This window comes from Clostridium sp. DL1XJH146 (assembly GCF_054819755.1).
The window spans coordinates 1-49270 of record NZ_JBTVVN010000029.1; the positions used below are offsets into that span (position 1 = coordinate 1).

Here is a 49270-nt window from a genome sequence, read left to right on the forward strand (position 1 = left end):
TAGGGGTATGGCTCAATTGGTAGAGTAGTGGTCTCCAAAACCATTGGTTCCGGGTTCGAGTCCTGGTGCCCCTGCCACAGCAAAGCCAGTAATCATCATGATTACTGGCTTTTTACTTTTTTGAAAATAAATTAAAAACTGAACAAAAACTGAACTAAATTTAATAAACAGAGCAAAAATGCACTAGAATGATAACTAGTACATTTTTTATTTGAAAATATTTTTGATTTGCTGGTCTAAATCTTTCTTTTCTTCCAAACCTAAATGTTGATAAATTTTCTTTAATACCCAAATGTCATGTCCAAGTCTTTCTGCAGCATAAAGGTCAGGTACTTTATTCTTATATAGCAAACTAGCGTGATAATGTCTTAAATCGTGAAATCTTATTTTAGGCAATTTATTTTCTCTTAGTATTCGCGTGTATTTTTTAGTAAAGCTATGTGGATTTTGAGAAAATATTTCATGCTGGATTATATCCCTGCTAGATTTAATTTCTTTTAAAAGGTCCATTAAATAATCTGGAGATGCTAAGGTTCTAATTCCATTATGTGACTTAGGCTCTTTAACTTCAAATTGATAGCTATTTTCCTCAAGAGCAACAGCTTCATCAATTCTAATAGTCCCTTCATCTTCATTAAGGTCATCCCACTTCAATGCAAATATTTCGCCCCTTCTTAAACCACACCATCCAGCTAGAAGTATTATTGCTTCATCTTCTATACTTATAGATTTAAACATATTATATATTTGTTTAAATTCATTTTCAGTAGGTATCACAGGCTTATATTCGGCATTTTTAGGTGGCTTTATACCAATACAAGGTGAATTACCCTTTAGCGCATCAAATAGAATTTTAGAAAGTGTAAAGTAGTGTTTTCTGACTGTGGTTGATGATAGCTCCGACAATTTATTTGATAGGTATTCTTTTATATGCATATCTGTTATTTGGTTTACTTTCAATTTGCCGAAATATGGTTTGAAATGTTTGTTGATATATATTCTATATGCCTTGACTGTAGTAGGGGCTAGCATAGCTTTATTGATTTCTAACCATTTATCCATATAATCAGACATCTTCATAATGCTAAGATTATTAAGGGATTTACTTTCTATGTCCTCTTCTAATTCTCTAGCCGCTTTCTTACATTCTTTTAATCCTTTTCTAGTTATTTGTTTCCTAAGCACTTTGTTATTGTTATCTCGCCCTATGTAAACTACAGCAGTGTAAGTACCGTTTTTATTTTTCTTTATACTAGCCATACTATTTCACCTCAGATTTAAAAGATATAGCTTTACCTAAAACTTGAACACTTTTTTTATCTTTCTTACTAAAAATAATATCTTTATAACTTGGATTTTCAGGTCTTAAAATCAAATTACCACCAATATGATAAACTCTTTTAAGAGTAGCAACTTCTCCATCTATTTGAACTGCTGCTATTTCTCCGTTTTCTACTTCTGGTTGCTGATGGATATATACTATATCACCATCAAATATTCTAGCATTTATCATGCTATCGCCCTTTACTAAAAAGCAAAAATCAATTTTTTCTTTTATTGGTATATATTCATAACTTATAATATCTTGTTGAGCTAATATAGGAATACCGGCAGCTATAGTTCCTATAACGGGAATTTTCTTATATTCAAGTTCTTCTCCATATTTATCTTCAGTAACGCCAATAAGATAGTCACATTTAATGTTAAATAAATCGGCTAACATAGAAACATCAGAAAATTTTTGCGGTTCTTCTCTTCCGTTTTCCCACTTAGAAATCATAGATTTACTAATAGTTCTTTCGTATTTAGACTTTATCGTATTAACCAATTCATCTTGAGTTAGTCCCTTATCAATTCTTAACTCTTTTAATTTAGCACCAAATGTTTTCAATGTTCTAAACCTCCATCTTTAAGTTCATATAAACATTATAACCTATTATGTTTCGATTATTCAATATTTATTTAAAAAAAATTAAAAAAAGTTATTGACAAAGAAACATAATAGAATTACAATAAATTTGTCGATAAGTTTCGAATAAGAAACAAAAAAGAATAAGGAGGTCCCTATGGCAGGTACAATGGCGAAATATGTAAAAAGAAGACATATACCATATACTAAATTTAAAGCGTATATGCAAGAACAAAACATAAGACAAGAGCAATTAGCAAAACTACTAGACAAGAGTATTACTACAGTTAATCAAAATTTGAACGGAACTGGAGGAGATTTCTCAATGCAAGATGTTAGAAAAATATGTTTAACATATGGAATTAGTTCAGATTCATTTTTTATTACACAGAAAGTTTCTTAATCGAAACAAAAGGAGAGATATGTATGAATAACTTAATAAAAATCAATAATCAAGATTTACAGATAAAAGAATTTAAAGAACAAAGGGTAGTAACTTTTAAAGATATTGACAGCTTACACCAAAGAACAGAGGGAACAGCATCAAGAAATTTTTTAGAGAACAGAAATCATTTTATCGAAGGTGTAGATTATTATCTTTTAAGCAAAAGTCAAAACAACGAAATTCGTGGTTTTGAAATTCCTAATAGAGGACTAACTTTAATCACTGAATCAGGATACTTAATGTTAATAAAATCTCTTACTGATGATTTAGCTTGGAAAGTGCAGAGGGAATTAGTTAAGAACTATTTTAGAGTTAAAGAAGTAAAAAGAGATATGTCAGAGTTAAGTCCCCAGTTACAACTTCTAATAAATATGGAACTAGAACAAAAGAAATTAAAGCAGCAACTCAATGAAGTTAATCATCACGCTCTTGAAGCTAAAGCAGAGGTACAAGCTATGAGGGACGTAATTACTTTAAATCCAAACTCATGGAGAAGTGATACAACTAAGATTATAAATGCTATAGCAACGAATTTAGGTGGATTTGACCATATCAGAAATGTAAGAGAAGAGAGCTATAAGCTTCTAAATACAAGACTAGGAGTTGATGTAAAAACAAGACTTACAAATAAAAGACGAAGGATGGCAGATGAAGGTATCTGTAAATCAAAGAGGGCTAAATTAACAGTGCTTGATGTAATTGCTGATGATAAGAAGTTAATTGAGGGTTATGTAGCGATTGTAAAAGAAATGGCTATTAAACATAAAGTAGCATAAGATGCCGTTTAATAATTATTTAGAGGAGGTAATGTAAATGGATTACAAAGTAGTTTTAGAAAATCAAATTAAACAAATAGAGGAGGTTCAAAAGCAGGTTCTTAATAGTGTTTCTGATGGAAAAGAAAGAGAACATTATACAGATAGAACTTTATCACTTATTGCGAATACTTCTGCAAGAGTTGAGAGTCTTGTAAATTCTATTACTAGACTAAAAAAAGCAACCATTCCTACTGAGAATAGTAATGGTTAAAATAGTTGTTAAATTTAATTGTCATCTTGTTCAGAATTAACTGTTAACTCATTGTTAGTTTCAACAATTGATGTTAAGCAAAAAGAAATCTTTAAAATAGCACATAAAGGTTTAACTTCTGAACCGGCGTTCCAAGCACAATTGGAAGTGCATTTGTTATATTGAGAACCAAATTTCAAAGGGCAAATTAAATTTTCAGACATAATATCATCTCCTTTCTATAGATGATAATTCTACAAAATAATGTAAAAACCTTTAAAAAATTCAAAGGGGAGGTTAGATATTGAAGCATCTTAAGAGATTAACTAAATATCAGAAAATATTTTTATCCAAGCAAGGTTTAGATCCGAAAGATTTTTTATTGGAAAGACAGACTTTTGAATGTTATGTGTTTTATAGTATTAAAAATAAGAGGCTCGTTTGTTTGAGGAGGTGATGAATTGAAGTATTTATGGTTAGCTGTAACACCTGATAAATACGAATTGCCACTATTGGTTGAAGATTCAGCTACTAAGTTAGGAATGAAACTTGGTATAGGCAGGAGCGCAGTTCTAAAATCAGAAGCTAAAAAATTACAACGGTAAAAGTGCTGGAAGAAAAATAGTAAAGGTGGAAGATGTGTGAAAAATGAATATTTTGATAACGAAGAGAATGAAGATGATGAATTGCTTTGTGATGATTGGAAATTAATAATTATCTTCATAGTGATAGAAGGTATTTTCATGTTTATGTTCTTGTGTTTTGAAATTTAAGAAGGAGAGGTGGAAATATGTTAGGTAAGAAATATGATTATGCAGCTTATTTTACTATAGAAATTGCTGAAGAAGTTCTAAAAGAAAAAGGAATAGCAATTGTAGTTACTGATGGTATCAACATCCAACTTGTAAAGGAGGATGAAGAGTGATTATTGATTTATTAATCTGTAGAAAAAGAAATCAATTAGACAGATCTATCGCTAAAAATGGTCTTAAACATAAAAAGACTTTGATATTATCCAAGCAATTAGGAATTTTGATAACTGAAAAGGACAAGAAAGGAGATGATTAAATGCTTAGAAAATTGATAGAGAATGTTACTGGTGAACTAAACGACAATGAATTTGCTACAGTATGCGAGATGGTAACAGATGATATTAAGTTTAACAGAATCAAGTTTAACAAAAGGACAAGCTCTAGTGAAATGCTAGCTATCGCAGAAAGGAGTGTAAATGTTATTAAAAGATGTGCATAAAAAAGAACCCTTTGCAGAGGGCCCAAATTTAAAATACCTAAGTAAATTCTAAAAGAAAATGGAGGTTTTGTAAAGTGAAAGAAGCAGTAACAGGTTATATTACAGCTTTAATTAATACACATAGCAGAATATTAGAACAATCAACACACCCAATTTCAAAAGGATGTAATAGACAAATTGTTAGTGAGCTAGATGATTTATTAGACTTTATTGAGGATATTCCAGAAGATATAAGCATTCAAGTAACTATAAAAGGGGATGAATAAATGAGTAAAGAGATAATTTTGAAATCTTTGTCAATTAAGAATTTTAAAGGAATAAAAAATTCGGCTATAATTTTTGGAAAAGTTACTAATATCTATGGAGAAAATGGAACAGGTAAAACTACTATTCAAGATGCTTTTAGTTTTCTTCTCTTTGACAAGGATAGTAAAGATAGCACTAAATTTGATGTGCAGCCATTAAACGTAAACAATGAGCCTATTCATAATTTAGAAACTGTTATTGAGGCTACATTAAATGTAGATAGTAGAAATGTTGTTTTAAAGAGAGTTTACAAAGAGAAATATAGCAAAGTAAGAGGAACATCTAGAACTGAATTTAAGGGATATGAGAGCAAATATTACGTCAATGAAGTCCCTCAAAAAGTTACTGAGTATAAGAAATATATTTCTGATTTATTAGATGAAAAGTTGTTTAAGTTAATAACTAATCCTATATACTTTGCAAATCTAGCTTGGAAAGACAGACGTGAAATTATAACAGAGATTGTAGGAGATATGGACTATAAGGATGTTATAGAAAGTAAAAAAGATTTAAAACCTTTATTAAAGTACTTGGAGGACAAGACAGTTGATGATTTCATTAAAGCCAATAAATCTAAAATAAGCCAACTTAAAAAAGATAGAGCTCAAATTCCTTCAAGAATAGATGAAGTAAACAATTCTATCCAGGAGCTTGATTTCAAAAGTTTAGAAACTGAGAAAAAATATGTACTGGATAAAATAGAAAAACTGGATGAACAGTTGCAAGATAAGAGCAAAATTAATGAAGAATTATACAAGTTTAAAGAAAATCTTATACAAAAGAAACACCAATTATCCAATATGGAATATGCTCTTCAATCAGATTTAGAAAAGCCAAAACGAGAAATTGAAATGAGATTAAGAACCGCCGAATCTGAAAATAGGATGTATGAGAATGATTTAGGAATATTGGAAAGAGAAGTTATTCAATATAAAGATGCTTTAAATAAGTTGAATGTACAAATTACAGACTTAAGAGAAAACTATAAAAAAATAAAATCATCTAGTTTTGAATTTGATGAAGAAAATTGTGTTTGCCCAACCTGTGGTAGAAAGTATGATACTGAAAATATTGAAAAAGAAAGAGAAGAAGCAGAAAAAAAATTTAATTTTAAAAAAGCCCATAGTTTAAAAAATAATGCTACTCAGGGCAAAGAAATAAAAGAAAGAATTGCTAAAGGTAACGAAACTGTTGAAAGAAAAGAAAAAGCAATTACTGATAAAAAGAAACAGATTGAGGAAACAATGGTATGCGTTAACCAATTAAAAAGTGAACTTGTTGGTTTTAAACCAAACGATATTAATGATACTCCAGAAATTTTAAAGGCTAAGAAAGAGATTGAGAAATTAGAAAGAAAAATCAATAAATTTAAAACTGATGATTTATCAGAATTGAAAGACAAGAAAAGAGAGCTGCAAGAAATAGCCAGGGAATTTGATAAACAACTAGCTTATCAAGAAATTAATACAAGTTCAAAAGCAAGAATCAAAGAACTATCGGAAGAAGAAGCAAATCTTAGTCAAAAAATAGCAGAGTTAGAAGGTTTAGAAATTCTTTCAGAAGACTTTATTAGAACAAAGGTTGAATTATTGGAAGAAAAGGTTAATTCAAAGTTCAAAATTGTTAAATTTAAAATGTTCAGGAACCAAATTAATGGAGGTTTAGAGGAATGCTGTGAGCCTTGTGTTAATGGAGTACCATTTACATCTAATCTTAATACCGCGGCTAAAATGAACGCAGGACTAGATATAATTAATACTTTATGCAGCCATTATGAAGTACAAGCTCCAATTTTTATAGATAATAGAGAAGCAGTTAACCAAATAATAGATGTTAATAGTCAGGTAATAAATTTAGTTGTTAGCAAAGATAAAGATTTAAAAGTAAAAGTGGAGGCGATTTAATGGACCAAAACACATACGAATATTTAAGTGTAAAAATTGGTCATTACGAAGATTTGGAGGCAGAAAAAGAGAAGATAGAAGGTATTTTAAAATATAAATCAATTGATAGAATGCAAGGTATACCAATACATGGTGTATATGTGCAATTACCAGAAAAGCATATGAATTTAATTAAAAAAGCTATAGCTACCGCTTTAACTGAAAAGATAAATGAAATAAATCAAGAAATGGAGGAAATATAAATGTCAGAGAAAAACAGTGCAATAACTTTATTAGAAAAAGAAATGGTGTACAACGTTGGTGAGGAAGAGGTCAAATTAACAGGAAATATAGTAAAAAGTTATTTAGCAAGAGGGAACAAGCAAATAAATAACAGAGAAATTGTAGTATTTATGAATTTATGCAAATACAGAAAATTAAACCCTTTTTTAAACGAAGCTTATCTTGTTAAATTTGGAGAAGATGCTCAAATTGTAACAGGTAAAGAAGCATTTATGAGAAAGGCAGAGGAAAACCCAAGATACAAAGGGCACAGAGCTGGAATAATCGTTGTAAGGGATAAAGAAGTTGTTGAACTTGAAGGATGTTTTAAATTGCCTACAGATACTCTTGTGGGTGGCTGGTCAGAAGTATTTGTTAAAGATAAAGAATATCCAATAGTGGCAAAAGTAAGTTTGTCAGAGTATAGCAAAAATCAGAGTACTTGGAAGAGTATGCCGGCCACTATGATAAGAAAGGTAGCTTTAGTACAAGCTTTAAGAGAAGCGTTTCCGGGCGATATAGGAGCACTTTATTCACAAGAGGAAGTTGGTCAAGAAACACCTAAAAGGGTTGTTATTCAAGAGGAAATTAATGAAGAAATTAAAGTAGAAGCTAATAAAGAGGTAATTGATATAGAAGAACCTATTAATAAAGAACCAGCTCAAACAAAACAAGATGATGTTCCAACTGTAGAAGCTGAAATTATTAAAGAAGACGAAGAAGAAGGAGATGCTCCTTATTAATGATTAAGGTATTAGCATCAGGCAGCAGTGGTAATTGCTATATAGTCCAAGCAGGGGAAGAAAAACTCCTGCTTGAATGTGGCATAAATTATAGAAGTATTCTTAAAGGCTTAAGTTATAACATCAAAGGGGTTAAAGGTTGTTTGATTTCACATAAGCATAGTGATCATTGTAAATCTTTAAAAAACATAATTAACAATTCAATAAATGTGTATGCTCCAATAGAGGTTTTAGGCAAATATCAATCTAGAAAAATTAATGTTGTAAAACATATTGATAACATTGAAATTGGAGGCTTTAAAGTTAGAGCATTCAATTGTCAGCACACTAACACAGATGGGACTGAATGTGAAAATCTTGGGTATTTAATTCATCATAAAAAATTAGGTAAAATTCTATTTGCTACAGATACTTATTACCTAAAATACAAATTCAAAAATGTGGACCATATACTGATTGAATGTAATTATTCAGAAAAATATATGTACGATTTAGAGTCTCACGAAGAAAGAACTTTTAAATCGCATATGAGCTTAGAAACTTTAAAGGTAGCCTTTAAAACTTGGGATTTATCTAAAACAAAGACTATAACATTAATACATTTATCTCATAACAATGCGAATCCGGAAGAATTTAAAAATGAAATAGAGGAACTTACTGGTGTACCAACTTATATTGCAATGCCAGGGCTAGAAATTTATTAGGAGGATATAATGGCTGATTTAGAAATAAGAGCAAGATATGGTTACTATGGGCTATCAGAAATTGCAGAGATGCTTTCAGACTATGAAAAAATGGTTGAGAATCTAGAAAAAGAAAACACAGAATTAAAAGAAAAAATCAAACAATTGGAGGAATGTGAAATTGAATGATTTAGTTTTATTGGCTAATAAAGAAGAAATACTTAGTTTATTAAACAGTACAGAAAGGCCAGGAATAAAAAAGTTAAATAAGTATCTAGAAGAAACGGACTTTTTTACTGCTCCTGCATCAACAAAATATCATGGAAATTTTGAAGGTGGATTAGCTGAACATAGCTTAAATGTTTATAAATTGCTGGTTATTAAAAATAAACAATTCAATTTAGGGTTATCTGAAGAAACAATGATAATAGCTGCAATACTCCATGATGTTTGCAAGATAAATTTATATCATCCTTGTACTATGAACAGGAAAAATAATAAAACTCAAAAATGGGAGCACTTCCCTGGATATGGTTTTGAGGATGATTTTCCTATAGGACACGGTGAAAAATCAATAATAAGGCTTTTACAATTTATAAATTTGTCTAAAGAAGAAATTTACATGATCAGGTGGCATATGGGAGCTATAGGAGAGAATTGGTCTAATTCTAATGCAATTAGTACAATATTTAGCCAATATAAAGGAGCTCTTGCATTGCACACCGCAGATATGGAAGCGAGTTATATTCTAGAGAAGCGCGTTGAAAGGTAGGTATTGTTAATGGTAAAGCAAAAATTCATGAAAATAATAGAGGATATGGACGAAAAAGAGTTTGAAAAATATCTAAGTACACAGCCATTATGTCCAAGGGATGTAGGACTAAAAGGAAGTATTTATGTCTGCGAAAATGGAGAAAGTTGTATAGAATGTTGGCAGAAAGCATTCGAGGAGGTAAAAACTAATGAATAATGTAAATTTAACAGGACGTTGGACTAAAGATATAGATTTGAAGTTCTTACCAGGTAACGGAACGGCAATAGCCAAGGGAACGCTTGCTATTAATAGAAGATTCAAAAAGGAAGGACAACCTGAAGCTGATTTTTTACCGATAGTTATATGGAAAAAACAAGCTGAGAATACCGCTAATTTTTGTGGTAAAAAGGGTGATTTGATAGGCATAAGAGGCAGAATTGAGACACGAAATTATGAGAACAAAGATGGTAATAGAGTTTATATTACCGAAGTAACAGCTGAGGAAGTTGAGTTCCTCAATTTCAAGAGTAAAGGTAATAGTGATAATAATAGTAGTTCATCCAATAGTTATAATTCAAACGATTCTTTCAAAACAGGAGATTATAGTGAAGATTTAACACCTATGGATGATGGAGATATTCCATTTTGATAAGTAAACATGAAAGTTTTAGGGAGGTAAAAATGAAAAGAAGATTAGATTATCATAGCATAGCAGAAGATTATAAAGCTGGAATGACCTATAAACAGATGGCTAAAAAATATAAATGTAGTGAGCATTCAATAACGAATGCTCTTGTAGTAACAAAGTCACAGATGCAAAAGAGGAGAGGACCACTTCCTAAAGAAACAAAAGCAAAGATAATTGAGCGGTATAAGGCTGGTACAAAAATTGAGACGATAGCAATAAATTGTGATACATCTATGACTTCAGTAGAAAATGTTTTAAATAAGGCAGCAGTAAAGAAAATAAAAAGACATACTGAATTCAAAGTACCAAATTATAATAGTATTCCTGAATTTAAAATAGGAGATAAACTTAAATTTCACAGGACAATGCAGCAAGGAAACAAGAGGAATAAAAAGATATCAGGAAAGGTAATTGGAATAAAAGAAAACTTTATAATACTTCAACTAAGAAATTATAAAGAGTGTTTTGATTTTACAGATTTTAAAACTGGGGCTTATGAAAATTTAGAGGTTAAAAGGAGCTAAAAAATGAGCGTACAAGTTACAGATGAAAGAATACTAGAACTTTACGAGAAATATAGGACGTTGAATAGAACAGCTCTAAGCGCAGGATGTAGCAAATACTATGTTAAAAAAATATTGATTAAACATGGGGTAGAACTTAAGAAGTACAAGCCTAGGAATATAAATATTAATAGTCGATTCAATTAGTCTCAATCTGCTTATATTGTGAATTAAATAAGGAGGATAAAAAATGATAAAAACAGGTAAAGAAATAATGCTAAATTATTGTCAAACAATTTTAAGTCATAATATTGAAGAATTACAAGCGTGTAAAGATATCGAAAACGGTTTAATAAAAAATGATTTTGAAAACTATTTAGGGGGATATTGTCCTAATAGTTTTGGATTAGAAAATTATGAAGGGAAATGTTGTTTTGATGACATAGCAGATATTCCAAATAACATGGCAGAGTTAAAAAAAAGATGTAAATCATGTTGGCAAATTGCGCTTAATCAAAAATTTGAAACAGACAAAATAATTTTTGATTAAGTCGTAATTCAAAATAATATGAGATTGTGATAAAGGAGGTTTTGATTTTGAATAAAAAAGATTGTAGAAATTGTCTAAATAGTTATGTTGTAGAAGGGGAAATGTTGTGTTTAGCGTTTAATGAATCTAGCGACTGTGAAGATTTTCTTGATAAAAAAATAGAAGAGAATAAGGGGCTTGCGATTAAAACACAAATTGAAAATCAACAAGAAAATATACAAAAATTAATAAAATTATCAAAAGAAAATCCCAATTTAAAAATAATACCAATGGTGAGTAGCGAAGTTGTTCAAGGTGATGATTTTTGTTGTTGGACAGGTGATTGGAGTAGTGCAGATTTAGATAGGTGTTGGATTGATGAAGAAAGAATATATTTTGAATCTACTGATCGTGAGGATTTAATAGATAAATATGTAGATAAATATGATGAAGGACACCCAACTAACGAAGAAGAAATCAGCAGATGGGCAGAAGAGCAAGTTAGAAACTTACCTTGGGAAAAAGTTATTACTGTTTATATTAATTCCCTATAGGAGGCTTGGTATGCCTAAAATGCGAAGTAATGAAAGGGTGATTAATATAAATAAAGTTGAAAAAATAATTATAACAATCGCTTGTTTATGTGTTTTATTGAGTGGTTTTACGATAAGAATTAACAAATTCCACTGGGAGTTTAAAGGGTTAATAAATATAGTTTTTAAAATGATTTATGGTAAATATTTATAATAAATTTAAGGAGGATTGTTATGAAAAAGTTAACAATAATTTGCAAGGATAAAAGTAAGGTTGTTTATACAATGAAAAATTCAATAGATTATGCACCGTATCTTAAAAGACATTTAGGTTCAAATATAGAAAGTGCAGTTTTACAGCAATACCCTAAAAAAGATAATGAACCAGTAATATTGATTTAGTGTCGCAATTCAAAATATTTCTCGACGAAAGGAGTAAATAAAATGAACAATATGTCTGATGGTAAAACAGATGGGGTAATAATAATGTATTGCAAGGATGGACAGATATATCCAGTTGCATTAAATAAAGATGATTTAGAAATGTTAGATTTAAGCTTAGGAATATGTTTAAAAGAAATTAAATTGATAAATAGTCCTTTAGGTGAATCTGTTAATTTATTTGAAAATGATGGTATAGAGGTTAACGAACATATATGTACTGGAGAACCACCATTTTAAATTATTTTGTAGGAAATGAGGTGAGAATATATGTATTATGAGAAATTTAAAGATGTTCACTACTTATTAAAGCAATATGAATGTAAATCAACTTATGATTTTGAAGAACAATATTCAGAATCTAATCAAGGGCTAAGGCTTTACGGTTCTTATTTCTATAAAACATTAAAGAATCTAAAAGAAGATATAAATACAAGAAAAGAACAGAAAGAAAAGGTAGCGGCTAATCTAGATGTTGTTATTAAAACGAATATGAAAGGTGCAAAACATAATGAAATAAGATTTGATATTGATTATTCAGATAATGTCCAGAAGTACAGTATGTATATTTCACTTCCTACTCATAGTAGAAGTATTCCATTATCAAAACAGATTTTTAATACACAAAATGATGTGATTATTGAAATAGAAAAGTGGATTAAGAAAGCTAAATGCAAAAAGAAAGCTGTGGTTAAGAAGATAAAGAACAAAGAGTGTAACCAATTAAGTTTTATTTAAGAGGTGAATAATGAAAGTTAAAAAAATAAGTAAAGATGAAGCTAATAAAATAATTTTAGGAAGAGAACCATTAGGGTTATTTTATACAATAGAAAAAAGTGAGGGTAAAAATATCTATGTAGGTATTGATAATAGGTCCAGGGATGCTTGGGTAGAAGAGTTTGAAAGCTTAAAGGCTTGTAAAAAATGGTTTAAAGAATAATACACTAAAAAAGAGAGTTGTTTAGCCTGGATAACTTGGCAACTCTCTAATATCATAAAGCACTTGTATTATAACATAGTGCTTTCAACCAAACAATAGGAGGAAGATTATGTATATTACAAATTGTAGAGATGAAGTTGTAATTAAATTAATAGGGAAATTAACATTAGAGTTCCCAAATATAGATCAGTTGAAAGCGAGAATAATAGTTGATGAAGTGCTTTATGATTATGATATTTTACCACAAGAAAAAAGTTTGGTAGCAAGTGACGTTGAAGAGAAAATGCAAATTTTCTTAGCTACGAAAAAGTTGGATGGCTTAAGTTTAGAAACACTAAAAGGTTACCAATATGATTTGCTTATATTAGCTCAATTTATTATAAAACCAGTTGCAGCTATAACAACTATAGATTTAAGGAGATTTTTAGCTCAAAGATGTGGAAGCTTAAAGAAAAGTAGTACTAATGGACAAATAACAATGTTGAAAACTTTTTTTGGATGGTTAGCAGATGAAGGATATATACCAAATAACCCTGCTAAAAAATTAAAGAAAGTTAAACAACCCAAGAGAGTAAGACAAGCCCTTAGTAAGAAAGAAATAGAACAAATCAGATTTGCTTGTATCACTGAAAGAGATAGAGCTTTAGTAGAATTTATGTATAGCACTGGATGTCGATTATCGGAATTAGTTAAAACAAATGTTTCTGATATTAATTGGAATGAAAGAACTTTGTTCGTAGTCGGAAAGGGAGATAAAGAAAGGGAAATAAGCTTTGATGCCAAAGCCGAACTTTATATTCAAAAATATTTAGATTCTAGAAAAGATAATAATGATGCATTATTTGTAGCTACTAAGGGAAATCATAACAGACTTGGCGGACGTAGTATTGAAAGGGATATTGAAAAAATAGCTAGGAGAGCTGGTATTAGCAAGCCGGTATCCCCACATGTATTTCGACATTCATTTGCAACTCATATGTTGAATAGTGGAGTACCAATGCATATTGTCCAAGAATGGTTGGGACACTCTTCAGTTGCTACAACTCAAATTTATGCGGTTGCGGATAGAGAAAATCTAATATACGAACATCGAAGAGCATCTTAAAAAAGGGGATGGAAAGGATGAAAATTGCAATAGCTTTATATTTAGTATTTATATTTTTCTTGTGATCATTATGTAGAGCTAGTTCAAAGTGTAGCAGAGAAGAAGAAAAGAGGTATAAAAAATGAAATTTATAATGCCTATTCTTGATAAGAATGAAAAGTTAGGTATTGATAACAATAACGCATCTTGGGAGCAGATAGGTTGCAAAGTATTAGAAGAAGCAATAGAAGTTGCTGAAGCTATTATAAATGGAGATCATAAAAATCTTGCTGAGGAATTGCAAGATTCAATGCAAATAGCAATAACTGCTTTGGACAAGCTTAGTAAAGAAAGAAATATAGCCAAAGATAATCATAGACATTTAGGAAAGTTAAAAGATAGAGGTTGGGAAAACAAAGGTTTTATAGAAGCAAAAATTTTTAAGATGAAATGTTAGGAGGAGAAGATGAAGTATAAATTCAAAGATAAAGAGTTGAAAATCTTACTTAAGAATATGGTAATTATATGTGATACCAGAGAACAGGTTAACCAACATATTCTCTTATATTTTGATAAGAAAAAGATAAAATACAAAGTTGAAAAGCTTGAATATGGAGATTATTCAGTTTGTATAGAAAGCAATGAAGAAACAGTTCCTATAGGAGTAAAAAAAGACTGGTATTTTACAGATAACATTGCAATTGAAAGAAAAAATAGTGTAGATGAATTGGTTCAAAGTATCAAAGATAGAGATAGATTTGAAAAAGAGTTTTTAAAATTTAGCCACTATGGTGCAAAAGTAGTAATGATGGTTGAAGATGTGGACGGATACAATAAAGCTGCAAGAGGAGATTATAGGAGCCAATATAGTAAAGAAGCTTTTATAGGATCAATAGAAACGTTCACTGCTAGATATAACTTAAATATTCAGTTTGTGGACAAGGTTTCAATGGGATTTAGAATATACAAAATGGCTTACTATCACATTTATGAAAAACTAAAAAACGAAGGATATATAGAGCAGCCATCTTAGGAGGTGGAAAACTTGGAGATACAAGGGTACATTAAGTGCCCTTCTACTGAAACATGGAAAGACATAGAAGGGTATAAGGGATTTTATCAGGTTAGCAATTTGGGAAACATAAGAAGCCTAGATAGAAGAATCATTTATTCAGATGGAAGAGTTTTTAATTACAAAGGTAAAATTTTAAGAAAAACTTTAAACAGAGGTTATGAATATGTAAAAATCAGCAAAAATTCAATAGTCAAAACACTTAAAGTTCATAGATTAGTCGCACTGGCTTTTATTCCAAATCCATTAAATCTTGAACAAGTTAATCATAAAGATGAAATAAAAACTAATAATGGTGTGAATAATTTAGAATGGTGCACAGCAAAGTATAACGTTAATTATGGCACGGGAACAGAAAGAACAAAAAAGAATACTGACTATAAAATGATTGCAGATAAAAGAAGAAATAAAAATGGTAAAACTTTATACCAATATTCTTTAAATGGGAAATTGATAAAGACATATCCAGCTATAAGAGAAGCAGCGAGAAATGGATTTGATAGAGGAGCAATACACAGATGCATAATTGGAAAAGTCAATTCACATAAAGGTTATGTTTTTTCTTTAAATATCTTAGATGAAAGGAAGGACAAAAATGGACATAAACAATACAGACCTTAAATCAATCATTGAAGAACTAACTGGACAAAAATTCAACAAAGAAAACAAGATGTTATCTCCATTTTCAAGAGAAAAAACTCCTTCTTTCTCAATCTATTTTGACAGCAACAGTAATAAATATAAATTTAAAGATTTTTCAACAGGAAAGAATGGAGATGCATTAGATTTTCTGAGAGAGTATAAAGGATTAGGATATAAAGAAGCTAGAGAATATTTAGGGTTTCCACTTGAAAAAACAGAGAAGGAGAAAGACAAAGATATAATTTTAAATAGAATAGATTGGGAGCTCGGAGAATTCCGAAGAGGGCAAAAATTACTAGGGTTATTCCAATTCACTAACGAAAAAGGAGAAGTTCTTTATTATAAAGCCAAGTTTGATATTGGAGAAGGTAAGAAGCAATTATCTTACTACCATTTAGAAGATGGAAAAGTAATCAATAAGCGTGGTGCAAATGAAGTTCCATATAATCTATATAACGCTATAGAAGGAATTGGAGTGGACAAGGTACTAATAGTAGTCGAGGGTGAAAAAGATGCGAATATGCTCAATTCGTGGTTTAAAAATGATACTTATGTAGCGACAAGTATCAAAGGTTGTAAAAACATTGATATTTTAAAAGAAAAACGTATGCGAGTTTACGTTATTGGAGACACAGGTATTGCAGGTGAAAAATATAAGTGGGAAGTTTATAACCATTTTAGAGATTATGTCAGGGAATTTAAATTTATTACGCTTCCTGGATTAAAAAAATTAGGGGACAACAAAGATGTTAGCGATTGGATAAATGAAGGCAATACCAAAAGAGATTTATTCAAAGCTTTTGAAAGAAGTTTAGATATTAAAAATAAGTATGAGCTACAACAGGACAGAAAAGGTATTTACAAAACAATATTTAAAGAAAAGTCAGATGAAATTGTTGAGTCTAAAAGATATATAGCAGATTTTAAAATTATTGAAGCAACTAGAATAAAATTTGTTGATGAAGAAAAGGAAGGTATTCGGCTAATATTAAAAAGCCCAACTGGTGACAAAATTGAACGGGTTGGAGTTAGCACTGTGTTTGACGATTTAAGGACCTTTAAAAATTTCCTCGGTACTATAGATTTATCTTTTAAAGGCAAACTTGATGAATTAACAGACTTTAAAGCCTGGGTTAATAAATATTTTGCACTAGAGAATGAGGAAATTTACGGGGGAATAAAGTTTATAGATAAAGATGGAGAACTATTCTTCATTGAGAATGAAGGGAGTATTTCCCGAAACGGCATTAATACTGATATTAAAAGTGATAAAAGAAATAATGCAGAGGTATTAAAAAATGAACAAATAACGAGGGAAGAGCTTCAGGAACTTATAAAACATATTTTCAAGTTTGCAGCTCCTGAGAAATCTATAAGTATTATTGGTACCATAATTAATAACTTAGCTGTTTATCAGTGCCAAGAATTAAAATATAAGCTACACCACCTATTAATAGTTGGAGAATCAGGGAGTGGTAAATCTACAATTCTTGAAAATGTTGTTGCTCCAATTCTTAATTATCCAAAGAAAGATATAAGATCTATTGGATTAATTAGTAATTTTGCTTTTATGAAAACCCTATCAGATGGAAATTATCCTACATTATTCGATGAATTTAAGCCATCAATGATGGACCGATATAAAATAGGGAATATATCAGAAACTCTTAGAAATCTCTACGATAGGTCCACGATTAGCAAAGGAAACAAAAGTTTAAAAACTACAGATTTTAATTTATGTAGACCAATAATAATAGCTGGAGAAGAAAGCTATCCAAATCAAGAAAAGGCATTAATAGAGAGGTCATGTATTATCTATTTGTCCAGGCGTGAGAGAACAGAGAAACACACAACAGCAATGATGTGGATAATAGAGAATGAAGATATACTAAATAAATTCGGTAGAAGCTTAATAGATATTGTCTTAAATCTAAGCAAGGATGATTATAGGCGACTAAGATGTAGCGTTAATGGTGGAATGAAAGGATTGAATAACAGGGTTTTGAACACGGCAGTAAATGAGAGTTGTGGAATAAGGATATTAAATCTTTTGTTAGAGAAGCATAATTTAAAACAGTTAGCAGGTTTTGATGAACATATAACTACAAATATGAAAATAGAGGTTCTGGAAGGTTCTAAAGATACTCATTCCTTAGTGGAAAAAATGTTAATTCTTTATAATCAAATGATTGAAGATGGCCGAGCTTATGCAGATAAGGTTGTAAGCGCAAGAGGGGATGGGGTTTTTATTAAGACTTCAGAGATGATAAACCAAATACACGAATACGTTAATAAAGTTGGAGCGGATCTTATTCCATTAAAGTTAAATGACTTTAGAAAGCAAGCAAAGAAAGCAGGCTATTTAATATCAGCATCAAGCAAAGTAATAAAGTTAGATAGAAAAACGGTGAGGTTTGATACTTATGACATTGTTTTGCTTAGAGAATTGAATATAGACTCTATAGCGCCGCCGGAACTTAGAGAATTGGCGGATGAGGAAGATAACGTAGTAGCATTTAAATACAATTAATGTGAAAGGTTACATAAATGAAAAAAGTGTAACCTAAAGTGTAACCTAAATGTAACCGGCTTAAACCGTTGATATAACTGTATTTATATATATATTTATTATATAAAATATATAAAGTTACATGGTTACATAAAAATACAACTACGTATGAGGCACATATATATGTCTATATTATATATACGGTATGTTTTCACAAAAGTGTAACCTTTTAAAAATATTTTCAAACCCTTGATATAGCAAGGGTTCAGAGGTTAAGAAAGGTTACATTTTACTCGAAAAAAAAAGTGTAACCACATGAAGGAGGATAAAATGGGCTTGGATATGAAAGAAATTTACAGAGGTAGAATAGAACAAATTGATATAGATTCAAAAAAATGTATTCATTATAAAGATTGGAAACAGTTAGCGAAACTAAAAGCTGAAAAGAAGAGGTTAGAAGATTTGATAGAAAAAATGAGGTGATAACCAATGAATGAATATAAAAAAGTAGAAGCTATGTTATACAACTATAATTCAAATAAAGTAAAAATAAAAAATTTAGAATTAGAAATAGAATCTTTAGACAATGATTATCGAGGAGCTGGAGCAATAACATATGAAGAGAAGTCAGCACCAACTAATAAATTCAACTCTTGTGTAGAGAATGAAGTTGTTAAAAGAGATGAAAAACTTATTAGACTAAGGAAATTAAAAAGGTTAAAAGAAATTGAAGTTGAGAAAATAGATAATGTAATTAGTTTATTCAGGGAAAGAGATCAAATTCTTATTGAAGAGTATTATATGAAAAGAAATCAGCTTAAAAATATAAGTAAGATTATTAATCTGGAAGAGAGCTATTTATCAACTTATAAGACTAATATAATCAATAAAATAGTTAATATACTATTTATAGAAGAAACACCTTAGAAACTTCTTGAAAACTCCTTAGAAATAAACAATATATTGGGTGTGAATCCGTTATATAATAGTAGCATAGAAGAATACGAAATAAGGACACCTTTGAAAAGGGTGTCTATTTTTATGAGTATAAGTAAAGGAGGTATTGGATAGTTGAATATTATTACTAAAGAACAGGATATTATGATTGATATGTTGCTCCAAGGGGAGAATATAAGCGATGTTGCTAAAAAGATAGGTGTTACTAGACAAACTATTTATACCTGGAAGGATAAGGAACACGTCAGGGCTGAGCTTGAGAGCCGGAGACGAATGATTAAAAAGAGCGCTAATGACCGTATAACAAGAGATGTATGTACCTATGTAGATAATATTAAAGACCTTGCCAATAACTCCACAGACCAACGTGTGAGGCTACAGGCTAATAGGTATTTGATAGACCAATGCCTTGGCTCTCCAACTACCACTAAGGAAGATAAAAAGGTTATTAGCAATGATAATGGCAATAAAGATACTAATACTCTCAAAACAGAGCTTGAAGAAATTAAAAATTTAAAGGTTGTTAAGTAGTCTTTAAATGTACTCATTTTGATACATATAAGAATACGATGTATTCAATGGGTTTAAGTGGTATTAAATAATTTATAAATGTATCAATATATAGTGTTGACATTATGATACCTTAGTTATAGAATTAGTTTATAGATATGTGGAGAGTCGATTGAAAGGGGGTACATTCTAAAATAGAGAATGTCAAAATCACTGTCAGCGAGTTCCACAATTTCTATAACAAATTTTAAAAGTCGAGGTGTTAAAATGTTATATTTTGCGTATCACAGAACATCCACTAAAGACCAACATTTAGATAGAGGCATAAAGTCAATAAATGATTTTGTAGAAGAAAGAAAAGTTACATTGCATCATACGATTTATACTGATCAATGCACTGGTAAGAATTTTAAAAGACCTGCCTATAAAGATATGAAGGCTGAAATGTTATTTCAAATAGACCAGGGGCAAGAAGTTTCTTTAGTAGTTACTGAACTTGATAGACTTGGTAGGAATAAGCAACTTACGTTAAATGAAATAAGAGAAATGCAGAGTAAGGGCATAAGATTAATGGTTTTAGAAATTCCAACTACACTAGTTGATTATAATACTTTTAATGATAATAATATGGCTAAAATGATGATGGAAACTATTAATAATATGCTGGTAGAAATGTATGCTTCATTTGCTCAGGCTGAATTGGAGAAAAAAGAAAAACGACAACGTGAAGGAATTGCAGCTAAAAAAGCCAGAGGTGAATGGGATGATTATGGTAGGCCAAGAGCATTAGATTTTGATAAATTCGTTAAATATTATAAAAGAGTTTTAGCAAAAGAATTGAAACCAACGGAAGTTATGAATTTACTAGGTTTAACAAAACCAACTTACTATAGGTATGCTAAAGAATATAATAAGGTTAGCGAGTAGAACAATAAAAAATGATGTTGAAATTACGTTATTAACAAAAGAAAAATAAAGGAATTTAGTCCTTTCTATAGAATAAATGTTCATATAGAAAGGATGATGTGTTATGGATAAAAAAAATTTTATAAAGAATTATATTAATCTATGTGATGAAGTAATTGCAAGCAACAATGATTTAAAAGCAAAAGAACTAGAAGGGCTAATTTGCTCTACTTTTGAGAACTTAGTAAAAAATATTAAGGGTGGATTAGATTTTGATGTTCCAGATTTTTATAGCACAGGGGATGTACATCGTGCTGATCATATTGCGAATATAAAAAAACTTAAAAGTAAATTAGAGTTGCTGTATTCGCAAGCAGAGTCTAATGATAGCAATCCTCAAAATAATGCGGGCATAAATATTTCATTAGATAACTCTAGTAACAATTCAAATGTAAACAAAAATTCGTTAAAGATTGATTTGAAAGTCTTATTTAAGGAAGCTAGAGACAAAATAGAAAGTAATGATTCATTATCTGAAGAAGAAATGAATGAGGTTTTGGAAAAAATTAATGAAATAGAAGAAATAAATAATAGTAATGAATCTAAAAATAAGAAATGGTTTAAATTAAGACCTGTAATGAACTGGTTAGGGACAAAAGGTGTTAGCGTAGCAACGTCAGTATTAGGATTAGTAACTGCGCTTCTAAATAATTAGATAAAAGGTAGGTGATAAAGTTTGAATATACCATTTGAGTTTCCAAGTGATGAAGCCCGTAATAAATGGTTGCTTTATCACTTTCTTAAAAAGTCTTATATTGATATAGGTATTCTAGAAAATAAGGCTGAGGAATTAACTGAAAAAAGAATTATTGAAAACTCTAAGAATTTATTTGAGTTCCATGGATTAGCGTGGCAACTCGGGCAAATATCACTGGAGTTTTTTTGTATGTATTTTTTACAAGATATTTATTTACCAAAAGAAGATAATGTTGCTGCTCCACTAGCTTCAGTTCATGAAGAATTGTGGAAAGATATCCAAAATAGTATTATAGGTAATGGACCTGAACAATTAGGAAGAGTTCTTCCAAGAGGTACTGGTAAAAGTGCATTTGGTACTTTGGGACCTACTTGTTGGAGTGTGGCTTATAAACATAAAACTTATGTATTGATTTGTTCTGATATAGGCTCAACTGCTGAAAAATTCATAAAAGATATTAAGGATAATATGCTTGAAAATAAATATATTGAAAGTGCTTTCGGTAAGATTCTTGATGATAAGAATAGAAATTTTATTTGTAACTCTACTCAATTAGAATTTACTAATAAAACTTTCGTTGAGGCTATTTCTTCTACTTCTCCAATGAGGGGTAGAAAATATAAAAATGTTAGACCAGATCTTATAATTTTAGATGATTATCAATCTGAGGATGATGTTAGAACCGAAGAAGCTAGAGAAAAGAAGTGGAAAAGATATTCTGATGATGTTAAGTTTGCAAAACAAAGGCCAGTAAAAAGGAATGGTAAAGTTGTAAAAAAAGGTACTGTTCTTATGGCTTGGGGAACTCAGCAGCATAAAGAATGCTTTTATTCTAGATTGATTAAAACTGCTACTTGGACTTTTAAAAAAGAAAGAGGAGTTCTAGTTGATAATGTTGATGAATATTTTAATTCTGGATTATGGTTAGAATTTAAGAAAATACTAAATAATTTTATTAATATAGAAAGGCTCCAAGATGCTAAAGAATTTTATTACCAGCACGAGCATCAAATGCAATTTGATACACTTTGGAGTGAGTTTTGGGATTGTTTAGAATTAGCAATGGATTATTTTGAAAATCCTAACTCTTTCAAACAAGAGGTCCAAGGTGATGTTGATTCTATAGGCGAAAAATGGTTCAAGTCAATGCATACTGAGAACCGAGAAGATATTGAAAATCATGAATTTATTAAAACAATGCTTATTGTGGACCCAGCTTCTGGTGGAGGTCGCAAGAATGACTATAGTGCTTATATGGTTGGTTCAACTGCTGACAATGGGCATAAGTATTGTAGAAAAGGTGAGCTTGCAAAAATAAATGCAAGACAAGAATTTGATAAATATATAGACCATATGATTGATTTATTACTTGAGTATATTGATATTACTCATGTGTTTATTGAAAAAAATACTTTCAATGGTGCAGATGCTAACCAACTTGAGAAAAAAATTAATGAACATTTAGTTCTTAAGTATAGAAATATAACTATTTTAAATGAAACTCAAAGAAAAAATAAAGATGATAAGATATCTACTATAATTCCTTTCGTAAATCGAGGGGAATTTGTTTTTTGCTCTGATGATGAAGGGTTTAATAATCAGATTATGGAATTTGCAAGTCAAAAATATACGCTTCATGATGATGCAGCTGATGCCGCAGCTGAATTTTTCTTGAGAGTTGATAAAATAGAAGTTTCAAGTGAAATCCAAATATTAGATAGAAGAGCATTTGGATTGTAGGAGGTGGTTATATGACATTAAGTGAATTAATAAAAAAACTATTTGGAAAAGAAACTGGATTAGATTTAAATAATCCAGACCATATGAATTTAGTAAAGAAAATATATGGTACCTATAATGCATACAAACATAAATATGAAAAAATGTATAGATATTATAAAGGTGATACTGATGCAATGAGAAAATATAAGTTCGTAACTGAAAGGTCTAACCTTAAGATAAACACAAATTATATTAAAAAATTCATAAAAGAAGAAGTTTCTTATACTGTTGGAAATGAAATAACGTATGAATCTAGGAGTGATGATTCTAATGTTATTAAAGATATTGAATACTATACTGCGCATTGGGATGAATTGCACGATTCTGACTTAATGAAATATTTACTCATTTTTACTCAAGTTTATGAATTGTACTATATAGATGGTAATGCTGATTTTTGCAGTAAAATAATAAAACCTACTGAAGGATATGCCTATACAGATAAAGCTTCAGGAAAGGTTTTGTTTTTTATCCATGCATTTAAAAATGATTTTGATTATACAACTTCATATATTGATGTGTACACTGCGGATAAAATTTATCATTTTGATGGAAAATTCAATGAAATAGCAACCTCAACAAATCATATATTTGGTGAAGTTCCAGTAAGTGTTGGCAAATTATCTTTAGAAGAATATCACGATAGTTTATACAATGATATTAAGGGTTTACAGGATGCATTTGAAACTAATTTCTCTGATATAGGAAATGAAATAAGTGATTTTAGAAATGCCTATTTAGTATTTACGGGATGTGGAGTTGATGAAACGAAAATCCCTGATATGAAAAGACTAGGTATATTAAATGCTAAGGATAAAAATAGTAATGTTCAATGGCTTATAAAAAATATTAATGATACATTTATCCAAAATACTCTTGATAGGTATGTGGATACAATGTATCAAATGGCTTGCCATATTAATCACAATGAAAATATGGTTAGTAATTTAAGTGGTATTGCTTTAAGGTCTAGATTAATTGCACTAGAAAATAAATGTGAGCTTGAAGAAAAGGCTCATAAGAATATAGTTAAAAATAGGCTTAAATTTCTATGTAGATATTTAAATTTAAAAAAGAATAAAAATTATGATTATAAAGATATTAAAGCATTGTATACACCTAACATTCCAATAGATGATTTATCAACTGCTCAGATGCTTTCGCAGGTACCAGAAGGAACTATATCTAAAGATACATCAAGAGGATTATTTAGTTTTATTAATAATAAAGTTGCTGAATCTGAAAAAGTTAAAAAAGAGCAAAATGATGAATTACTGAAAATAGATTTAAATAATTTAGGTGATGCAAATGAGTAAGGAAGAGGAATTTGTTGAGAGTCTTTATGATGAAGCAGATGAACAGATTAAAGAAATTTACAAGGAGCAAAAGAAAAACAGAGATAAGATATTGAATGTTATTGCAGGTATATTATTGACATATACTATTTTAAATAATGTTATTAAGCTTTCTAAGAAAGAAAAAATAAATAAATATAATAAGCTATCCAATATCATTATTAATGGTGCAAAATCAAGCAGTAAAGTTCAAGAAAGTGTTATAACGGATATTCTAAGTAATACAGTTAATAACACTTTTAATTTTTATAGTTATAATGCAAAATTAAAAGACGTTTCAGGAATAGTAGGGAATAATTTTAAAGGCAAACATTTTTCAACCAGGGTTTGGAATAATGAAAAGGAAGTAGCTAAACATCTTCACAAGCAAGTCAATGATTTTCTTAATGGTAAGATAAATGTTAATCAAATTAAGAAAGATATTGAAACAACTTTTAATACAAGTGCTTATAATGCTAAAAGACTTGCAGAAACAGAAGTTTCAAGAGTACAAAATGAGTCATTTTTAAGATTTTGTAAAGAAACTGATGTTAAAAAGCTTAAGTATAATGCGACTTTAGATAGTAAAACTTGTAATGATTGTGCTGAATTTGATGGTAAAATATATGATTTTGGAAAAGAACTAGGACTACCAAGACATCCTTTATGTAGATGTTTTTATGAAATTGCTGATAAAGATTATATTGAAAATAATTCCAATAGTGATATAATGAAGTCAGTATCAACAAGTGGAGCGCTAAATCCTTATAGTACAGAAGCTCAAAATCATGCAAAGCAATATTATGAATCTGTGCGTCATATGAAAACAGATACTAAAAAGATTTCTGAAAATGTTGGATGGAAACAAAGTTCAATAGATAAAATAAAAGCGCATGTGTTTATAAAAGAACATGATTTGGGCAATGCGACAAAAGAAAGATTTTATCCATCATATGATATGGCTCAATCATGGCAAAGATTAATTGAAGGTAAGAATATAAAAATACAAGATTTAGTTTTATTAAAACATGAGTATCTTGAATTGGTATTAATGGAAAAGGGATCTAGTCAATTAGAGGCCCATAATATAGCTAGTAAGAAACATAATTTTGCTAAATACGTGAAGTAAAGGAGGATGTATATGGTACATTTAAAAGAGATAATTTATCAAAATGGAATAATAAAATGCTTATACTCCCCTGAAAAGTGTGGAGAATATGGTTTTATTGAATACAATGTAAATAATGATTCATTAGTAAGTTTAAAACAAACAAAATATGACGAAGATAAGCAATTTTATTATATGAATGTGAAAAATAAACTTAGAGCTTTTGTTAAGGATATAAACAATATACCTAATGAATATAATTTAGTTATATTTTAAGCACTTACTTAGAAAAAGAGTAGGTGCTTTTATTATATATAAAATCAAGTCTTAGAAATAAGGCTTTTTTATTTTGCCCTAAAGCATGGCTTTAAACTGTTTTAATATGTCTTGTGGGCAATTTTGTGTACAAGGGGTGTAATTATACCAAATCAATTAAAATTTGTGTCCTAGGGTGATTTGATTAGTCTAGGGGATAGGAGGATTATATATGTTAAAAAAAGAATTGTTAGAAAAAATTAAAAATGCTAAAGATGATGAGGATATAAATTCTCTGCTTACCGGAACAGATATTGAAGAACAATTTAAAGATAGTGGAATGACTTTAGAAGCCTTTAAAGGAAAGTTAAAAGAAAAAGAATTCAAATCTTTTTTAGAAAGCGAAAATGATAAGTATCATAACAAGGCTTTAAAAACTTGGAAGGAAAATAATTTAGAAAAGGAACTTGAACCTTTTATTAGTGAAAAGTATCCTGACTTGGTTACGGATCCAGCTAAAAAAGAAGCTTTGGAAGCTAAAAAAGAAATTGAAAAGTTAAAAGCTGAAATGGCGAGAAAAGATTTGCTTTCAGAAGCTACTAAGTATGCACTTGAAAAGAAGCTTCCAGTAAAGTTTGTTGAAAAGTTTTTAGGTGAAGATTTAGACACAACAAAGACTAACTTAGATAGTTTGGGTGAAGATTGGTCAAAAGGTTTGGAAGCTATGGTAAATGAAAAAATGAAGTCTAGTTCTTATGTACCTGGTGGAAGTAATCCAGATGGTACAAAACTAACGATTGGTGCTTCAATAGCACAACAAAATAATAAATCAAATGCAGCACCAAGTGATCCTTGGGCTAGCAAATAAGGAGGTAAATTATGAATTTTACAAAATCAACTTTCGATTCTGATATGGAAATATTGTATAGCAATGCTAATTTGGTTGCTTTTAGTGGTACTGTTTTAGCTGCTAATGTAACTGAAGCTGATGAAAATGGTAAAAAATATGTGCTGGCTGGGAGTCTAATTGATGTAGATGGAAATGTGGTAACTGAAACTGGAGTAGAAGGGTCTGAAACATTATCGACAACGCCTGTTGGAGTATTGTTCCATACTGTTGATGTTACAAATGGTGACCAACCAGGCTCTTTAGTTGTAGAAGGTTATTTGAGAAAAGACAGAGTAGTTGATGATACCTTTGATAATACACTTGATGATATTAAAACTGCTTTACCAAAAATAACATTTAGATAATAGGGGGAATTTACAATGCCAAGAATACAAGATGTTTTTAATACAGAAGAATTAATAAATTATTTTAAAGAAAGACAAGTGGCTGCAATGCTTGGGGAAAGCTTATTCCCTGAGAAAAAAATTCAAGATATTGAATTTGATATGATTTTAGGAACTGGTGGACTTCCGGTAATTGCAAATGTCCATGCTTATGATACTAAAACTCAAATGGCAAGTAGAGATGCAATTGACAAAGGTGTTGCAAGTTTAGCACTTATTAAGAGACAAATAAAGCTCACAGAAAAAGAAATTATTAAAGTTACAAATCCAAGAACTGATGCAGAGTTATCATTTGTATTATCTCAACTTTACAAAGATGCTGAAAAAATGACTGATTCAGTTAAAGTAAGAGTAGAAGCTATGAGAATGGAATTGCTTTATAGTGGTAAGATTGCTATTAATGAGAATGGAGTAAAAGTTACTGTTGATTACAAGGTTCCAACTGCAAACCAAAAGTCATTTACTTGGAATGCTCCAACTACCGATACGCCTTTAGCTGATTTAGAAACAATGGCAGCAGCTGTTGAAACTACTTCTGGATATAGACCTACTAGAGCTCTCACTTCTAGGAAAATTGTTAAGGCAATATGTGCTTGTGATTCTGTTAGAAAAGCAATAAATGGAGTTAATTCAGATAGAATTGTCACTTTAGCTCAACTAAATGAGTTATTAGTTCAATTAGAATTACCTATGTTTCTTACTTATGAAGGTAAATATAGAAAAGAGGGAGCTAAGTCATTTACAACTGTAAGATATTTTGCAGAAAATAAGATTTCTATGTTTGGTGATGAAACTCTAGGAGAAACTATTTATGGTTTGACTGCTGAGGAAGTAAAGCTTATTGGTGATGGGAAAATGGAGGAAGCTTCAATGTTAGATAATAAAATCTTTGTTGGAACTTATACTTCTATTGATCCAGTAGGAGAATTTACTAAAGCTGTTGCTACTGCTCTTCCAACTTTACCGCACGGAGAAGAATTAGGGATAGGAACTATAACACTGTAGGAGAGTTTATAATGACTCTTCTATTTTGTTAGGAGGTTTATGGATGTATAGTGATGAAGATAGAGCTATAGGAATGATAAAAGGATATCTTAATGTTAATGGAAATAGAAAGTGGACAAAAGATTATATATTGACTAATTATGGTTTAGCAGTTGAAATGCTGGTTGAAAAAGCAAACAAAATAAATTCTATAAAAGCTGCAGGAGTTAAATCATTTAGTGAAGGAAATCAATCTGTGAGTTTTTCTGAGGGTGAAGCATGGACAATAACTGATGATATAAAGGTCCTTTTACCGGTTCCTTTTGTAGGGATGTGGTGATATGGCTGTATTGGTTAAAAACTCTGACATAACTATTTATAATAAATATTACAACAAGGGAATTGATTCAGATGGATATCAAAGGTCTATTATTGAAGGAGTTAATTGGCAGGGTAAAAGAAATGCAACCGTAGGTGATAAAGGATTAAACTTTGATGACAGTGTAATTATCTTTATAAATAAAATAGATAATTATACTTCACCTAAAAGTTTTAAGAAGCTTTCGGATATTGAAAAACCGAACTATGTAACTTTTGCAATTGGAGATAAAGTAGTAAAAGGACAGATTGATTTTGAAATAATGGGAATAAAACCTTATCGTGTAACTGATTTAGAAAATAATTATGATGATGTTTCAACAATTATGTCTGTTAGAGAATTAAGTGGACACTGGGAGGTGGAATGTAAATAATGGCTAATAGAGTACGAATTAATATGGATTCAACACAAAAAATCCTATTGAGAAGATATTTGAATAATAATGGTCAAGCACAAGTTAAATTTTCAAAAGAATGTGCAAAACAGATGAACAATTATATTCCATTCCTAAGCGGCCGACTTAAAGACATGACAGTAGAAATTAATACGACTAATGTAACTTACAATGCTCCTTATGCAGCAAAACAATATTATACTAATCAAGGCAACGGTAGACAAGGAACTTCTAATGGTGGTTTAAGAGGTAAGCAATGGGCTAATAGAATGTGGGCAGATAAAGGGAATGATATAGTTAGAACTATTGCTGACTTTGTTGGAGGGAGTACAAGATGATTATTGATAGCGTTAGGAAATTTATAAAAACTTGTCCTTATCTACAAAAACTTGATTATGCAATCCGTGTCAATGTAGATTACTTGGCAAAAGATATTTCTTCTTATTCCATTGAAGAGGTACCAGTTAATCCTATAATAAAAAAATATGTTAATGGATCTAGCAAGAGACAATTTACTTTTATATTTACTAGTAGGGAAAGTTATGGACCTGATGTTTTACAGAATATAGATAACTGTGGATTTTATGAAGATTTTGCAAATTGGATGGAAGAGGAAACGGACAAAGGTAATTTGCCGGTTATGGAAGAAAAAAAAGATGCTTTAGAATTAAAAGCTACAACAACCGGATATGCTTTTCAAACAGATGTTGATAAAGCGAGATATCAGATACAATGTAGATTAACTTATTTGCAAAAACAGGAGAGGTGATATGAATGTCAATTAGAAAAAGAAAGGTGCAAGCTAATTACTTAAAAATTAGTGATGCTTTTGAACTTTTAGGAGCAGGTTTTACTGAATTGAATGAAAGTCCTAGTGCTCAAACTGCTTCAAGAAGATATATTAATCAATCAAGTTCAAGCCAAAGTGTAACAGGTTATGAATGGTCTAGTTCATTTAATGCGGACCAGATAGTGTCTGAAAATGCAATTGAATATATTAGAAATATTGGAGAAATGCAACTTGTAGGTACAGATACAGAATCTGAATATATTATTGTTGATTTAGATATGCCTGCTCAAACTGCAGGGTATAGAGCAAGAAAATTCAACGTTGCAATAGCGGTAGATAGTTTTGAGGATAGTGATGGTGAATTAGGTGTTTCGGGAAGCTTCTTAGGTATTAGTGATCCTGTTGAAGGAACATTCGATACAACAGGCAAAACATTTACTGAAGGTTTTACGGCCAAAGTATAACTGGAGGAGGTATTTAAATGATTGTTAATAATGTTGAATTAGAAGATATTAGTATTTTTGATGCTGATGTAGCTGAAAAATACGAAAATGCATTAATTGAGGTTGAAGAAAAAATAAAAAAAACTGAAGGTATGAAAGTTTCAGAAAGTATAAGATTTCAATGTACTGTAATATTCAATGTTTTTAATGAATTATTTGGAGAAGGAACTGATAAAAAAGTTTTTGGGCATAAGGTTAATCTTCTAGTTTGTCTTAAAGCTTTTGAAGAATTAGTTTTATCTTTTAATTCACAGAAACAAGAATTGGCTAAGATTAGTAAAAAATATTCTCCAAATAGGGCGCAAAGACGAGCTAAACAATAATGAATATCCTTATTGATTTAGTTCCGACTTTTATAAATATTGATGGAAAAGAATATGAAATTAATTCTGATTTTCGTACTTCAATTCTATTTGAATTACTTATGCAGGATAATGATCTCCCAGATGAAAATAAAATAATGCAAGCATTAGAACTCTATTATCCTATTACACCTGAAAATGTTAATGAGGCTGTAGAACAAATGCTTTGGTTCTATAGGTGTGGTAAAGATATTATTTCATCTAAAGGTAATGGCAAAAGCAGTATAAATATTTATAATTTTGATTATGATGATGATTATATTTATTCTGCTTTTGTAGATCAATATAGAATAGATTTACAAGACATAGAATATTTGCATTGGTGGAAATTTAAAGCTATGTTCAAGGCTCTAAAAGAAGATAATGAGATAGTTAAAATTATGGGCTATAGGTCCATAGATTTATCTAAAATAAAAGATAAAGAGCAAAAGGAACATTATAAAAAAATGAAGGAATTATATAAGATTCCAATAAGTAAAAATGAATTACAAAAAATTAATGACGTTGAAAAGGCACTACTAAATGGTGAGAACTTAAGTGAAATACTTTAATAGATGTTATTAAAGAGGTGATTATTATTGAAAAGATAAGATGTCCATATTGTAGCCAGCTTTTACTTAAAGCTGAGTATATTAGGGGTGAAATTAAATGTACCAGGTGTAAGAAGATAATTAAATTAGAAATTCCAAAAGACAGAGCTAAGAGCCACACCAAAGAGTAGTGAGCCAATGCCTGCTTTTTTTATTTTATAAAAAAGTAGGTGATAATAGTGGCTGATGGAAGCATTATAATTGATACACAGATAGACAGTAGCGGGGCTGAAACGGGAGTTAACAATTTAGGCGGTAGATTATCGAATGTAGCTAAGACAGGGCTAAAAGTATTTACGGGTGCTGTAATAGCAACCGGAGCTGCTTTAAGTACATTAGGGGCAGCGAGTATTAATCTAGCAAGCGATTTGCAAGAAGTTCAAAATGTTGTTGATGTAACTTTTGGTGATAATGCAAGTGAAATTAATGAATGGGCAAAAAATGCTGCAACTGCATTTGGATTAAGTGAATTACAAGCTAAACAATTTAATGGAACTATGGGATCTATGCTTAAATCTATGGGGCTTACCGGTGATGAAGTTCTTGATATGTCGGAAAGTATGACTGGACTTGCAGGTGATTTTGCTAGTTTTTATAATCTTGATCCAACAGAAACTTTTGCGAAGATAAGAGCTGGCATATCTGGTGAAACTGAACCTTTGAAACAGCTAGGTATTAATATGAGTGTGGCAAATCTTGAAGCTTATGCATTGGCAGAGGGACTTACTAAACCTTATAATGAAATGACTCAAGCAGAGCAAGCAATGCTAAGATATAATTATTTGATGGATGTTTCTGCTGATGCACAAGGAGATTTTGAAAGAACATCAGATTCTTTAGCTAACCAATTAAAAATAGCAAAATTGGGTGTAAAAGATTTAGGAAGCACAATTGGAACAGCGTTATTGCCTATGGCTCAAGAGGCAGTTAGTGAACTTAATGGGATGGTAGGACAATTAAAAGATGCTTTTGAAAAAGGTGGTTTTGATGATTTAGTTGCTAAATTTGGGGATGTGTTTTCACAGATTATTGTCAAAATTGCTGAAAAAGCACCTGACATAATAAATGCAGGGATATCAGCAATTCAATCTTTTATAAGTGGGATACAAAGTAATCTTCCTCAAATAGCAAATTCTGCAATACAAATAGTAACAAGTTTGTTTAATGGTATCTTGGCTTTATTGCCTCAGATATTAGAACTAGGAATAGAGTTAATTATTAATTTAGCTCAGGGAATAGCTCAGGCAATTCCGGGAATGATACCTACGTTAATTTCAGTTATTACAGGTATGTGCGATACAATAATATCTAATATTGGGACTATTGTTGATGTTGGTATACAAATACTTATGGCATTAGTGCAGGGTTTAGTTGAATCGTTACCGACTCTAATACAAGAAGTTCCTCGAATAATTAATGATTTTTCAAATGCAATATATGCACAGCTACCTAAAATACTTAAGGCTGGTATTGATATATTACTAATGCTCATAAAGGGTTTGATTGATAGTATACCAACTTTGATAGCTAATCTTCCTCAAATTATTTTGGCTATTATAAATGTGATAACTTTGTACAACTGGGCTAGTTTAGGTAAGTCAGTAATAAAATCGATTGGCAAAGGGATTACTTCTATGAAAGGTCACGTTCTAACTATTGGTAAAAATATAGCGCAAGGTATTGGGAATGCTATTAAAGCTATTTTTACAGGTGGACTTAGTTGGGGTAAAAATCTTATTCTTAATATGGATAGAGGATTTTCTTCAATGGGAAGTTTTTTAAGAAGTTCGGCTAGTTCTATAGCAAGAGGTGCATTAAATTCAATAAAATCAATTTTTACAGGTGGCTTTAATATAGGTAAAAACCTTATACGAGGGATTTGGAATGGTATTGGGAATATGAAAAATTGGATTTTAAATAAAATTGGGGGCTTTGCTGGTAATGTAATTAGTGGAATTAAAGATTTCTTTGGAATTCATTCTCCTAGTAGAATTATGAGAGATTTGATAGGTGTTAATTTGGTTAAAGGTATAGGTGTTGGTGTTGACGTGGAAACTCCAAAACTCCAAAAGGACATTGATGCCAATATGTCTGATTTAACTACTAAAATGAAAGCTACAGTGGATTATGAAACATCTAATACTGCAGCTAAGGTTGTTGGTGGTAATAGCAATAAAAATTACTCTAACACAATAAATAATAATGATAATGGAGTTACTCAAAATGTTACAATAGTTAATCCAGAACGAACTCCATCTGAAAATGCAAGAGCTCTTAAGAAAGTAGGGAGGGATTTGGCATTTGAATAATAAGTATTTAATACTAAAATTAGTAAGCAATAATAAAACGTTAGAATTGGGAAATGAAAATTATAAAATAGTAGATTTAGAAGGGATAGAAAGTGCTGAATTTGAAATAAATTTAGTATCTAATACGCAATATGATGGAAGCCATGTGGACAGTAAAAGGATAAATAAGAGACCTATTTTTATTTCCGCTGATTTTAAGGGAGTTAATAAAGAGACTGAACGTAAAAAGTTAGTTTCTTTTTTTAACCCTAAAAATACAGGTATATTAATAATTGATTATTGCGGATTAGAAAGAAGCATAGAATATGAAATTGAAGCTTTTGATTCTAAAATAAATAATATTTATGACCAATTAAATTTTCAAGTAGATTTGATATGCCCTGATCCATTTTTTAAAAACACTGATGAATCTAAAGAAGAAGTAGCTTTATGGGTTGGTGACTTTGAATTTCCATTAGAAATAGGTGAAGAAGGCATAGAAATAGAACATAGAGAACCATCTTTAATTGTTAATATTTTTAATGATGGTGATGTTGAATGTGGAATAAGAGTTGAGTTTAAAGCATTAGCAACAATAGAGAATCCATCTATAGTAAATGTTAATACGCAAGAATTTATTAAAATAAATAAAACAATGCAAGCAGGTGAAATAATATCTGTTAGTACTTATGCTGGAAATAAAAAAGTAGAAAGTAGTCTTAATGGTGTAACTGTTAATGATTTTAATTATATAGATTTTGAATCTACATTTTTGCAATTACAACCTGGAGATAATCTTATGCGCTATGATGCAGCTGTGAATATTGATAACTTAGAAGTAACAATATATTATATGCCATTGTATTTGGGGGTATAGTATGGAGTTATATATTTTTGATAGACAATTAAATTTTAAAGGAATATTAGATGATTTTACTTCTTTAATGTGGACACGAAGATATTATAAGAGTGGTGAATTTGAGTTGCACTGTGCGTTAACTTCAACTACTTTAGGTTTATTATCAAGAGAAAATATTATATATAAAAAAGATGATGATGAAGCAGGATACATTGAATATAGAAATCTAAAACAAAATACAGATGGTAGTGAAACTTTAGTATTAAAGGGTAGATTTCTTTTGGGGTATTTGAGTAGACGAATCATTTGGGGTACTGAAATATTAAATACTACAACTGAAAATGCTATGAGAACATTAGTGAATAAAAATTGTGTTATGCCAATAGATAGTAATAGGATAATTGATAATCTTAGTTTAGGTACGTTGAATAATTTTACTCATAATGTTAATTATCAAGTATCTTATAAGAACCTTGCGGATGAACTAGAAAATTTAAGTAATGTATCAGGTCTAGGGCATAGAGTGAAACTTGACATTAAAGAAAGAAAATTAATATTTGATGTGTATGAGGGACTAGATAGAAGTATAAACCAGAGTATTAATCCAAGGGCAATTTTTTCTAAGGAATTTGAAAATATCTTAGAACAAGAATATGTAGATAATTTCAATGACTATAAAAATTTAGTACTCGTTGGAGGTGTTGGAGAAGGTACTTCAAGAAAACTGGCTACAGTGGGTAATGCAAGTGGACTAGATAGATTTGAAGTATTTGAAGACCAAAAGAGCTTGAGCAATGAAAATGACGGTGTAGTTATGAATGATACTGATTATATTAATTTATTAATAGAAAAAGGGAATTCTAAGTTGTCTGAAACTAAAGAAATAACAACTTTTGAAAGTAAAATTAATTTGAATTCTAATTTGGAATATAAAAAAGATTTTGATTTAGGAGATATTGTTACACACTTAAGTAAAAAATGGGGTGTGATTCTAAATCCGAGGATTACGGAAGTCGAAGAAATTTATGAAAGTGGAGGGAAACAAATTAATGCTGTGTTTGGCAATAATATCCCAACGATAATAGATAAGATTAATCAAAAATTGAGGTGATGTAATGGCTGAAAAGAGTGGCATTTTTAAAAGCATTAGTGGAGATAGAAAATATAAATCAGATTTTTTTGCGGAATATTTCGCAAGTTTTATTGGTAATGGTATATTCCCTAACCCTTCAAGCGGATTGCAAATAATTGCAAATAATGATATGACAGTGACCGTTAAAGCTGGACAAGGATGGATTAATGGATATTACTACTGTAATGATAGTGATTTGATTTTAACTCTTGATGTTGCTGATGGTGTATTAAATCGAATAGATAGAGTTGTCTTACAATTTAGCACAACAAACAGAATTATTCAAGCTACCGTTAAAAAGGGTACATTTGCTAGTTCTCCAGTTGCGACAGATATAGTTCGTGATGCAGATTACTACGAACTAGGACTTGCGGATATATATATTAATGCTGGAATAACAAGCATTACACAAGAAAATATTACAGATCTAAGACTAGATAATAATTATTGTGGAGTTGTAAAAGGTACAATAGAAGAAATTGATACAACTGATTTATTTGCACAGTATCAAGATGCATTTAATACGTGGTTTGATGATATGAAAAATCAACTAAGCACAGATGCTGCGGGTAATTTACAATTACAAGTTGATAATAAAGTTGATAAAGGGTGTACTTGGGGAGAGTTAGCAGGGGTGAGTTAGATGCTGAATATAACAAATATTGAATTTACTAAGAATACAGTAGCAACTAATGAAGCTTTATTAATCAAAGTTAGTATTGAAGAAAGTTTTGCAATATGGAGTGATTTAGAAGGTTCAACTTGGAATGACATAAATAATAAAACTTGGGAAGAGCTATTTGTAAGTTGGGATAATATAAATAATAAAACCTGGTCTGAAATCAATGAAAAGACTTGGGAAGATATTAAGTTAAGGAGGTTTGAATAGAATGGCAGTACAAACAGTAAAAGCAGTAATCAATGGAAGCACATATGATTTGTCTTATAATAGTACTAGTGGAAAATGGGAAGCTACTATAACAGCTCCCGCAATATCAAGTTATAACAACAATGTGGGACACTATTATCCGGTTGAGATACAAGCTGCTGACCAAGCAGGTAATAGCACTATTAAAGATGATACAGATGGAACTTTGGGTAGTAAATTAAAGTTATATGTAAAAGAAACAGTGAAACCTACGATATCAAGTTTATCACCATCATCTGGCGCTAAACTCACGAACTCAAGTCCAACAATAACATTTTCACTAAGAGATGAAACAAATGGTTCTGGTGTGAAAATATCATCATTGGTTTTCAAAATTGACGGTGGAGAAACTATTAGCAACGATTCAGCTGGTATGGTATGCACCTCCGTATCTAATGGTTATGATTGCACATATACATGTCAATCAGCACTTTCAGAAGGTGGTCATACTATTACTATATCGGTACAAGATAATGATGGTAACTTATCAAGTACAAGTTCAACATCATTCACAATTGATACAGTACCACCAGTATTGAATATCACTAACCCAACTAATGGATTAATAACAAACAATGCTAGTCTAGCTGTGAGTGGTACTACAAATGACGTAACTTCATCCCCAGTAACTGTTACTATAAAATTGAATGGAGTAGACCAAGGAACAGTTTCCGTAGCAAGTGGTAACTTTAGTAAATCAATTACATTATCTCAAGGAAGTAATACTATCGTAATAAGGTCAACAGATGGGTCAGGTAAATATTCAGAAATCACTAGAACAGTAACATTAGATACAACTCCACCAAATATTACAGCTGTTACACTTACACCTCAAACTACTAATACTGGCACTACTTTTGTAATTCAAGTTACGGTATCAGACTAATGAGAATGGTGGGTTATGTAAATGGGATTGAGGTCAGTTTTGACTTCATCCCACCAAATACATTTAAAGCTGAAATACAGAAGAAAATAAGTGGACAATATATTATTCAATTAAAAGCTATTGATAGCGCTGGTAATGAAACTAACTATTCAGATTTATTTGTGCGTATAGATTTTCAAAAGATGGAAGTTAAAATATTAGATGAAAATTTTAGATTTAATAAAAATGGAGTGAATTTTGGTTTCTCAATTTTGAGTAAGGATACCAATACAAAAGAAATTGAGTGTATTTATACAAATGAAAAGATTGTATCTAAATACAATTACAGAGAGTTGGTGATGTAATGTATGTAACACAAGGAGAAGTAAGAGAAGTAGGAATCGAAATTAATAATCTACTAGGACAAGATTTTACAATTGATGCATCAGAGTATGAAATTTTAAAAACTGATGGAGACGTAATAGAAACTGGACAACCAACAATGGATGGACATAAATTGATTGCATTATTCTCAGCTACTGAAAAAGGTAGATTTTATGTATGGTTTAAATATCATATAGGTCCAGAAATATTAAAAGCAAAAATACTCGTGGAGGTGAATTAAATGCAATATACAACAAATTATAATTTGAAGAAACCAGATTTAACTGATCCCGTTAGCGTCGGTGATTTGAATGATAACATGGACATAGTTGATGCGCAATTGTCAGAAATGATGAACGAAGCAAGTTTTAGTGCAAACGGTTGGTTTAAAGATAAAAAAACAGGATTAATAATTCAATGGGGTAGCAGTGATTTTAGTTCATCTAACCCAAGGTCACTTTCATTTCCAATAGAATTCCCTAATGCATGCCTTAGTGGTTCTATAGAAATGATTTCAGCGTCACAATTTTCAACAGGAATAGCACTAGGTAGAACTGCCTTTAACGTCTATAGTAGTTGTGGAGTTCAAGCATATGGGTTTTATTGGTTTGCTATAGGTTATTAAGAGGAGGAAATAAATATGAAATATTTAAGCATAAAAGAGGGTAAAAGCTTCAGTTTTAAAACAAACGAAATACATGGGTTACCACAAGAAACAGATATTGTGATATCTGATGTATTATATAACGAGTTCTTTAAAAAGCAAAGTGAAGGAATTTGCTTAAGATTAAAAGAATTCCATGAAGGTGAAGTGTTATTTGAGAATCTCTTTGAAGAATATACGCCGCAACCTATTGAAAAAGAAAAAGAAAAAACAGAATTAGAAATAATGCAAGAAACGCTAGATACATTAGTACTAAGTATGTTGGAGGTGTAGTATGTACGAAACTTTATTAAGACTTTACAAGTCAGAAATGATAGATGAAACAAAGTTAGAGAACGCAGTTATAAAAGGTTGGATTACAGAAGGGCAGAAGCAAACAATTATGTCATAATAGATTAATAATGCGACACAAATAAATAAGTTTAAAAGGCAAAGTAGAGACTAGAAATAGTCTTTTTATTTTGCCTTTAATTATATGAGAAAGAAGGTGCTTTATGACCAATATAGGCATTGGAGTTATATGTACAATTCTGGGGACTTTGTTAGGTTTATCAGGATTTTGGAGAAATTCAAAAAATGATATAAAAGATGATAGCAGGCAATTTACAAGAGTTGAATCTAAACTGGATTATGTATCGAAAGGAGTTGACGACATAAGGCTTGATATAAAAGCACAAGACAGAAAGATATCTGATGTAGTAGAAAGAGTTGTAAGAGTAGAAGAAAGCACCAAATCAGCACACCATCGTTTAGATGAGATAGAAAAATAATATTTTTAAATAAAAAGGAGTGGTTTAAATGTACGCAGAATTAAATTTAGCGCAGTTATTATTATTGTTAGATAAACACGATTTTAAGGAGCTTCACGTACATCATACTTGGAGACCTGAAAAGAAAGATTATGATGGGTCTAATGCAGTAGCACTACAAAATGGTATGAAAAATTACCATGTAAATACAAAAGGTTGGTCTGATATAGGTCAACATATAACAATTTTCCCTGACGGAAAGATTTTAACAGGTAGGAATTTCACTTGGAATCCAGCATCTATTCTTGGACATAACAGTAAGGCATTTATGTTAGAAATGATAGGTAATTTTGACGTAGGTCATGACGTTTTAGAAGGGGCGCAGTTAGATGTATTGCTAGGTCTAATTACTTACTTTACAGACAAAGGTAAGTATACACGTTTCCATAATGAAAATAGTACAAAGACTTGCCCAGGTTCTTCCATAGTTAAAACACACATTATGGGACTTGTAGCAACTGCGAAGAAACCATCAGCTGGTGTAGGTGATGGACACGTAACTGTAAGACAAATACAAGAATTGTGCAACGAATACGGATATAAAGACAAATGGGGACATGCTTTAAAATTGGATGGTATTTGGGGAGTTAAGACTGCTAGTGCGGTACCACTTATTAAAAAGGGTTCAAATTTAAAATACTTTGTATATCTTATTCAGAAAATCCTTTTATACAAGGGATATAAATTACCTATTTATGGCGCTGACAAGTTCTTTGGCAAAGAAACATTAGCAGCTATTCTTGCATTCCAAAAGAAGAATTATTTAGTACCAGATGGAATTGTTGGGCCATTAACTTGGGCTGAATTATTAAAATAAAAAAGGAGATGTGAAGATTAATGAAAGAACAAATTTTTAACTTTATTTTTGAATACAGATTTATAATTGTTGTGATAATCGCTGTACTTGCATATGCACTATTCGAAAGAGAAAAATTTAAGTCTAAAGCTTTTAGTATGATGCTACAAGCTAAAAGGCTAGCAAAGAAAGCAGTGCTAGATTCAGGAAGAGATCAAGAAGATTGGGTTGTAGATAATTTATATAAGTTGCTACCAAAAGTCATTACATTAGCTTTTTCAGAGGAGGCACTAAAATCTATATTAAGAAAAATAGTAAGTGCTTTATATAAAGCCGCTAAGGACAAATTGGACGATGGAGTTATAAATAATAGCATAGAAAATACAGAAGAATTAGAAGATTAAATTTTACCCTGGGCTTAGGCTCAGGGATTTTTTTTATTTTTGGAAAAACTTGTCCTTTTTAGTAAAAAAGTATACAATATAACAAAAGAAACCACTGCTGATTGACCGTCAATGTGGTTTCTAAAAACAAAATATATTTCAATAAATGTATCTCTATTATAGCATATATTTTTTGGAATATAAATATTATAATAGGAGATAATATATGAATAAAAATGAGTTACTACAGGCATTAAATGGTTTTACAGAACAAAATAGTGATGTGAAATTGTTTCTTGGACATAAGAGTAGACGGTTTTATAGTTTTTTAGAATCTGAATTAGGAGATGCAGTCCAAAACGAGATATACAGGTTATTAAAACCGACTATTGACAATATTATTAGAATTAATGATTTGGTTGAGTTTGATGCAGTAGGGAAAAAAGATGGAACTGTTGAATTTATAGGAGCAACTATTGTTGATGGGTATACAACGTTAAGGAATAGTAAAGAAGATCTTAATAATTTAGCACAAAATTTTGATGAACTAAGAGAAATTAATTTTTATTTATCAGAAATATCTAATGGAACTGATAATATTAAAATTTTTAGGAGATATTCTAAATCTAAAAGTCTATCAAAAGGTATAAGACTAAGAATTTTAAATAATCAGTTAAGGAAAATTGATGAAAATATTTTTCAAATTGATAATATTATAGATTTTATTGTAGTCAATGATGATATAATTATTGTATTTAATAGATATTCATTTGAAGTTATAACAAATTATAAAGATAATTATATGGAAAATTTGGGTTTAGCTTTAGAAGAAATTAGTAGAAGTAACCTTATAAATAATATAGAAGATTTTAAAGAAGATTGCCAGAATAGTTTAAGAATTGCAAAACAATTTACTAGAGCAATGAGAGATAGCAGTATTTCATTGATATTAGAAAATTTGGATAGAGTTTCAGAGGCTATAAGAGAAGCTGAATTGCCAATAGAATTTGTTAATAATAAATTTCAGTATGAAAGTAAAGAACAATTATCAATATTAGTTGCTTTACTATCAGATAGTTATGCAAAGACGATAATTGGGAACAGACTTACAAATTCATAGAATTTAAGGAGCTGAGTATTAGTGATTACTAAATTTAGTAAATGGATTTTATTTATATCGTCATACATCCCATTGTATATAATTTTTATTATTAGTAATGGTTTTGATACTTATTCAAAATATGTAGAGATAAAAATTCAAGAAGATTATAATATCAGTTTACTAATTGCTACAGCAAAAAAAAATATTGTCTTGATAATTGCTTTTTTAGGATTAACTATAATTTCATTAATTCTGTTAATGATAATAATAAGAGCAGCAGCTACAAGCACGAATTACAAAAAATTTCATTGTTTAAAAAGAAATAATGAAAAAATAAATGAGTATATTTTAGTTTACATTCTTCCTTTTATAACTGTTAATTCAAATGATTTTAAAGCATTGACTATGTTTTTTATTATTTTCATAGTAATTGGGATTGTATCGGTAAGAAATGATTTAGTTTATGTTAACCCTATATTGTATATGCTACAGTATAATATTTATTCTTTTACTGGGGATGAAGAAACAGAAGAAAGATTTATCTTAATTACTAAATACTCTATATTAGAATTAAAAAGTATAGGTAGATTTGAAAATAATTGTATTACAATAAGAGGATCTAAACTAAGTAGTAATGTTTATTTAGTTAAGAAAGCACAGAACCCCAGGATCTAATCTTGGGGTTCTTTATTATACGTATAAAAGTACGTATAAATAAATCACAGAAAAGTTGTTATTTGAGGTGTACCACAACAGTAACAAAATTAGAGTAACACTCCAACATCTTCAATACAGCTATATCGGACCGCCTAGCATTTTCATAGTAACACTGTAATTCCTCTATACTAAGATATTGGAGTGCGCCTTTTTTGTATTAAGATTAAGCCTTAGATTGTTAACCAAGACTTAATCTTCTTTATTCATTTTATAGTACTCTTTTAGTATTTTTGAAACCATATTACTAACAGATCTATCTTCATAAGCAGCATCTTTCTTTAATTTCCTGTGTAATTTTTTAGGTATTGTTATCGTAATTCTAGTATTTTCATCTTTTATCAAGTGCATCACCCCTATACACTTATAATAAATAAAATATATAAATGTTTGTATAAAGTGATGCTAAGTGATGCACTTTTTACTTAAAATAAAAAAGTTCAGTTGGATGAACTTCTAATGCTTCAGCTATCTTTCCTAATTGTCTTAAAGTAGGACTTTTTTTGTTATGTTCCAGTTCAGACAAATAACTCTGTGATATATGAGATTTCTTTGCTAATTCGGTTTGCGTTAAATTATGTTTTATTCTAAGTTCTTTAATCTTAATATATGCTTTCATATATCACTTCCAAAAATTATAGAGATATTTAATATATAACCTTTATTTCGACAAAATTCAATGCTTGCTTATTGGTTGTACAGGAAATATATGTCGAAACTATCGCTGGTAGCGATAAGATATTGTGATAAAATTAAAATATAAGATATGCATATTTTATTGTTTACAAAAAGTTAACAAATGTTATTTTGTCGATAATAGTCGAATTTCACTAAATAAATTTGTTTATTGATTAAGAAAATTTAATTAAAGCCCAAAGATTCAAGAAATAAATTTGTTTATGTATTGTAAGTTATGTTATTTATTACGGATAAAGTTTTAAAGGAATTAAACATTGTGAGGAATTATTATAAAGATAGCGTTCGGTATACAGAACAAACGTTCTTGTAAAATTAAAATTATAGGAGTATAATCAAGATAATAAAATTTAGGGGGAAGCGGATGAATAATAAAAGTGTAGAAGAACTATCAAAAACAGAAAAGTGGGAAAAAAGAGCTGAATCGTTTAGCGCTATTTTCGATTTTTTAAAAACTAAAGGACTTAAAGAAAATGAACTAATAAAGTTCACTGAACTATTAAATATATATCTTAGTTTATTATAAAATACTGAACAAAATACTGAACAAAAATTTAAATTACATTGAAACTAATTTAATTACATTGAAATATGTTGCGAATGAGAAATTTTTATACAATATATAGGGCACTGTAAAATGGACGTTTGTAAATAAAAAATAAAAGTTTCGATACAACGGTCTCCAAAACCATTGGTTCCGGGTTCGAGTCCTGGTGCCCCTGCCATGTAAAATCCAGTAATCGTAAAGATTACTGGATTTTTTTTAAATGTATCTATAAGTTAATACACCGATAGTAAATACAACTGTATATAAAATATTAAGGGACGCTTACTAAGTAAATATTGTAAGCGTTTTTTTCATGTATAATAAAGAGCTAAAAATATGATGAATTTATCTTTTTAAAGTGGGTTTACAAAGTCATAAGGTTATTATATACTATTTATAATGGGTATGTATTTAGGCTTATATATTTAATAATCTAGTATGGAATTAATAATTTTGGCGATAACAGAAAGATATAAATCAGCGATTGAAATATTGTTCAATCAACCAAATTCAATAGTTACTAAGGAGTGTAGAAAAATGTACAATAAATCATATCAAGCGCATCATAGTAGTTTTGGGGCTTATGCAAGCTTTCTTTTAGGGAAAATAGGTGAAGGCGGAGGTTTTTCATTAAGTGATGTAAAATCGCCAAATAAGAATATCTATATAGGATATAAAAATGACAAGATGAATTTACTTCCATTTGCTAAATTAGACTTTGGTAATAAACTATCAGAATTTGGCTTAGAAGGGTCTACTACTAGTAATGATAAAAAAGTAAATATATTCAAAAAAGATGAAATTACTAGAGAAATGAAATGGGCTAGCGATAGTTGGAAAGCAGGAAATATAAGCTTTAAGTTCTACAGTCCTTTTACAGAAGTGAAAGATGTTGAAGATTTAACTTTAGAAGAAAAAAAATTATTATTAGCTCCTGGCTTTATTGGAGAGGTTACTCTGGACAATTCAAATAATACACAAGATGCAGAACTTTTCTTTGGTATGCAACTAGATGAAAATGGAAGACTTTTATCTGATAACGAGGTATTTTCACTATTAGGAGGAGCGGTTGATACTAGATACGGTTTTGCCTGTGAAAAATCAGTAGAAATTCAAGAGAACATTGACTGGATGGCTTTAATGTCTATGGCGGATAAGGATGATCAACTACTCAATAAATTAGGTAATGAGGTTGTTTTAAGAATAAAAGTAAAAGCGAATGAAAAGAAAACGGTTTATTTTTCATTTGCAACTTATCAAGGTGGTAATATTACATCAGGTATTAAAAGCAGATTTGCTTATACAGAATTATTTGAAAATATTGAAGAAGTTATGGAATTTTTACTGAAGAACAAAGATTACTATATAAATATATGTAATCAAAAAGACAAAGAATTAGAAGAAAAAGAAATGAATGAATATAGAAAATTCTTAATAGCTCATGCAACACATAGCTATTATGCTAATTCAGAATTATTACTTGATTCAAATAATAAATATATTTGGGTAAGTAATGAAGGTGAATACAGAATGATGAATACCTTCGATTTAACCGTTGATCATTTGCATTTTGAAATGAAATATCATCCGTGGACAATGAAGAATTCCTTGGACCTTTTTGTCAATAGATATTCATATTGTGAAGGGGTTAAGGATTTAGAAGGCAATGAGCATGAAGGAGGAATTTCCTTTACTCATGATATGGGTGTTGCAAATATGTTTTCTCCTAAGGGATATTCTTCTTATGAAAGGTCAAACTTAGATGGATGCTTTGGATATATGACATCTGAGCAATTAGTAAACTGGGTAATATGCGCATCTGTATATGCATTAAATGCTGGGGACAAGGATTGGGTCAATAATAATTTAGATGTATTCGATAAATGCTATGAATCATTATTAGCAAGGGATTTAAATAATGACGGAGTTATTGATACAGACAGTTTACGTTGTGGAATTGGTGCTGAAATAACAACTTACGATAGTTTAGATGTAAGTTTAGGACAGGCTAGAAACAATCTATACTTAGCAGTAAAAACATGGGCAGCTTATGTATGCATGGAAAATCTCTATAAAGTTTTAGGTAAAGAGGGGAAGGCTACTGAAATGCATCAAAAGGCTTTAAATTTATGTCAAAGTTTAGTAAATAAATTTGATTTAGATGAAAAATATATTCCAGCTGTTTTTGAAAAGGGAAATGAATCTCGAATAATTCCAGCTATAGAAGGTTTGGTATTTCCATATATCATAGGTGATGAGGATGCTACAGGTGAAGAAGGAAGATACGCAAATTTAGTAAAAATCCTAAAAGAGCATCTTAAAACGATACTGGTAAAAGGAATTTGCTTAGATCCAGTTTCTGGTGGATGGAAGCTTTCTTCAACAAGTAACAATACGTGGATGAGTAAGATTTTCTTATGCCAATATGTAGCAGAAGATATATTGGATATGGAATTCACAGAAGAACAAATTACAGAATGGGATAAGGTTCATACTTTGTGGCAAACTGTACCTTGTAACAGTCAATGTGCAACTGATCAGGTTCATAGTGAAACGGGTAAAGATTTGGGAAGTAGATTATATCCTAGATTAGTGACAAATATATTATTTATGAATTAAAATGATGGTTGTACACTCAAAATAGAGAGTATTTAAAGCTTATAAATTAGAATGTTTTTGATTGTTTGAATGAATCCTCATTTAATATTGATAGTGTAGATAAATAGCTACAAAGGCTATGTTCACTAGCAGTTATGTTTTAAGCCAGTAATCTAGGAGATTGCTGGCTTTTGTATGCACTAAATTAATGTATATTCACAACCAGCAGTACTGAAATCCATAACATGTGATGATGATTTATTTCCAAATGTAACATCCAAGGCAATAGTTATTCCTAGTTTTACTTGTACATTTCCCGGAATATCGAATTTTCTAGTCTTAAATTCTTCAGGAGAAGCTTTTAATCCAGTTTGAGACGTTATTTCTTTCTCACCATCATAGATTGTTACTGCATTAATATAGGCATCCTTTGAGCCACATCTGAATCTTAATACGGCTGTCTCTAATTTAGTTCTTCTATCATTTACAATCAGTGGAGTAGGTACAGTAAATAAAAATGTATTTTTGGAACCCTTTTTGCCTTCAACTCTAATAAAAGGACCAGTTCTATCAATATCCTTTAGTCTATTAGAGTAGCGTATTAGCATACTGTTTCCATGAACTGAAAAAGCATATAATTTTTGGCGATAAATTTGTTCATCTTCCATCATTCTTGGTGTAAAACCATTAAAATACATAAATCCTCCATAAGTATATTGCTTATACTATTATTGTATTGATAATAATGGAAAAAGGTTAATCATTTTATTACACAATGCATACTATGATATTGGACAAGTTTACTATAAATAGATTGAATTAATATGTGAGGAGGTGTTTAGATGAGCGTTGCAATGTTATTAGTACTTGCATTTTTAGGTGAATCTGTTTGGGAAACTTTAAAAATGGTTTGGCAAGAAGGTAAAATATCTTTTGATAGAATAGGAGCAATAATTGTTGGAATAATTATAGCAATAGGCACAGGTGCAGATTTATTTGCTGTTGTTGGTGTACCTTTTAAAATTCCTATCATTGGTATAGTTTTAACCGGTTTATTAATTTCAAGAGGAGCAAATTTCTTGCACGATTTAATAGGTAGTTTAAGTAATTTATATGGAGACACAAAAATTTCAAAAAGTATTAGTGAAACAAAAGATGAAGTGATGGCAACTACGGATAAAAAATAAATTGATATGAATTATTTGATTGTAAAACTATAAGAGATTATAAATTAAGAGCGGTTTTAATTTATAAGTGTTTATTAGAAAATCTAAAGTTTTATTGTAATATACAAAGGGATGCTCTTGATATTTAAGAGCATTCTTTTATATTTTAGAGGGGAAAGGTATTGTAATAAGGGGATGTAATAATTATAATAGTCTTGATAACAAATATATAAGATTAGACATTAACGGTAAACTTGAAGTTGATATACTATTAAAAAAAATATAAATTTAAATTGAAAGGTGATTATATGTATCCATTAAGATTCGAGAATTATTATGTAGATAAACTTTGGGGAGCAAGAGATTTAGAAAATTTTAGAGATAATTTGCCAGAAGGTAAAATTGGAGAAAGTTGGGATGTAGCTTGTCATAGGAATGGGATGAGTGTAGTTGCGAGTGGAGAGCTTAAAGGAAGTACATTAGAAGAGTTGATTTCTAAATATGGTTCAGAGTTAGTTGGTACAGAGATATCTAAAGAATGGTTTCCTTTGTTGATTAAATTTTTAAATACTAGTGATAAGTTATCTGTTCAAGTTCATCCTAATGATGAGTACGCAAGAAGAGTAGAAAATGATATGGGTAAAACAGAGGTATGGTATGTTGTTGATGCTAAAGAAGGTACACAATTAATACTAGGTTTAAAAGAAGGTTGTACAAAAGAACAAATAAGAGAAGCTCTAGACGGTGGAAATATAGAAGACTATATGAATTTTGTTCCAGTTAAAAAAGGAGAAACTTATTTTATTAAAAGTGGACTTATTCATACAATAGGACCAGGTGCAATTATTGCGGAAATACAACAAAATTCAGATACTACATATAGATTTTATGACTATAATAGAGGAAGAGAGATACATGTAGATAAGGCTCTTGACGTTATTGATGTTAATCTAAGAGGTGAGAATTCAACAGGAGTAAAAATTGAAAGAGAAGGATATAGCAAAAGTTATTTATGTCTTTGCAATGAATTTTCTCTTGAAAAATATGATATAAATACAATTTGCAAAGAAGAATCTGATTCAGAAAGATTTTATATATTCACTTGTGTAGAAGGTGAAGGAGAGATAGAAGCAAGAGGAATAGTTGAAAAGATAAATATTGGTGATAGTATTTTTGTTCCGGCAACTTTAGGGGAATATACATTAAAAGGAAGTATGACATTATTAAAAAGTTATGTTCCGAATATTGAAAAAGTAGAAAATGAAGTTTTAGATATAGTTAGGAAGTAGACATTGATAGGGTAATATTACCCGTCTACTTATTGGAATTTCAGGGTCAAAGCTATTAAGCAACTCTAATTTTGTAATGATTGTATATTTTGGTAGAGGTAGTTTTTCAAAAAAAGAGGAGACATAAATGAGTTTGAAAAAAATGTTAGGAACCCTGTTTCTAACGGGAATTATTATAATAATTATAAGTTTTATATTTATTAATAATAAAAGAGTTAAGAATACTTTTGAGGATCATAGTGATTTAGGAGCAATTGATATAGACAAACAAGACCTAAAATATTTTGAGAATAATATAGAGAGAAAAGAGACATTAGTGAAGGATTATTATGAAAAAGGGAAAGATATGGAGTTGTTCTACAATGAATATGATTTGGAATTAGAAGATGCTACTATAATTATATATAAAGATAAACATGTTTTAGAACTTTATGCAAATAACAAACTAATTGGTAGATTTAGAATATATTTAGGACAAAGCCCTATAGGAGATAAGGAAAAAGAAGGGGATTTTAAAACTCCAGAAGGAAATTATTATATATGTACTATTAATGATAAAAGTAAATATAGCTTATTTTTAGGATTAAGTTATCCAAATATTGAAGATGCTAAAAGAGGATTAGAAAATGGATTAATAGATCAGAATTTATTTAATCAAATAGAAGAGAACATTAATAATAAAAAACAACCACTTTGGAATTCACCTTTAGGTGGTGCAATAGGTATTCATGGAGTTGGAACATTTAAAGGAAATTGGAAGAAGGACTGGACAGCTGGATGTATAGCTTTAAATGATGAGGATATTGCAATAATAGGGCAATATGTTAAGTATGGTACGGAAGTGGAGATAAGACCATAATTATTAGTTCACAGTTCACAGTTCACAGTTCACAGTTCACAGTTCACAGTTCACAGTTCACAGTTCACAGTTCACAGTTCAC

Annotated in this window: 78 protein-coding genes and 1 tRNA gene; 73 read left to right on the forward strand and 6 right to left on the reverse strand. The window is 30.0% G+C overall.

Translation table 11 applies throughout. The features are described from left to right. Position 1: 1 nt before the first annotated feature. Positions 2–77: transfer RNA gene (locus ACVHXK_RS13210), tRNA-Trp, on the forward strand. Between the two features lie 130 nt (positions 78–207). On the opposite strand, the gene ACVHXK_RS13215 is transcribed toward ACVHXK_RS13210, so the two are convergent. After that, positions 208–1260, reverse strand: a complete 1053-nt coding sequence (locus ACVHXK_RS13215) for a site-specific integrase (RefSeq protein WP_461206875.1) — start codon at positions 1258–1260, stop codon at positions 208–210. 1 nt (position 1261) lies between these two features. After that, positions 1262–1891 (reverse strand): helix-turn-helix domain-containing protein, encoded by a 630-nt coding sequence (locus ACVHXK_RS13220; RefSeq protein WP_461206876.1) that lies wholly within the window; start codon positions 1889–1891, stop codon positions 1262–1264. 175 nt (positions 1892–2066) lie between these two features. On the opposite strand from ACVHXK_RS13220, the gene ACVHXK_RS13225 reads away from it, so the two are divergent. From ACVHXK_RS13225 to ACVHXK_RS13235, 3 genes are read left to right on the forward strand one after another with little or no spacing between them, the layout of a single operon-like run. After that, entirely contained in the window at positions 2067–2312 is a 246-nt protein-coding gene (locus tag ACVHXK_RS13225) for a helix-turn-helix domain-containing protein (RefSeq protein WP_461206877.1), read from the forward strand. A gap of 23 nt (positions 2313–2335) precedes the next feature. Next, complete coding sequence (locus ACVHXK_RS13230) at positions 2336–3130, forward strand: ORF6N domain-containing protein (RefSeq protein ID WP_461206878.1); 795 nt, start codon at positions 2336–2338, stop codon at positions 3128–3130. A gap of 37 nt (positions 3131–3167) precedes the next feature. Next, positions 3168–3383: a hypothetical protein gene (locus tag ACVHXK_RS13235; protein WP_461206879.1), complete on the forward strand. Its 216-nt coding sequence runs from the start codon at positions 3168–3170 to the stop codon at positions 3381–3383. Between the two features lie 14 nt (positions 3384–3397). Here the strand turns inward: ACVHXK_RS13235 and ACVHXK_RS13240 are convergent, their stop codons facing one another. Then, positions 3398–3586 carry a hypothetical protein gene (locus tag ACVHXK_RS13240; RefSeq protein ID WP_461206880.1) on the reverse strand — a complete coding sequence of 63 codons (189 nt, stop codon included), beginning with the start codon at positions 3584–3586 and terminating at the stop codon, positions 3398–3400. Between the two features lie 80 nt (positions 3587–3666). On the opposite strand from ACVHXK_RS13240, the gene ACVHXK_RS13245 reads away from it, so the two are divergent. From ACVHXK_RS13245 to ACVHXK_RS13560, 64 genes are all read left to right on the forward strand, one after another. After that, complete coding sequence (locus ACVHXK_RS13245; protein ID WP_461206881.1) at positions 3667–3819, forward strand: DUF6906 family protein; 153 nt, start codon at positions 3667–3669, stop codon at positions 3817–3819. Positions 3820–3823: 4 nt separating this feature from the next. Next, a complete protein-coding gene (locus tag ACVHXK_RS13250) occupies positions 3824–3967 on the forward strand; it encodes a hypothetical protein (protein WP_461206882.1) in 144 nt (47 codons plus the stop codon). A gap of 36 nt (positions 3968–4003) precedes the next feature. After that, the gene (locus ACVHXK_RS13255; protein WP_461206883.1) at positions 4004–4135 is read left to right on the forward strand and encodes a hypothetical protein; all 132 of its coding nucleotides are present in this window, start codon (positions 4004–4006) and stop codon (positions 4133–4135) included. 17 nt (positions 4136–4152) lie between these two features. Beyond that, the gene (locus ACVHXK_RS13260; protein ID WP_461206884.1) at positions 4153–4287 is read left to right on the forward strand and encodes a hypothetical protein; all 135 of its coding nucleotides are present in this window, start codon (positions 4153–4155) and stop codon (positions 4285–4287) included. Then, positions 4284–4430, forward strand: coding sequence for a Spo0E family sporulation regulatory protein-aspartic acid phosphatase (locus tag ACVHXK_RS13265; protein ID WP_461206885.1), 147 nt, complete (start codon positions 4284–4286; stop codon positions 4428–4430). Before ACVHXK_RS13260 ends, ACVHXK_RS13265 begins: the two co-directional genes overlap by 4 nt. Next, positions 4431–4613 (forward strand): hypothetical protein, encoded by a 183-nt coding sequence (locus tag ACVHXK_RS13270; protein ID WP_461206886.1) that lies wholly within the window; start codon positions 4431–4433, stop codon positions 4611–4613. A gap of 74 nt (positions 4614–4687) precedes the next feature. Beyond that, positions 4688–4879 (forward strand): hypothetical protein, encoded by a 192-nt coding sequence (locus ACVHXK_RS13275; RefSeq protein WP_461206887.1) that lies wholly within the window; start codon positions 4688–4690, stop codon positions 4877–4879. Next, complete coding sequence (locus tag ACVHXK_RS13280; protein ID WP_461206888.1) at positions 4880–6823, forward strand: AAA family ATPase; 1944 nt, start codon at positions 4880–4882, stop codon at positions 6821–6823. Beyond that, a complete protein-coding gene (locus ACVHXK_RS13285) occupies positions 6823–7065 on the forward strand; it encodes a hypothetical protein (protein ID WP_461206889.1) in 243 nt (80 codons plus the stop codon). The genes ACVHXK_RS13280 and ACVHXK_RS13285 overlap by 1 nt, the downstream gene beginning before the upstream one ends. Next, positions 7066–7827 (forward strand): phage recombination protein Bet, encoded by a 762-nt coding sequence (gene bet / locus ACVHXK_RS13290; RefSeq protein WP_461206890.1) that lies wholly within the window; start codon positions 7066–7068, stop codon positions 7825–7827. It abuts the gene before it with no gap. Further along, a complete protein-coding gene (locus ACVHXK_RS13295; RefSeq protein ID WP_461206891.1) occupies positions 7827–8531 on the forward strand; it encodes an MBL fold metallo-hydrolase in 705 nt (234 codons plus the stop codon). The genes bet and ACVHXK_RS13295 overlap by 1 nt, the downstream gene beginning before the upstream one ends. A gap of 9 nt (positions 8532–8540) precedes the next feature. Then, entirely contained in the window at positions 8541–8699 is a 159-nt protein-coding gene (locus ACVHXK_RS13300) for a hypothetical protein (RefSeq protein WP_461206892.1), read from the forward strand. Beyond that, on the forward strand, positions 8692–9282 hold the full coding sequence (locus tag ACVHXK_RS13305) for an HD domain-containing protein (protein ID WP_461206893.1): 591 nt from the start codon (positions 8692–8694) through the stop codon (positions 9280–9282). The genes ACVHXK_RS13300 and ACVHXK_RS13305 overlap by 8 nt, the downstream gene beginning before the upstream one ends. Before the next feature lie 9 nt (positions 9283–9291). Beyond that, on the forward strand, positions 9292–9480 hold the full coding sequence (locus tag ACVHXK_RS13310) for a hypothetical protein (RefSeq protein ID WP_461206894.1): 189 nt from the start codon (positions 9292–9294) through the stop codon (positions 9478–9480). Beyond that, positions 9473–9913, forward strand: a complete 441-nt coding sequence (gene ssb, locus ACVHXK_RS13315; protein ID WP_461206895.1) for a single-stranded DNA-binding protein — start codon at positions 9473–9475, stop codon at positions 9911–9913. Before ACVHXK_RS13310 ends, ssb begins: the two co-directional genes overlap by 8 nt. A gap of 32 nt (positions 9914–9945) precedes the next feature. Continuing rightward, complete coding sequence (locus ACVHXK_RS13320; protein ID WP_461206896.1) at positions 9946–10476, forward strand: hypothetical protein; 531 nt, start codon at positions 9946–9948, stop codon at positions 10474–10476. Positions 10477–10479: 3 nt separating this feature from the next. Next, positions 10480–10662: a hypothetical protein gene (locus ACVHXK_RS13325; RefSeq protein WP_461206897.1), complete on the forward strand. Its 183-nt coding sequence runs from the start codon at positions 10480–10482 to the stop codon at positions 10660–10662. A gap of 43 nt (positions 10663–10705) precedes the next feature. Continuing rightward, the gene (locus ACVHXK_RS13330; RefSeq protein ID WP_461206898.1) at positions 10706–11005 is read left to right on the forward strand and encodes a hypothetical protein; all 300 of its coding nucleotides are present in this window, start codon (positions 10706–10708) and stop codon (positions 11003–11005) included. Positions 11006–11052: 47 nt separating this feature from the next. Further along, the gene (locus ACVHXK_RS13335) at positions 11053–11538 is read left to right on the forward strand and encodes a hypothetical protein (protein ID WP_461206899.1); all 486 of its coding nucleotides are present in this window, start codon (positions 11053–11055) and stop codon (positions 11536–11538) included. 10 nt (positions 11539–11548) lie between these two features. After that, on the forward strand, positions 11549–11731 hold the full coding sequence (locus tag ACVHXK_RS13340; RefSeq protein ID WP_461206900.1) for a hypothetical protein: 183 nt from the start codon (positions 11549–11551) through the stop codon (positions 11729–11731). Between the two features lie 20 nt (positions 11732–11751). Then, positions 11752–11919 (forward strand): hypothetical protein, encoded by a 168-nt coding sequence (locus tag ACVHXK_RS13345; RefSeq protein ID WP_461206901.1) that lies wholly within the window; start codon positions 11752–11754, stop codon positions 11917–11919. Between the two features lie 42 nt (positions 11920–11961). Continuing rightward, entirely contained in the window at positions 11962–12198 is a 237-nt protein-coding gene (locus tag ACVHXK_RS13350; protein WP_461206902.1) for a hypothetical protein, read from the forward strand. A 30-nt stretch (positions 12199–12228) separates the two neighbouring features. Continuing rightward, a complete protein-coding gene (locus ACVHXK_RS13355; RefSeq protein ID WP_461206903.1) occupies positions 12229–12696 on the forward strand; it encodes a hypothetical protein in 468 nt (155 codons plus the stop codon). A 10-nt stretch (positions 12697–12706) separates the two neighbouring features. Continuing rightward, a complete protein-coding gene (locus ACVHXK_RS13360; protein WP_461206904.1) occupies positions 12707–12898 on the forward strand; it encodes a hypothetical protein in 192 nt (63 codons plus the stop codon). Positions 12899–13007: 109 nt separating this feature from the next. After that, positions 13008–14003, forward strand: coding sequence for a site-specific tyrosine recombinase/integron integrase (xerA, locus tag ACVHXK_RS13365; protein ID WP_461206905.1), 996 nt, complete (start codon positions 13008–13010; stop codon positions 14001–14003). Positions 14004–14124: 121 nt separating this feature from the next. Then, the gene (locus ACVHXK_RS13370; RefSeq protein ID WP_461206906.1) at positions 14125–14439 is read left to right on the forward strand and encodes a MazG nucleotide pyrophosphohydrolase domain-containing protein; all 315 of its coding nucleotides are present in this window, start codon (positions 14125–14127) and stop codon (positions 14437–14439) included. 9 nt (positions 14440–14448) lie between these two features. After that, the gene (locus ACVHXK_RS13375) at positions 14449–15015 is read left to right on the forward strand and encodes an ERCC4 domain-containing protein (protein WP_461206907.1); all 567 of its coding nucleotides are present in this window, start codon (positions 14449–14451) and stop codon (positions 15013–15015) included. A 12-nt stretch (positions 15016–15027) separates the two neighbouring features. Further along, the gene (locus tag ACVHXK_RS13380) at positions 15028–15675 is read left to right on the forward strand and encodes an NUMOD4 domain-containing protein (RefSeq protein ID WP_461206908.1); all 648 of its coding nucleotides are present in this window, start codon (positions 15028–15030) and stop codon (positions 15673–15675) included. Beyond that, on the forward strand, positions 15650–18226 hold the full coding sequence (locus ACVHXK_RS13385; RefSeq protein ID WP_461206909.1) for a CHC2 zinc finger domain-containing protein: 2577 nt from the start codon (positions 15650–15652) through the stop codon (positions 18224–18226). Before ACVHXK_RS13380 ends, ACVHXK_RS13385 begins: the two co-directional genes overlap by 26 nt. 309 nt (positions 18227–18535) lie before the next feature. Beyond that, positions 18536–18688, forward strand: a complete 153-nt coding sequence (locus ACVHXK_RS13390; RefSeq protein WP_461206910.1) for a hypothetical protein — start codon at positions 18536–18538, stop codon at positions 18686–18688. A gap of 6 nt (positions 18689–18694) precedes the next feature. Further along, entirely contained in the window at positions 18695–19132 is a 438-nt protein-coding gene (locus ACVHXK_RS13395) for an RNA polymerase subunit sigma (protein WP_461206911.1), read from the forward strand. Positions 19133–19276: 144 nt separating this feature from the next. Beyond that, positions 19277–19693 carry a helix-turn-helix domain-containing protein gene (locus ACVHXK_RS13400; protein ID WP_461206912.1) on the forward strand — a complete coding sequence of 139 codons (417 nt, stop codon included), beginning with the start codon at positions 19277–19279 and terminating at the stop codon, positions 19691–19693. Positions 19694–19939: 246 nt separating this feature from the next. Then, the gene (locus tag ACVHXK_RS13405; protein WP_461206913.1) at positions 19940–20599 is read left to right on the forward strand and encodes a recombinase family protein; all 660 of its coding nucleotides are present in this window, start codon (positions 19940–19942) and stop codon (positions 20597–20599) included. 103 nt (positions 20600–20702) lie between these two features. Then, positions 20703–21293, forward strand: coding sequence for a hypothetical protein (locus ACVHXK_RS13410; protein ID WP_461206914.1), 591 nt, complete (start codon positions 20703–20705; stop codon positions 21291–21293). Between the two features lie 21 nt (positions 21294–21314). Continuing rightward, positions 21315–23075, forward strand: a complete 1761-nt coding sequence (locus ACVHXK_RS13415; RefSeq protein ID WP_461206915.1) for a hypothetical protein — start codon at positions 21315–21317, stop codon at positions 23073–23075. An 11-nt stretch (positions 23076–23086) separates the two neighbouring features. Beyond that, positions 23087–24433 (forward strand): phage portal protein, encoded by a 1347-nt coding sequence (locus ACVHXK_RS13420; protein ID WP_461206916.1) that lies wholly within the window; start codon positions 23087–23089, stop codon positions 24431–24433. Continuing rightward, entirely contained in the window at positions 24426–25580 is a 1155-nt protein-coding gene (locus tag ACVHXK_RS13425) for a minor capsid protein (protein WP_461206917.1), read from the forward strand. The genes ACVHXK_RS13420 and ACVHXK_RS13425 overlap by 8 nt, the downstream gene beginning before the upstream one ends. Before the next feature lie 12 nt (positions 25581–25592). Further along, positions 25593–25835, forward strand: a complete 243-nt coding sequence (locus tag ACVHXK_RS13430; protein ID WP_461206918.1) for a hypothetical protein — start codon at positions 25593–25595, stop codon at positions 25833–25835. Between the two features lie 211 nt (positions 25836–26046). Next, positions 26047–26682 carry a DUF4355 domain-containing protein gene (locus tag ACVHXK_RS13435; RefSeq protein WP_461206919.1) on the forward strand — a complete coding sequence of 212 codons (636 nt, stop codon included), beginning with the start codon at positions 26047–26049 and terminating at the stop codon, positions 26680–26682. An 11-nt stretch (positions 26683–26693) separates the two neighbouring features. After that, the gene (locus ACVHXK_RS13440; protein ID WP_461206920.1) at positions 26694–27068 is read left to right on the forward strand and encodes a hypothetical protein; all 375 of its coding nucleotides are present in this window, start codon (positions 26694–26696) and stop codon (positions 27066–27068) included. A gap of 15 nt (positions 27069–27083) precedes the next feature. Further along, positions 27084–28112: a major capsid protein gene (locus ACVHXK_RS13445; protein WP_461206921.1), complete on the forward strand. Its 1029-nt coding sequence runs from the start codon at positions 27084–27086 to the stop codon at positions 28110–28112. Between the two features lie 43 nt (positions 28113–28155). After that, positions 28156–28431 carry a hypothetical protein gene (locus ACVHXK_RS13450; protein ID WP_461206922.1) on the forward strand — a complete coding sequence of 92 codons (276 nt, stop codon included), beginning with the start codon at positions 28156–28158 and terminating at the stop codon, positions 28429–28431. Position 28432: 1 nt separating this feature from the next. Further along, complete coding sequence (locus ACVHXK_RS13455) at positions 28433–28843, forward strand: DUF6751 family protein (protein WP_461206923.1); 411 nt, start codon at positions 28433–28435, stop codon at positions 28841–28843. Further along, positions 28843–29202, forward strand: a complete 360-nt coding sequence (locus ACVHXK_RS13460; RefSeq protein WP_461206924.1) for a minor capsid protein — start codon at positions 28843–28845, stop codon at positions 29200–29202. Before ACVHXK_RS13455 ends, ACVHXK_RS13460 begins: the two co-directional genes overlap by 1 nt. Next, positions 29199–29633, forward strand: coding sequence for a chloramphenicol resistance protein (locus ACVHXK_RS13465; protein ID WP_461206925.1), 435 nt, complete (start codon positions 29199–29201; stop codon positions 29631–29633). The genes ACVHXK_RS13460 and ACVHXK_RS13465 overlap by 4 nt, the downstream gene beginning before the upstream one ends. 5 nt (positions 29634–29638) lie before the next feature. Beyond that, complete coding sequence (locus tag ACVHXK_RS13470) at positions 29639–30118, forward strand: hypothetical protein (protein ID WP_461206926.1); 480 nt, start codon at positions 29639–29641, stop codon at positions 30116–30118. 17 nt (positions 30119–30135) lie between these two features. After that, complete coding sequence (locus ACVHXK_RS13475; protein WP_461206927.1) at positions 30136–30480, forward strand: DUF6673 family protein; 345 nt, start codon at positions 30136–30138, stop codon at positions 30478–30480. Next, positions 30480–31070, forward strand: coding sequence for a bacteriophage Gp15 family protein (locus ACVHXK_RS13480; protein WP_461206928.1), 591 nt, complete (start codon positions 30480–30482; stop codon positions 31068–31070). Before ACVHXK_RS13475 ends, ACVHXK_RS13480 begins: the two co-directional genes overlap by 1 nt. 218 nt (positions 31071–31288) lie before the next feature. Beyond that, complete coding sequence (locus ACVHXK_RS13485) at positions 31289–33418, forward strand: phage tail protein (RefSeq protein ID WP_461206929.1); 2130 nt, start codon at positions 31289–31291, stop codon at positions 33416–33418. Continuing rightward, the gene (locus ACVHXK_RS13490; RefSeq protein ID WP_461206930.1) at positions 33411–34274 is read left to right on the forward strand and encodes a phage tail family protein; all 864 of its coding nucleotides are present in this window, start codon (positions 33411–33413) and stop codon (positions 34272–34274) included. Before ACVHXK_RS13485 ends, ACVHXK_RS13490 begins: the two co-directional genes overlap by 8 nt. A 1-nt stretch (position 34275) precedes the next feature. After that, positions 34276–35367, forward strand: a complete 1092-nt coding sequence (locus ACVHXK_RS13495; RefSeq protein WP_461206931.1) for a siphovirus ReqiPepy6 Gp37-like family protein — start codon at positions 34276–34278, stop codon at positions 35365–35367. Positions 35368–35371: 4 nt separating this feature from the next. Next, positions 35372–36031, forward strand: coding sequence for a hypothetical protein (locus ACVHXK_RS13500; protein ID WP_461206932.1), 660 nt, complete (start codon positions 35372–35374; stop codon positions 36029–36031). After that, a complete protein-coding gene (locus tag ACVHXK_RS13505) occupies positions 36032–36277 on the forward strand; it encodes a hypothetical protein (RefSeq protein WP_461206933.1) in 246 nt (81 codons plus the stop codon). A 1-nt stretch (position 36278) separates the two neighbouring features. Beyond that, positions 36279–37202 (forward strand): Ig-like domain-containing protein, encoded by a 924-nt coding sequence (locus ACVHXK_RS13510; RefSeq protein WP_461206934.1) that lies wholly within the window; start codon positions 36279–36281, stop codon positions 37200–37202. Then, on the forward strand, positions 37202–37546 hold the full coding sequence (locus tag ACVHXK_RS13515) for an Ig-like domain-containing protein (protein ID WP_461206935.1): 345 nt from the start codon (positions 37202–37204) through the stop codon (positions 37544–37546). Before ACVHXK_RS13510 ends, ACVHXK_RS13515 begins: the two co-directional genes overlap by 1 nt. Beyond that, positions 37546–37806, forward strand: coding sequence for a hypothetical protein (locus ACVHXK_RS13520; RefSeq protein WP_461206936.1), 261 nt, complete (start codon positions 37546–37548; stop codon positions 37804–37806). The genes ACVHXK_RS13515 and ACVHXK_RS13520 overlap by 1 nt, the downstream gene beginning before the upstream one ends. Next, positions 37807–38190 carry a gp53-like domain-containing protein gene (locus ACVHXK_RS13525; RefSeq protein WP_461206937.1) on the forward strand — a complete coding sequence of 128 codons (384 nt, stop codon included), beginning with the start codon at positions 37807–37809 and terminating at the stop codon, positions 38188–38190. Between the two features lie 15 nt (positions 38191–38205). Beyond that, positions 38206–38502, forward strand: coding sequence for a hypothetical protein (locus ACVHXK_RS13530; protein WP_461206938.1), 297 nt, complete (start codon positions 38206–38208; stop codon positions 38500–38502). A 1-nt stretch (position 38503) separates the two neighbouring features. Next, positions 38504–38620 carry an XkdX family protein gene (locus ACVHXK_RS13535; protein ID WP_461206939.1) on the forward strand — a complete coding sequence of 39 codons (117 nt, stop codon included), beginning with the start codon at positions 38504–38506 and terminating at the stop codon, positions 38618–38620. A gap of 103 nt (positions 38621–38723) precedes the next feature. Continuing rightward, complete coding sequence (locus tag ACVHXK_RS13540; protein WP_461206940.1) at positions 38724–38999, forward strand: hypothetical protein; 276 nt, start codon at positions 38724–38726, stop codon at positions 38997–38999. Positions 39000–39027: 28 nt separating this feature from the next. After that, on the forward strand, positions 39028–39855 hold the full coding sequence (locus tag ACVHXK_RS13545; RefSeq protein WP_461206941.1) for a peptidoglycan recognition protein family protein: 828 nt from the start codon (positions 39028–39030) through the stop codon (positions 39853–39855). A 20-nt stretch (positions 39856–39875) separates the two neighbouring features. Then, positions 39876–40238, forward strand: coding sequence for a hypothetical protein (locus tag ACVHXK_RS13550; protein ID WP_461206942.1), 363 nt, complete (start codon positions 39876–39878; stop codon positions 40236–40238). A gap of 205 nt (positions 40239–40443) precedes the next feature. After that, positions 40444–41337, forward strand: a complete 894-nt coding sequence (locus ACVHXK_RS13555) for a Kiwa anti-phage protein KwaB-like domain-containing protein (RefSeq protein ID WP_461206943.1) — start codon at positions 40444–40446, stop codon at positions 41335–41337. Positions 41338–41358: 21 nt separating this feature from the next. Next, positions 41359–41994: a hypothetical protein gene (locus ACVHXK_RS13560; protein ID WP_461206944.1), complete on the forward strand. Its 636-nt coding sequence runs from the start codon at positions 41359–41361 to the stop codon at positions 41992–41994. Between the two features lie 231 nt (positions 41995–42225). Here the strand turns inward: ACVHXK_RS13560 and ACVHXK_RS13565 are convergent, their stop codons facing one another. Further along, positions 42226–42378, reverse strand: coding sequence for a ribbon-helix-helix domain-containing protein (locus ACVHXK_RS13565; RefSeq protein ID WP_461206945.1), 153 nt, complete (start codon positions 42376–42378; stop codon positions 42226–42228). Positions 42379–42454: 76 nt separating this feature from the next. Beyond that, the gene (locus ACVHXK_RS13570) at positions 42455–42652 is read right to left on the reverse strand and encodes a helix-turn-helix domain-containing protein (protein WP_461206946.1); all 198 of its coding nucleotides are present in this window, start codon (positions 42650–42652) and stop codon (positions 42455–42457) included. Between the two features lie 441 nt (positions 42653–43093). On the opposite strand from ACVHXK_RS13570, the gene ACVHXK_RS13575 reads away from it, so the two are divergent. Together ACVHXK_RS13575 and ACVHXK_RS13580 are read left to right on the forward strand one after the other, a co-directional pair. Next, complete coding sequence (locus ACVHXK_RS13575; RefSeq protein WP_461206947.1) at positions 43094–43255, forward strand: hypothetical protein; 162 nt, start codon at positions 43094–43096, stop codon at positions 43253–43255. 558 nt (positions 43256–43813) lie between these two features. Beyond that, complete coding sequence (locus ACVHXK_RS13580) at positions 43814–45895, forward strand: glycoside hydrolase family 52 protein (protein WP_461206948.1); 2082 nt, start codon at positions 43814–43816, stop codon at positions 45893–45895. 179 nt (positions 45896–46074) lie between these two features. Here the strand turns inward: ACVHXK_RS13580 and ACVHXK_RS13585 are convergent, their stop codons facing one another. Continuing rightward, positions 46075–46572, reverse strand: a complete 498-nt coding sequence (locus tag ACVHXK_RS13585; protein ID WP_461206949.1) for a DUF6623 family protein — start codon at positions 46570–46572, stop codon at positions 46075–46077. Positions 46573–46716: 144 nt separating this feature from the next. Between ACVHXK_RS13585 and ACVHXK_RS13590 the strand changes: the two genes are divergently transcribed. From ACVHXK_RS13590 to ACVHXK_RS13600, 3 genes are all read left to right on the forward strand, one after another. After that, a complete protein-coding gene (locus ACVHXK_RS13590) occupies positions 46717–47061 on the forward strand; it encodes a hypothetical protein (RefSeq protein WP_461206950.1) in 345 nt (114 codons plus the stop codon). A 287-nt stretch (positions 47062–47348) separates the two neighbouring features. Beyond that, positions 47349–48329: a type I phosphomannose isomerase catalytic subunit gene (locus tag ACVHXK_RS13595; RefSeq protein ID WP_461206951.1), complete on the forward strand. Its 981-nt coding sequence runs from the start codon at positions 47349–47351 to the stop codon at positions 48327–48329. Positions 48330–48456: 127 nt separating this feature from the next. After that, positions 48457–49188, forward strand: a complete 732-nt coding sequence (locus tag ACVHXK_RS13600; RefSeq protein ID WP_461206952.1) for a L,D-transpeptidase family protein — start codon at positions 48457–48459, stop codon at positions 49186–49188. Positions 49189–49270: the final 82 nt, after the last annotated feature.

Bases quoted from the DNA above. Each gene is read 5' to 3' on its own strand.
- ACVHXK_RS13535 (WP_461206939.1), top strand. From the start codon at position 38,504: ATGTACGAAACTTTATTAAGACTTTACAAGTCAGAAATGATAGATGAA.
- ACVHXK_RS13240 (WP_461206880.1), bottom strand. From the start codon at position 3,586: ATGTCTGAAAATTTAATTTGCCCTTTGAAATTTGGTTCTCAATATAAC.
- ACVHXK_RS13450 (WP_461206922.1), top strand. From the start codon at position 28,156: ATGTATAGTGATGAAGATAGAGCTATAGGAATGATAAAAGGATATCTT.
- ACVHXK_RS13280 (WP_461206888.1), top strand. From the start codon at position 4,880: ATGAGTAAAGAGATAATTTTGAAATCTTTGTCAATTAAGAATTTTAAA.
- ACVHXK_RS13370 (WP_461206906.1), top strand. From the start codon at position 14,125: ATGAAATTTATAATGCCTATTCTTGATAAGAATGAAAAGTTAGGTATT.
- ACVHXK_RS13505 (WP_461206933.1), top strand. From the start codon at position 36,032: ATGCTGAATATAACAAATATTGAATTTACTAAGAATACAGTAGCAACT.
- ACVHXK_RS13525 (WP_461206937.1), top strand. From the start codon at position 37,807: ATGCAATATACAACAAATTATAATTTGAAGAAACCAGATTTAACTGAT.
- ACVHXK_RS13600 (WP_461206952.1), top strand. From the start codon at position 48,457: ATGAGTTTGAAAAAAATGTTAGGAACCCTGTTTCTAACGGGAATTATT.
- ACVHXK_RS13585 (WP_461206949.1), bottom strand. From the start codon at position 46,572: ATGTATTTTAATGGTTTTACACCAAGAATGATGGAAGATGAACAAATT.
- ACVHXK_RS13285 (WP_461206889.1), top strand. From the start codon at position 6,823: ATGGACCAAAACACATACGAATATTTAAGTGTAAAAATTGGTCATTAC.
- ACVHXK_RS13520 (WP_461206936.1), top strand. From the start codon at position 37,546: ATGTATGTAACACAAGGAGAAGTAAGAGAAGTAGGAATCGAAATTAAT.
- ACVHXK_RS13215 (WP_461206875.1), bottom strand. From the start codon at position 1,260: ATGGCTAGTATAAAGAAAAATAAAAACGGTACTTACACTGCTGTAGTT.
- bet (WP_461206890.1), top strand. From the start codon at position 7,066: ATGTCAGAGAAAAACAGTGCAATAACTTTATTAGAAAAAGAAATGGTG.
- ACVHXK_RS13550 (WP_461206942.1), top strand. From the start codon at position 39,876: ATGAAAGAACAAATTTTTAACTTTATTTTTGAATACAGATTTATAATT.
- ssb (WP_461206895.1), top strand. From the start codon at position 9,473: ATGAATAATGTAAATTTAACAGGACGTTGGACTAAAGATATAGATTTG.
- ACVHXK_RS13540 (WP_461206940.1), top strand. From the start codon at position 38,724: ATGACCAATATAGGCATTGGAGTTATATGTACAATTCTGGGGACTTTG.
- ACVHXK_RS13340 (WP_461206900.1), top strand. From the start codon at position 11,549: ATGCCTAAAATGCGAAGTAATGAAAGGGTGATTAATATAAATAAAGTT.
- ACVHXK_RS13385 (WP_461206909.1), top strand. From the start codon at position 15,650: ATGGACATAAACAATACAGACCTTAAATCAATCATTGAAGAACTAACT.
- ACVHXK_RS13555 (WP_461206943.1), top strand. From the start codon at position 40,444: ATGAATAAAAATGAGTTACTACAGGCATTAAATGGTTTTACAGAACAA.
- ACVHXK_RS13325 (WP_461206897.1), top strand. From the start codon at position 10,480: ATGAGCGTACAAGTTACAGATGAAAGAATACTAGAACTTTACGAGAAA.
- ACVHXK_RS13460 (WP_461206924.1), top strand. From the start codon at position 28,843: ATGGCTAATAGAGTACGAATTAATATGGATTCAACACAAAAAATCCTA.
- ACVHXK_RS13235 (WP_461206879.1), top strand. From the start codon at position 3,168: ATGGATTACAAAGTAGTTTTAGAAAATCAAATTAAACAAATAGAGGAG.
- ACVHXK_RS13595 (WP_461206951.1), top strand. From the start codon at position 47,349: ATGTATCCATTAAGATTCGAGAATTATTATGTAGATAAACTTTGGGGA.
- ACVHXK_RS13405 (WP_461206913.1), top strand. From the start codon at position 19,940: ATGTTATATTTTGCGTATCACAGAACATCCACTAAAGACCAACATTTA.
- ACVHXK_RS13300 (WP_461206892.1), top strand. From the start codon at position 8,541: ATGGCTGATTTAGAAATAAGAGCAAGATATGGTTACTATGGGCTATCA.
- ACVHXK_RS13395 (WP_461206911.1), top strand. From the start codon at position 18,695: ATGAATGAATATAAAAAAGTAGAAGCTATGTTATACAACTATAATTCA.
- ACVHXK_RS13425 (WP_461206917.1), top strand. From the start codon at position 24,426: ATGAGTAAGGAAGAGGAATTTGTTGAGAGTCTTTATGATGAAGCAGAT.
- ACVHXK_RS13495 (WP_461206931.1), top strand. From the start codon at position 34,276: ATGGAGTTATATATTTTTGATAGACAATTAAATTTTAAAGGAATATTA.
- ACVHXK_RS13355 (WP_461206903.1), top strand. From the start codon at position 12,229: ATGTATTATGAGAAATTTAAAGATGTTCACTACTTATTAAAGCAATAT.
- ACVHXK_RS13590 (WP_461206950.1), top strand. From the start codon at position 46,717: ATGAGCGTTGCAATGTTATTAGTACTTGCATTTTTAGGTGAATCTGTT.
- ACVHXK_RS13430 (WP_461206918.1), top strand. From the start codon at position 25,593: ATGGTACATTTAAAAGAGATAATTTATCAAAATGGAATAATAAAATGC.
- ACVHXK_RS13445 (WP_461206921.1), top strand. From the start codon at position 27,084: ATGCCAAGAATACAAGATGTTTTTAATACAGAAGAATTAATAAATTAT.
- ACVHXK_RS13475 (WP_461206927.1), top strand. From the start codon at position 30,136: ATGATTGTTAATAATGTTGAATTAGAAGATATTAGTATTTTTGATGCT.
- ACVHXK_RS13320 (WP_461206896.1), top strand. From the start codon at position 9,946: ATGAAAAGAAGATTAGATTATCATAGCATAGCAGAAGATTATAAAGCT.
- ACVHXK_RS13510 (WP_461206934.1), top strand. From the start codon at position 36,279: ATGGCAGTACAAACAGTAAAAGCAGTAATCAATGGAAGCACATATGAT.
- ACVHXK_RS13570 (WP_461206946.1), bottom strand. From the start codon at position 42,652: ATGAAAGCATATATTAAGATTAAAGAACTTAGAATAAAACATAATTTA.
- ACVHXK_RS13375 (WP_461206907.1), top strand. From the start codon at position 14,449: ATGAAGTATAAATTCAAAGATAAAGAGTTGAAAATCTTACTTAAGAAT.
- ACVHXK_RS13390 (WP_461206910.1), top strand. From the start codon at position 18,536: ATGGGCTTGGATATGAAAGAAATTTACAGAGGTAGAATAGAACAAATT.
- ACVHXK_RS13470 (WP_461206926.1), top strand. From the start codon at position 29,639: ATGTCAATTAGAAAAAGAAAGGTGCAAGCTAATTACTTAAAAATTAGT.
- ACVHXK_RS13435 (WP_461206919.1), top strand. From the start codon at position 26,047: ATGTTAAAAAAAGAATTGTTAGAAAAAATTAAAAATGCTAAAGATGAT.
- ACVHXK_RS13260 (WP_461206884.1), top strand. From the start codon at position 4,153: ATGTTAGGTAAGAAATATGATTATGCAGCTTATTTTACTATAGAAATT.
- ACVHXK_RS13270 (WP_461206886.1), top strand. From the start codon at position 4,431: ATGCTTAGAAAATTGATAGAGAATGTTACTGGTGAACTAAACGACAAT.
- ACVHXK_RS13350 (WP_461206902.1), top strand. From the start codon at position 11,962: ATGAACAATATGTCTGATGGTAAAACAGATGGGGTAATAATAATGTAT.
- ACVHXK_RS13230 (WP_461206878.1), top strand. From the start codon at position 2,336: ATGAATAACTTAATAAAAATCAATAATCAAGATTTACAGATAAAAGAA.
- ACVHXK_RS13465 (WP_461206925.1), top strand. From the start codon at position 29,199: ATGATTATTGATAGCGTTAGGAAATTTATAAAAACTTGTCCTTATCTA.
- ACVHXK_RS13530 (WP_461206938.1), top strand. From the start codon at position 38,206: ATGAAATATTTAAGCATAAAAGAGGGTAAAAGCTTCAGTTTTAAAACA.
- ACVHXK_RS13420 (WP_461206916.1), top strand. From the start codon at position 23,087: ATGACATTAAGTGAATTAATAAAAAAACTATTTGGAAAAGAAACTGGA.
- ACVHXK_RS13440 (WP_461206920.1), top strand. From the start codon at position 26,694: ATGAATTTTACAAAATCAACTTTCGATTCTGATATGGAAATATTGTAT.
- ACVHXK_RS13515 (WP_461206935.1), top strand. From the start codon at position 37,202: ATGAGAATGGTGGGTTATGTAAATGGGATTGAGGTCAGTTTTGACTTC.
- ACVHXK_RS13500 (WP_461206932.1), top strand. From the start codon at position 35,372: ATGGCTGAAAAGAGTGGCATTTTTAAAAGCATTAGTGGAGATAGAAAA.
- ACVHXK_RS13360 (WP_461206904.1), top strand. From the start codon at position 12,707: ATGAAAGTTAAAAAAATAAGTAAAGATGAAGCTAATAAAATAATTTTA.
- ACVHXK_RS13345 (WP_461206901.1), top strand. From the start codon at position 11,752: ATGAAAAAGTTAACAATAATTTGCAAGGATAAAAGTAAGGTTGTTTAT.
- ACVHXK_RS13580 (WP_461206948.1), top strand. From the start codon at position 43,814: ATGTACAATAAATCATATCAAGCGCATCATAGTAGTTTTGGGGCTTAT.
- ACVHXK_RS13295 (WP_461206891.1), top strand. From the start codon at position 7,827: ATGATTAAGGTATTAGCATCAGGCAGCAGTGGTAATTGCTATATAGTC.
- ACVHXK_RS13545 (WP_461206941.1), top strand. From the start codon at position 39,028: ATGTACGCAGAATTAAATTTAGCGCAGTTATTATTATTGTTAGATAAA.
- ACVHXK_RS13455 (WP_461206923.1), top strand. From the start codon at position 28,433: ATGGCTGTATTGGTTAAAAACTCTGACATAACTATTTATAATAAATAT.
- ACVHXK_RS13575 (WP_461206947.1), top strand. From the start codon at position 43,094: ATGAATAATAAAAGTGTAGAAGAACTATCAAAAACAGAAAAGTGGGAA.
- ACVHXK_RS13480 (WP_461206928.1), top strand. From the start codon at position 30,480: ATGAATATCCTTATTGATTTAGTTCCGACTTTTATAAATATTGATGGA.
- ACVHXK_RS13225 (WP_461206877.1), top strand. From the start codon at position 2,067: ATGGCAGGTACAATGGCGAAATATGTAAAAAGAAGACATATACCATAT.
- ACVHXK_RS13330 (WP_461206898.1), top strand. From the start codon at position 10,706: ATGATAAAAACAGGTAAAGAAATAATGCTAAATTATTGTCAAACAATT.
- ACVHXK_RS13410 (WP_461206914.1), top strand. From the start codon at position 20,703: ATGGATAAAAAAAATTTTATAAAGAATTATATTAATCTATGTGATGAA.
- xerA (WP_461206905.1), top strand. From the start codon at position 13,008: ATGTATATTACAAATTGTAGAGATGAAGTTGTAATTAAATTAATAGGG.
- ACVHXK_RS13310 (WP_461206894.1), top strand. From the start codon at position 9,292: ATGGTAAAGCAAAAATTCATGAAAATAATAGAGGATATGGACGAAAAA.